We start from the raw sequence: 57,671 nt of genomic DNA, 5'->3' as shown, positions 1-57,671 counted from the left end.
CGCCAGTTTGGCACCACCAATAATATGGTAATTCGCCAAGGTAAATTCATCCGCCGTTGGCATAATGTCTTTGACCGATTCCTGTCCTGCACACACTACCACAGTATCTACACGTAACAATTGATCGTGGCCATTGGTTTCAATCCATAAACCTTCATTGGTTACAGACTTATATTGCACACCACGTAGCATCTTCACAGCGTGTTTTTTCAATTGCGCACGATGCACCCAACCTGTGGTTTTACCCAAGCCAATCCCCAGCGGTGTCGTTTTACGTTGCAAGAGATAAATTTCACGGACAGGATGAGCCACTTCGGCAGCTTGTATGCCACCCTCAGAAGTATAGTTCGGATTCGGGTCAATGCCCCACTCCCGTTGCCAGTCTGCCAACGGTTGCGGCTGTGGCTGATGTTCAGGTTTTAATAAAAACTCGGATACATCAAAACCAATACCACCGGCACCAATCACCGCCACCCGATTGCCAACTGCTGCTCCACGTAACACTTCTGCATAAGACAACACTTGCGGTGCCTGACTGCCTTCAATATTTAAGGCACGCGGAACAACTCCAGTCGCAACCACGACCTCATCAAAGCCTTCACGTTCCAGTTGTTCACGGTTCACTTTGGTATTTAAGCGCAGCTCTACCCCAGTTCTTTCAATTTGAACTTTAAAATAACGGATGGTTTCATGGAATTCTTCTTTACCCGGTACTACTTTAGCCAGATTGAACTGGCCGCCCACTTCATGGCTTGCTTCAAATAATGTGACTTTATGCCCCCGACTGGCAGCTACCGTTGCAGCCGACATGCCTGCCACACCACTACCAACAACGGCAATTTTTTTCGGTGCTTTGGTTTTTACATACACCAGTTCCGTTTCATAAGCAGCGCGCGGATTGACCAGACAGGTTGCACGTTTATTTTTAAAGGTGTGGTCCAAGCAAGCCTGGTTACAGGCAATACAGGTATTAATTTCATCTACCCGATTGGTGGCGGTCTTGCTGACCCAGAAGGCATCCGCCAACAATGGTCGCGCCATCTGCACCATATCGGCTTTTCCAGCCGCCAAAATGGCTTCGGCCGTTTCAGGCATGTTAATCCGGTTAGAGGCAATCACAGGAATAGCGACATGCTTTTTCACTTCTGCCGTGTAATCGGTAAACGCTGCACGCGGTACGGAAGTGACAATGGTCGGAATACGTGCTTCATGCCAGCCTATACCCGTATTTAGCAAGGTAACTCCGGCTTTTTCCAGAGCCTGTGCCACCGTAATCACTTCCTGCATGGTGTTGCCATCATGTACTAAATCGAGCATGGACAAACGGAAACAGATAATAAATTTTTCACCGACTTTTTCACGAATGGCTTTGACAATATCTACTGCCAAACGCATGCGGTTTTCAATGTCACCGCCCCAGTGGTCGCTACGCTGATTGACATGACGGCTTAAAAACTGATTCAGCAAATAGCCTTCAGAACCCATAATTTCCACACCATCATAGCCGGCTTTTTTGGCAATGCTGGCCGTGTGTGCATAATCCTCAATAGTCTCTAAAATCTGCTTTTCACTCATTTGACGCGGTTTAAAAGGTGAAATTGGAGATTTAATCGGGCTGGCAGAAACCACAAAAGGCTGATAGCCGTAACGGCCAGAATGCAAAATCTGCATTAAAATTTTTGCACCATGCTTATGTACAGCATGTGTCACCAAACGATGCGGCGCCACATCCGCCAAATTATTCATGGTACCGCCCGCAGGAAGCAACCAGCCCTGACGGTTTGGGGAAATCCCCCCAGTGATAATCAGACCTACACCACCTTTTGCCCGTTCGCCAAAATATGCGGCCAATTTAGGATAATTATAAAAACGGTCTTCCAGACCAGTATGCATGGAACCCATCACGACACGGTTTTTAATGGTCGTAAAGCCCAAATGTAGCGGTTTTAATATATTTGCATAGCGAGTTGTCATGATGGATCCTTTATATATTGGCTTTGCAACTTGTTGCATATTACTTTACCTATTTTTATTCTTTTGTTTATGACTTGTTTTACACATTGTCTGACGAAACAGTCAATTTTTCATAAAAAAAAGCGCAGTGCTTAGACTGCGCCTGAGATAGAACCCGTTATTTTTTATTATAATTCAGTTTTTTAATTTGTTTCTTGATTCCAGTATTTTAATTTGGAGGTATGACCAATCCCCACATTAAAGCTATTGGTCGGATCCAGTTTTTGATAATGGTTTTTTAGTGCAGGCTTAGCCACATATAAATGCCCGACATTATGTTCTGCAGGATATTCAGCCCCGCGTTCATCCAGTAAACTCCACATTTGATGTTCTATCGCTAAAGGATCAACACCTTTTTTCACAATATAGTCCTGATGAAAGACATGACATAAAAAATGGCCATAATAAAGTTTATGGATAATCAGCTCATCCATTTCCTTTGGCAAAGTTTCTACCCATTCACGGTCATTACGGCGTAAGGCAATGTCCAGCGCGACAATATCTTCTACTTCTGAACGATGGGTATCGCGATAACGAATGGCAGCTCCAGCTACAGCAAAACGATGTAAAAAGGCTTTACGTCCTTCTTCTTCGGTACAGTGGAAATAATTTCCAGTGTTATGAGATGAAAAATAGTGCTTTAAAAATTGCTGAACCTGCTCCACATCCTGATTTTCGATGCGCAGCACCAGATGATGCTCATACAAATCCCGGAATTCATTCATGCGTTTCGGTAAATGCGACGGTAAAAATTTGCTCAGCATTTGCAGGACTTTATCAGACAGCCCTTTCATGCCAACTTTTTCCAGGTAGCCATCGACCTTATCTTTCATGGCAAAAGCCGCCGGTACTTTGGCTGTTCCAAATTTTTCGATAAACATGAAGGTATCTTTGCCATATTCAGCACCAATATCGTAAGCCACCCGGTGAATATATTCGCCCGCAATCGGTAAACGCGCTAAACCCGTGAGTAGAAAACGGCGGATTGCGGTTAAATCTTGCTGGGTATTGGTACCCACATAAAACACCTGACTGGGAATTTTTTCAAAGGTATCCAGACGTACTGCAAAGACACAGACTTTTCCTGCCGAGCCGGACGCTTCATACAAACGCGATGGATCAGCATTAAAACGTGCTGGCGTGTTCTCATCAACTTGAGTCACGTCATGCGCATAACGATGATCCGAAGCACAGCAATGTTGATCATTTTCAATATCAGTCAATTGATATTGCTGATTTTCAAGTCGGGATAAAATTTCTTCTGGTGTTGAACCGAGCTGGATGCCCAAATGATTGACCAGTTCAAGTTGTCCGGTTTCATTTACTCGGGCATACAGGGCAAGTTCCGTATAGGCAGGTCCACGGCGAACCAGTGCACCGCCCGAGTTATTACAGACTCCACCCAAAACCGATGCACCTATACAGGAGGAACCAATCACCGAATGCGGCTCACGATTAAACACTGCCAGTTCTTTTTCCAGTTTGTCTAGTGTTGCACCGGGCAAGCAAACCACTTGTTTCGCATCATTAATCACTTGAATGCCAACCAAGCGTCGAGTGTTGATCAGAATCACTGGACGGTCATAATCATCGCCAAAAGGGGTTGAGCCACCGGTGAGTCCGGTATTGGCAGCCTGCATAATCACAATACAGTCTGCGTCCACCGCAGCCTGCAAAACTTGCCACTGTTCCAGCAATGAACCCGGGACGACCACGGCCAGCACTTGGCCGGAACCGTAACGACGACCTTGACGGTATAATCGTGTGTCATTGTCATCCGTGAATACATGTTGCTTGCCGACAATGTGGATGAGTTTTTGAATGGTTTGCTGTGCATCTAAATTGGATGGCATTTGTCATATCCTATTGATGAATTGTCGCGCTTAATCAACACGGTATTCATTACTGCGGAGTCTTTCCAATATTATTTATATTCAGGAATTAACCTTCGGTTCGACCTACTTTTCTTTCGGGAAAAGTAGGCAAAACCATTGTAATCCGCAAAACTCGTCATATTCCGTCAAGTCTTTATTTTCATCGCAGAAACATGATGTTAAGTATGAAGTCCTGCCTCAAACAGTTGCGGATGACGTTTACGCGTATCAAATTCAAGCTTTGACTAAATTTAATATTCAAAATTATTATTTAAGCCAACTCTCTATCTAACTTCACCAAACAATCCGAAGTAATATCGGCAATGGTTTTGGCACCAGTCAGCGTCATTGCTACGCGCATTTCCTTATCAATCAATTCGAGCAGATTGGAAACACCCTCACCACCGGCAGCGCCCAGTGCATAAACAAAGGCACGACCCAACATACAGGTATCTGCACCCAAGGCCAGCATACGCACTACATCCAGACCATTACGGATACCCGAATCGGCTAGAATTTTAATATCACCTTTGACTGCATCGGCAATTGGCGGCAAAGCACGCGCGGAAGATAAAACACCATCCAGCTGACGGCCCCCATGGTTTGAAACCACAATACCATCTGCACCGAAACGTACTGCGTCTTTGGCATCTTCAGGGTCTAAAATACCCTTGATCACCATTGGACCATCCCAGAACTCACGAATCCATTCCAGATCTTTCCAGGAAATCGAGGGATCAAAGTTAGAACCTAACCAGCCAATATAATCTTCAAGACCCGTGGGTTTACCCAAGTATTTAGAAATATTGCCTAGGTCATGTGGGCGTCCCATCAAGCCCACATTCCAGGCCCAATGCGGATGGAAACAGGATTGCATATAACGGCGCATTGCTGCATTTGGCCCGCTCATACCCGAGTGGGCATCACGGTAACGCGCGCCCGGCACAGGCATATCTACTGTAAATACTAAGGTTGAGCAACCTGCCGCTTTGGCACGTTCCAGAGCATTTTTCATAAAACCACGGTCACGCAGCACATACAACTGGAACCACATTGGACGCTGAATTGCTGGAGCCACTTCTTCAATCGGACAAACTGAAACAGTAGACAGGGTAAAAGGAATGCCTTTTTTATCTGCCGCCACTGCCGCCTGCACTTCACCACGGCGGGCATACATCCCGGTCAAACCTACAGGTGACAAAGCCACGGGCATAGACAGGGTTTCATCAAACAGTTTGGTTTCCAGGCTTAACTGCGACATGTCATTCAGTACACGTTGTCTCAACGCAATTTTTGATAAATCTTCCACATTACGCTTCAGTGTATATTCCGCGTACGCACCACCATCAATGTAATGAAATAAAAACGGTGGCAAGCGGCGTCTAGCGGCTTCACGATAATCATTCGCAGAAGAAATAATCATGCTTATATCCTGTTTAATCTACTGGCACGCTGGCGACGAGCTTCTTCTTCATCAATCAAGCGTACCTGTTGTACTACAAACTCAATGTGTCCACAGACTGCACTGCGTGCAGCATCAGGATCACGGCGTTCAATTGCATCCATCACCTGAAAGTGCTGATCATGCAATTGATCAAAACGGTGCGATTCGCTATAGACTTTGCGTCGGCCCAAAACCACGTTGTATTTCAACAGGTCAAACAGGCTGCGCATCATCTGTATTAGCACTAAATTATGTGAGGCTTCGGCAATGGCTAAATGGAATTCAGCATCCGCTTTTGCTGACTGGTCATCATCCCCAATAGATTGATAATGGGCAATCCGATCGTAGCAGCGGCGAATATTTTCCAGGTCTGCTGCTGTGGCGCGCTGAGCGGCATACCAAGCAGTACCACCCTCTAAAACGCTACGGGCTTCCTGCACATCAAAACGGTAAGCTGGGTCCTGATCAATCAAATTGCTTAAAGGTTCTACAATTTGATGATTGGTCCAGGCGCTCGGTAGCAACTGCAAAAAGGTTCCCGAGCCTGCCTTGCTGAGCAACATACCCGTACTGACCAAATGCTGAATCGCTTCACGCAACGATGAACGCGACACCCCGAGCTGTTCACATAATTTACGTTCTGCAGGCAAACGGTCTCCAACCTGCATATTGCTCTGTTCAATCAACATACGGAGCTGCTGTACGGCTTGGTCGGAAACTTTCATCTACATTTCTCTACTCTTGCATCAATTCCAGTTTATGGAATCATCCATGGGAACACATAGGCTTGTAATGTGATGATAATACCAATCATCACGGTAAAGGAGATACTGTGTTTCACGGTAAAGCGGAACAAATCAGATTCTTTACCTACCAGACCTACAGCCGCACAGGCAATTGCAATCGATTGAGGTGAAATCATTTTTCCGGTTACACCCCCACTGGTATTAGCTGCAACCAGCAGTACTTCCGGCACGCCAATCTGTTGTGCCGTGGTCGCCTGAAGTGCCGAGAACAGTGCATTGGCAGATGTGTCTGAACCGGTCAGGAACACGCCTATCCAGCCAAGGAATGGCGAGAAGAAAGTAAATGCCTGACCTGTATGTGCCAGCGCTAAAGCCAGCGTGGCCGACATGCCTGAATAGTTCGCAATAAAGGCAAAGGCCAGTACCATACCAATGGAATAAATAGGAACTTTCAATTCATTGATGGTTTCGCCAAAAGTGATGACAGCTGCTTTGGGCTTCATTTTCAGGAAAATGATGGTGATGATAGCGGCAATGAAAATGGCTGTGCCTGTGGCAGAAATCCAGTCAAATTTATAAATCGCATCGTAGTCCTTAATTTCAGGGACCACTGGCGGCATCTTCTGGATCAGCTGATGCAAATACGGCACCTTGATGGAAATCACCAGATCATGCAGAGCACCATCTTTGGCAAATAAATCCTTAAAGGGCTTGATACTCCAGATGGTGACCATCGCGGTTAAAATGGCAAATGGTGACCATGCCTTGGCAATTTGAGCAATGCTATATTTTTGCTGTTTTTGAGCTGCGAGCTGTTGAGCAGCTGATTCATCAACATTTGCATCTTGGTCTGCAAAACGGAAAATATGTTTCGGTTGCCAGAATTTAAGCAAAATTGTTAAAGAAATAAGTGAAGCAATTGCAGCGGTAATATCTGGCAGTTCAGGACCTACAAAGTTAGAGGTTAAATATTGTGCAAGTGCGAATGATCCACCTCCCACAATTACCGCTGGCCAGGTTTCTTTCACACCACGCCAGCCATCCATAATCGCCATAATCCAGAATAGAACAATGGGTACCATAAACGGTAACTGACGTCCGACCATCTGGCTAATTTCATGGGTATCTACACCTGAAACCTGCCCGGCCACGATAATGGGAATCCCCATTGCGCCGAAGGCAACCGGTGCAGTATTGACAATCAGACATAAGCCCGCTGCATATAAGGGTTTAAAACCTAATCCCACCAGCAATGCAGCAGTAATGGCAACCGGAGCACCAAAACCTGCCGCACCTTCCAGGAAAGTACCAAAGGCAAAACCCACAAAGAGCATTTGTAAGCGCTGATCTTCGGTAATTGACAAAATGGAGGAACGAATAATATCGAACTGTCCGGTTTTAACCGAAATTTTATACAGAAATACGGCGCCGAGGATAATCCAGGCAATGGGCCACAGGCCATAGAAAAAACCGTAAATCATCGATGCAAAAGCCATCACGACCGGCATCTGATAGGAAAATAATGAAACCAGCAGCGCAAGGATCACGGTAATTGTTCCCGCTACACTACCTTTCATGCGGAATACCGCAAGCGCTAAAAAGAAGAAAATGATGGGAATCAGGGCAATCAAACTGGAGAGCCAGATATTGCCCATAGGATCGTAAATCTGTTGCCATTGTTGAAGCATTGTCCTCTCCTTGAAATGCTTTTCCAGAATACAAAATGGTCTGATCACCTACCAATTAACATCTTAACTGGTATGACCAATAATCATTTAATTAAAAAAATATATCAATAAACTTTAAATATGCTACTTTTTAACCAAATAAAGATCAATAAGCAATTTCTTATTTAAAATTGGTCATACCAATATAATGCATGAAATATTTAAAATTTATACAGACTGCACTGATTAAAATTCACTCAGATATTTTTAATTATTTCATTTTTATTATTTTTTTAGAAAAATAAAAAATCCGGGACAATCATCTAATACTTTAGTCGATAATATGGATTATTTGAATGATGATTACTCAAAGCAAAGCACTATTGATAACAAGCGTATTATAACAAGCATAGATACTGATCATTAGATCCTGGATAATTAGATACAAATAACAGGTGCGACAGAAAGCCATTCTGAGAGGAAATAAAATGTGCGGACATGTTGCAAGCGGTCAAACTTTCAATGTGCTGCTCAAAATTGTTATCCACCTTCCTTTTAACTCCTGTTTATAAGCCACAACTCTGCTCTGCTTCACGATTTAATCAAAATCTTTGCTTATAACCATATATTGAATCTATCAATTTCAAATTTTCAACGAGATTTTCTTTTGTAAAACCATTAGAAATAAAATAGTGCTACAATTGAAGAAATGTGTATTTTCTTGGGCCACCAAATTTCTCGGTGCCTATTTCATATCGTTAGGATTAACAATGTCTGATAATGCAACTATCTTGCAGAATGTCCCAGTAGGCAAAAAAGTTGGTATTGCCTTCTCTGGTGGTCTAGATACTTCAGCTGCTCTATTGTGGATGAAACAAAAAGGCGCAGAACCTTATGCTTATACAGCAAACCTGGGTCAGCCTGATGAAGACGACTATGATGCGATTCCGAAAAAAGCGGAAGCGTATGGCGCAGTAAAAGCTCGCTTGGTTGATTGCCGCTTACAACTTGCATTAGAAGGTATTGCTGCGATTCAATGTGGCGCTTTCCATATCAGCACTGGTGGTGTTCCTTACTTCAACACTACGCCATTGGGTCGTGCAGTAACCGGTACCATGCTTGTTACCGCAATGAAAGAAGATGATGTCAACATCTGGGGTGATGGTTCAACTTATAAAGGTAACGACATTGAACGTTTCTACCGTTATGGCTTGTTGACTAATCCTGCGCTTAAAATTTACAAACCCTGGTTAGACCAAACCTTTATTGATGAGCTTGGTGGTCGTGCGGAAATGTCACAATTCCTGATCGACAACGGCTTTGACTATAAAATGTCAAAAGAAAAAGCTTACTCAACTGACTCAAACATGCTGGGTGCGACTCACGAAGCGAAAGATCTTGAATACTTAAATGCCGGTATCAAAATCGTTGACCCAATCATGGGCGTTGCATTCTGGAAAGAAGAAGTCGAAATCAAACCTGAAGAAGTATCAATTACTTTTGAAGAAGGTTTCCCTGTTGCGATTAACGGTCAACGCATTGAAGATCCAGTTGAGTTCATTCTTGAAGCCAACCGTATCGGTGGTCGTCACGGTCTCGGTATGTCTGACCAGATCGAAAACCGTATCATCGAAGCGAAATCTCGCGGCATTTATGAAGCACCAGGTATGGCACTTCTTCACATCGCTTACGAGCGTCTTGTGACTGGTATTCATAACGAAGACACCATTGAACAATACCGTATCAACGGTCTGCGTTTAGGTCGTTTATTGTATCAAGGTCGCTGGTTCGATTCTCAAGCGCTGATGCTTCGTGAAACTGCACAGCGCTGGGTAGCGAAAGCCATCACAGGTACCGTGACTTTAGAGCTTCGTCGCGGTAATGACTACACAATTATGAACACTGAATCGCCTAACCTTACTTATGAAGCTGAGCGTTTGACGATGGAGAAAGGTGATTCTATGTTTAGTCCTGCTGACCGTATTGGTCAATTGACTATGCGTAACCTTGACATTACCGATACTCGTGCAAAATTGGGTATCTATACAGGTGCAGGCTTACTTTCCGTAGGCACAGGTTCAGCTGTTCCTCAATTAAAAGACAAAAACAAATAAGTTTGTTTTAGGTCAAAAAAACCGCTCAAAAGAGCGGTTTTTTTTATCTGACCTGTTTATGATTTTATAAATTCAGTTGCAGCGATATTGGAACGGAGAGATTGATAATAAATCTGGTTACGGCCTAAATTCTTGGCACGATATAAAGCCTGATCAGCAATTTTTAATAACTCTTCTTTGCTTAGCTCAGCTTCGCCATAATAAACAGTAATTCCTAAACTAATGGTAATAAAATCGGAGATTGAAGATTTCTCGTGAGGAATTTCTAGACGCTCGATGGCCTTATAGATATTTGACGCTACGGCATAGGCACCATGAGCATCTGTTTCAGGCAGTAGTACCACAAACTCTTCCCCACCATATCGTGCAACAAAATCCATATGCCGAATGGCATTTTTAATCGATTTGGCGATAGAGGAAATCACATCATCGCCTTTCTGATGCCCATAAAAATCGTTGTAGTTTTTAAAAAAATCAATATCAATAAACAGGATCGCCAAAGTACTTCGTTCTTGACGGGTTTGCTGGTAAAACACTTCCATCATTTCATCGAAACTACGACGGTTTGAGATTTTAGTCAGGTCATCATGCTGACTTAAATGCAATAATTCCGAATTATGAATCCGATGCATTTTTTCACTAATTTTGGTTCGCATTGTAAACAGATAAATCATTCGTTCACGCGCAAAAATCATATGACTAATCACATAACCAAACACACAACTGCCAAAAAGAATACGACCAAGTACTACGGCATCAAAATCAACATGAAGCAGAAAAAACAGAATGACTGTCAGCGAAGCCGCTAAAAATCCGGTCATCAACATCTGAAATGGTTTTACCCCGGAAATAAGGGAACCCATGATGTAAATCATGCATAGAATGGCCATACCTTGTTGGCGTAAGGCAACAGTTTCTACGGTCAAAGTCAACCAGGACATGGAAATCATGGCCCAAAACATAAGCACCATGGAAGCCAGAGAAAAATAGGGACGCAATTTGGGAAAATGTGAAAAAGAAAATAAAATCAGCAGGCATACAGCACCATTGGCCAAACCTAGGCTACAGTTCAGAAAATCATGCCTGATATACTGTTTGTCAATCACCCAGTAGTCGCTGGGCAAAATCACCAGAATAAAAATAAAGTAAGATAAAACGCCGCCCCACAGATATTTTTGTACATGCTTACGGGCACGCTCCAAATTTTTCGACCAAAATTCCTGTTCCATTTTTTTGGGAAAAACCTGACCTATACGCTGACTTTGCCGTATAATCAGCTCTTCTATTTTTTCTTTATCATATTGTAATTTCGCTAGATTATACTTGGATTCCATTGCCCAGCATTTCTTAATTCTTTTAGTTACTAAAAATAACATATTTTTCTTATTTAGAATTATGTATATATAACCATTTGTCTGTAATTCTCGTTACCATTTTCACACTTTATGGATTATCATCTGTTTTATTTCTTCGATTGAAATGGCCTTGAATACAATCACTCTTCTCCAGCCAGATGATTGGCATGCTCACTTACGTGACGGTTTATCTTTAAAACGCACAGTTCCCGATCTTGCCAAGCAGTTTGCTCGTGCTATCTGCATGCCAAATACTGTACCTCCCATCAAAACAGTTGAGGAAGCATTGGCTTATCGCGAACGCATTATGGCGCATGTCCCTGAAGGTGTCGCATTTGATCCACGTATGGTGCTTTACTTTACCGACCAGACTCAACCAAGCGAAGTCAAAAAAATTAAAGAATCTGAGCATGTCAATGCCATCAAGCTGTATCCAGCCGGTGCAACCACAAATTCAGACAATGGCGTCAGTGATATCAGTAAAGTCTATGCAGTGATTGAACAGCTTGAAGAACATCAGGTGCCATTGTTGCTTCACGGTGAAGTCACCCACAATCATGTCGATATTTTTGACCGTGAAAAACGCTTTTTAGATGAAGTACTTTCACCGCTTTTAAAACAGTTTCCAAAGCTTAAATTGGTTTTAGAACACATTACCACAAGCGATGCTGCACATTTTGTACTTGAACAGGACCGCAATGTGGCTGCTACCATTACCCCACAGCACTTACTGTTCAACCGTAACGATATGCTAGTGGGTGGTATTAAACCGCATTTCTATTGTTTACCGATTTTAAAGCGTCAAAGCCATCAGCAAACATTACTTGAAGTTGCAACCAGTTCTAATCCCAAGTTTTTCCTGGGTACAGACAGCGCGCCGCATTCAAAAAATGCCAAAGAAAATGCCTGTGGCTGTGCCGGTTGCTATAGCGCCCCTACCGCAATTGAATTATATGCTCAGGCTTTTGATCAGGTAGGTCGACTGGACCGTCTGGAAGGTTTTGCCAGCCATTTCGGTGCGGACTTCTATGGTCTGCCGCGCAATACCAATAGCATTACCTTGGTCAAAGAAGAGCAAGTTATTCCGGAAAGTTTAGACTATTTGGATGGTGAACAGATTATCCCATTGTATGCGGGTAAGACCATCCAATGGAGAAAAGTGTGACAGATGAAACCACACCAGTAATTGGTCAGCGTTTCCGTGGATTTTTACCTGTTGTTGTCGATGTCGAGACAGCAGGTTTTAACTCACAGACCGATGCCTTACTGGAAATCGCAGCAATCCCAATCATTTATAATGAAAAAGGCCAATTTGTACCTGGTGAAGCGCACCATGCACATATTAATCCTTTTGCAGGGGCGAATTTAGACCGCCGTTCTCTGGAATTTATTGGTATAGATCCGTCAAACCCAATGCGCATTGCCATGGCGGAAGATGAAAAAAGTGCATTAAAACGCATTTTCAAATCGGTCAATGAAGTTCGTCGGCAGCAAAACTGTACCCATGCCGTTTTGGTCGGTCACAATGCACATTTCGATTTGGGCTTTGTACAAGCGGCTATTGCCCGTACAGGGACCAAAAATCAAAACCCTTTTCACAGTTTTTCGGTGTTTGATACTGTGACTTTAAGTGCCGTGATGTTTGGTCAGACCGTACTGGCAAAATCATGTATTCAGGCTGGAATTGAATTCGATGGTAAGGAAGCACACTCTGCTTTATACGACACTCAAAAAACGGCTGAACTGTTTTGCTATATTTTGAACAAACTCGCACCCCATCTACTTGACACCTTGATGGCGGATCAATAAGATACCGCCATCTTCTAAACGTCCCTATCGTCTAGAGGCCTAGGACATCGCCCTTTCACGGCGGTAACCGGGGTTCGAATCCCCGTAGGGACGCCATCTATTTTTCTTATTTATTCTTCAATTTTTCTATCCTATTTATTTAGCTATTCATTTATTTTTAGTTTTTTAATGCCCCCTCATTTTTATACATGAAAAGCATTTTGAGCTTCAAAGCCTCCATTCGTATATTGAAAAAACGAACCACCCAAAAACCACCATAAGCTCGAGTGAATCACCGAACATTATTTCTAAAATTACTCATCCTATCCTGAATATTCATTTTCAAAGCTTGATTTTTAAAGTTTAGCCTTAAGCGCTACAGCACCCTTTTTTTATCACCATTTGCATGCTAAGTTCACTCTATTGAAATCAATGACCCTGAAATCATGTTGAAAAAAGCTTTTATTGTTTTAATCATTCTTCTTCCCTCAGCTTTATATTTATATATCGTCAGCAAAGATAAATCTCCAGACAAAGATTCATCAATCACGCCAGCAGCAGCTCCAGCACAAGAGCAACCTCAAAAATATCAAACACCAGACCACTAATTTGTGGTCTTTTTAATTTAAAGCCACCCTCAACCCGTCTGAATTATCAAAAACTTTGATTTATTTAAAATTCACCTAACCTACAGTTAAAATAATACGTTCAATTTATTATTTATCTTATGCACTATTATCAGTCTTCGCAGTATTCGTCTACTGGAAAACCTAAGCCATCGCTAAACAGAGAGATCACAACGGACCATCTGTTTCAGTTATTCCTAGACGGTGCATTAATACAAGTTATATCGTGCTAAAAATTCATACTGTTTTAAAGTGACAGATCAAGTAGCGTTTTAAAAACGGCACTTTTATATTTTTTACTTGTCATTTTTTATGCAGTTAATTCAATATTTTAAAAATAACGCAATTACAGGTTTGACAGCTTTATTAAAAATCCATAATATACGCATCACCTCCTAACGACCCTATCGTCTAGAGGCCTAGGACATCGCCCTTTCACGGCGGTAACCGGGGTTCGAATCCCCGTAGGGTCGCCATATATCGTGCTATACGATCATTCAAGCTTCAACACCTATCATTATTACATTGCAGATTCGTAGTTTTTCACTACAATAGTTCGCTTCATTTTTCTTTTTCTTTTTCTCTTATGCAGTCATCTCATACTCCGAATGATGCTATGCATCAGGGCAATTCTGCGCCTTTAAAACGCGCTATGAGTACTCGACACCTGGTCATGATTTCGCTAGGCGGCGCAATCGGCACGGGGTTATTTTTAGGTTCGGGTGAAGTCATTGCACAAACGGGGCCTGTAGGTGCCATCATCTCCTATGTATTAGGCGGTTTAATCGCTTATGCAGTCATGCTTTGTCTGGGCGAACTTGCGGTGCACATGCCCGAATCAGGTTCTTTTGGTACCTATGCACGCAGATATATTGGTCCAGGTACCGGTTATATGATTACCTGGTTGTACTGGCTGACCTGGACTGCCACCCTGGGAACCGAATTTACCGCCGCAGCCTTGCTGATGCAGGAATGGTTTCCGCAAATTTCAGTCTGGATCTGGACCATCGTTTTTGCAGCCATTGTGTTTGGGCTCAATATGAGTTCAACCAAACTGTTTGCAGAATCTGAATTCTGGCTTTCCCTGGTCAAAGTCGTGACCGTGATTAGCTTTATTATTCTCGGCTTGTTGGCAATTTTTGGCGTGCTTTCGTTTCAGGGGAACACTTCTGCGCCTTTATTTAGCAACCTTACGGCTCAGGGCTGGTTTCCTCAAGGCTTATTTCCAATTTTCGCCACCATGCTGATTGTCAACTTCGCTTTCTCTGGCACCGAACTGATTGGCGTTGCCGCAGGTGAAACCCAGGACCCGGCTAAGAACGTACCCAAAGCGATTAATGCCGCAATCTGGCGACTGCTGATTTTCTTTGTCGGTACCATTGTGGTGATTAGCGCACTGTTGCCGCATCAGATGGCAGGCTTAGGTGCTGAAGGCGTCAGTAGCAGTCCGTTTGTCACAGTATTTACTTATATCGGTATTCCACACGCGGAAGATATCATCCGCTTTGTGATTATCACCGCGCTATTATCGGCAGCCAACTCGGGTTTATATGCCGCTTCCCGCATGATGTGGTCTTTATCTGACAAAAAACAGCTACCTGCCGTGTTCTCCAAAGTGAACCATCGTGGCATTCCTTTTGTGGCGATTATTGTCACCATGTTTGGTGCAATTCCGGGATTACTGTCAGAGCAGTTTGCACCGGAAACCATCTTCAAGAACCTGCTGGGTGTGGCTGCATTTACCATGGTGGTGGTCTGGATGAGCATTTGCTTAAGCCAGTTTAATTTCCGTCGCCAGTGGTATAAGGCCGGCCATAGCGTGGAAGAGCTGGGCTTTGCCGCACCGCTGTTCCCGATTGTACCGATTCTAGGTTTTGTGTTCTGTTTTATTACCTGTATCAGTATGGCAGCAGATCCGGAAATGCTGGCCGGCTTTATTGGCTGCCTGCTATTTATTGCGGGTTGTTATCTCAGTTATTATGTTTTCTATCGAAAGCAAAACTAACACAGAAAAGGAGTGGTCAAGTACCGCTCTTTTTTTTAAGCTCAATCAAGATAATCCCTTTGATAAAAGCTCTGACCATGTATGAAAATCATTTTTATTCACGGCATGAATCAACAAAATTATGATCAACCCTCATTAAAACAGCGTTGGCTATCTGCTTTTCAGACCGGTTTGCGTAATTCTCAGCAAAATATTGATCTTAATGCCCTGGAAATACGCTTCCCCTTTTATGGAGATTTGCTCAGCAAACATCATTTATATAACAACCTCGATCTGGAGACTTTTTTACCCAAGTCTATTCCGCATTTGCATCTTCCCTTTCATTTAAGGCATAACACTACCCTTGTCCCGGAACAGCATCCCTGTGCGAGTAGATTACCGAGTGTAAACGCCGAATGCGCCAAGTCATTCACACAGCGATTAGCCCTCATGAGCGCACTCACCAGAGATCATGCATTTAAGGAACTGGCACTATTTCTGAATCATTATCCCAAGCTGCATGAAACCTTTATCCATAAATTCCTGATTGAAACCTATTTATATTTATCTAACCCGGATTTCATGCATGAAGTCCATCACCGGATCATGTCTTATCTTCATCCCGAGCTAGATCATATTATGGTGGCGCATTCCCTCGGTTCGGTCATTACCTACAACCTGCTGCATCAATATCCGCATTTTAGAATACAGCGCTTTATTACCTTAGGCTCTCCCCTGGCTTTTAGAGTCATTCAGGAAAAACTCGTCACCCCTATTTCCAGACCACCCCAACTGCAGGGTGACTGGTTTAATTTTTATTCACCCGATGATTTTTTGACTGCTTTTCCTTTATCAGAAGCACCTTTCAATTTTCAGCCACCCATCATTAACCAGGCGATTACTACATCTTTTTATAATCCTCACAGTATTAGCGGTTACTTACAGCATCCAGCGGTGGTCAACAGCATCATTGGGGGTTTAAGCGCAGAAAAATAGTGATTTTCAAAACATATTTCATACATTTGTTTTATTTTTATTCAGTTGAGTCTATTTTTAAACATTATCCCAGAAAAAGGTTTGACAGGGTGTCCTATCCACCCTATTATACGCCCACCTCTGAAACGTCCCTATCGTCTAGAGGCCTAGGACATCGCCCTTTCACGGCGGTAACCGGGGTTCGAATCCCCGTAGGGACGCCAATACTTAGATGACCCTATCGTCTAGAGGCCTAGGACATCGCCCTTTCACGGCGGTAACCGGGGTTCGAATCCCCGTAGGGACGCCATTTCTTCCAGAGGTCGGCATTTTTGCTGTCGATCTCTTCCATAACATAAAATAATACTTGTACTGGCTCATATCCAATAAATTCAGCCATTTGCACTATCTGTGCAGGTGTCGGATTACGTACACCCGACTTCCATTCTGATATATATGATGGTGAAACACCCAGTTTTTTCGCTAAATTGTTATAGCTTCTAAACTTCACTTTGCACAATTCTATTAAGTCTTTGAGCATTTTTCGCCCCCTTGCATTTTTCGCAATTATCGAATACTTTTCATTTCGAGATTATAGAAGTTTTTTTTACACAAAAACTTCTCAAATGTCGAAGAGTTGTAAGGAAGAAATGTAAACAAGGGGCATGAGATGAATAGAGAAGAACTAGAAAAAATGTTTAAGGCTTTGGAAAAAAGCCCGACTGTCTCATTGTTGATGAAGCGTTCTGATCGTCTCTCCTGTTTCATCATTAAAAATACAAATGAAACAGATATTTATATGACTCCTCGCACTGACGTTTATTTGCGTCATGTTCTATTTGAGCATAAGCGAAACGTTATGCAATCTGTTCTTGATCGTTTAGCGGTTTGAGGGCTAAGTCATGAAAGTTTTAGTTGCATGTGAATATTCAGGACGTGTTCGCGAATCATTTGCAAAACTTGGTCATGATGTCCTGAGTTGTGATCTTCTTCCCACTGAAATAGATGGCAACCATTACCAAGGCGATGTGCGTGATCTCTTGTATCAAGATTGGGATTTAATGATTGCCTTTCCGCCTTGTACAAGACTTACAAATTCTGGTGTTCGTTGGCTTCATGTCCCACCCTCAGGAAAGACAAAACAACAAATGTGGGCTGATCTTGATAGCGCTGCTGATTTTTATAAGTTATTGCGTGATGCTCCAATTCCTAAGAAAGCCATTGAAAATCCAATTATGCATTGTTACGCAATTGAGCGTATTAATCCTGGCATTCGCCAAATAGTACAGCCTCACTGGTTCGGTGATGCTGCTTTCAAGGCTACTGGATTCGAGCTAATTGGATTACCTGAATTGATTCCAACAAACAAGTTGGTTCCACCAGAAAAGGGTGATCCTGAATATAAGTCTTGGTCAAAAGTTCATCTCGCTTCTCCTGGCATTGATCGTTGGAAAGATCGTTCTCGTACATTTCCAGGCATTGCGTTAGCAATGGCTGAACAGTGGGGCTAAGTTATGACTGAACAAGAAATCAAATGCTACGAGCAAATAGCCAGTTTCCTATACAACAAGGGGAAATGCTACATCATGGATGGCAACTCATGCGATGACATCTTGGCAGTCTTGTGCACCATTGAAGAAATTGTTCTACAAGAATTAGAAACAACATCAATTACAGCTTTTATTGATGATCTTGATGATCACAATAAAGAATGTCAGCAATACGGGGGCTGAACCATGTCAACAAATAGCATTCACAGCAACCACGGATTACCGACACTTAACACGGCATTTCCACTATTTAAGAACACGAATCAACCTTTATCCACATTCCCACTGTGGGGAAAGCTATTTGATGAGGTGATGCCTAACCCCCTTAGTAATACGGGGGAAAAGTTAGCGATAGCAAACCAACTCCTAAGCCAGATCAGAAAGTCCCAAATCGAAAACATCGTTTCCGAAACAATAGAGGGCGAAGATGGGGACGAGGACCAAAAGCAAAATCTAACGGCTCAATTCAATGCAGAAATAAAACAGGTTCTAAACGTACTCCATGATGGCTATAGAGACTATCCCCTGCTCGATACGGTCATGGTGATTAATGAAAAAGGTGAAGCGGTTCATCAACTTATACGTCGCCCTGCATCTGGACAAATAGCGGTTACTGACTGGATTAATTTTTCAATCCATAAAACCACATTTGACAACGTAAAGCGGGAAAAACTCAAGGTTTACAACACAATAGAAAACCAATGCGGTTTTCCAATAGATACCTTGTTTACCAATTCAGACTATGCCTACGCTATGGGCAAAGTCCTAAAAGATATTTTCGGCTTTGGCATAGAGTCAAAAATGCCTAAAGGCATTAACTACTATGAAGAAACCTACAAACTGGAAAATGGCTGCGGACATATCTGTGTAGGCGGTCAAAATGACACAATCCTAGTCATGATCAATGGCTTGGGCTGTACTTTAGGCAATTACGGCTGGGAAGATGATCTACATGCTTGGCTAAGATTATTTGCTCACCGCCCTAAAATCACACGTATAGACTTGGCCCATGATGACTTTGAATCTGACAACATCTCAATCCATTGGGCTAAAGAACAATTCGATTTAGGCGGTTATAAATCAGGTGGTCGCCCACCTAAATTTAACATTATTGGTGATTACTGGACGCCTGACGGTTCAGGATCAACTGCCTACGTGGGCACACGTAAATCTTCAAAATACGCACGTATCTATGAAAAGGGTAAACAACTCGGACAAACAGATTCGAAATGGATGCGTGCTGAGGTCGAATATAAAGCCAAGAATTGCTACATCCCACTCGATGCCATGCTCAATGCTTCCCAGCACTTTGTAGCTGCCTATCCCTGCTTTCATGCCCTTGATTATTCACAGCAACCTGTGAAGCTGGAAGTCATTAAAAAGACAGCAAAAATTGTTTGGGATAAAGCGATAAGCATTACACAACATCAATTCGGCAAATACATTGCAGCAATACGTGATTTTTATCAAGACGACAGCATTGTTTTGGACATTTTGACTCATGAAGTTGATGAATATCCAAAACGGCTCGAACCGTTTTATCTGGATTACTCGAATTCAATGCCCCCCTCTGCTATGCCTGCTTAGGGACAAGGTTCTATTACTTAGGCTATTTAAGGAAAACTAAAATGAGATTTACTAATGAATGTGTGATCACTGGCGTTAAAGCTTTCAATAGCACTATTGATGGTACTAACCACAATTTTACAAAAATTTCAGTGATGACTGATTTTGCTGAAGGTGTCGGCTTTGGTGCCGAAACGGTTCAATACAAATGGGGTTCTTCTGACAACTGTAAAAAGCTTCAGGATTTGGATTTTCCAATTAAGGCCAAAATTGAATTTGAAGTTGTTACGACAGGTTCACGCCTAACACAAGTTGTTCACAATGTTACGCCTTTAGCTCCTGCATCTAAATAAGGACATTACCAATGGCGGATCCTGAACTAGAAAAAGTGTTATATGCAGCTTGGGCTAAAGGGTTCGCATTTGGCAAATACACACAGGACATTCCACTGTCACCAGAGATTATTGCGTTGCTCGAAAACTCGAATGAGTTCATGCGTGAATACATGACTGAGTACAAACGTGCGGTGACTGTTGGGATGTTGCAGACCTTACGGTCTTAAATAGGATTTAAAAAATGTCATACGAGTGCAAATCCTTAACACCACCAACGGCAGGTACTGCACAAGTTTGTACGGAATGGCAGGAAGCTAGCTTTCTGCCTGAATTAACTGGAGCTGATCGTGATGTGATCCTCCAGTGGGCTATAGGGATTTTCGCGCTGGTCTTTGTAGTAAAAAAAATAATGCGCTTTTTTTAATGGAGAAATGTCATGAAAAAGACAACTCAAAACCGCTTAGCGGTAATCAACCGTAAAAACATTGCAACCTATGGTTTAGGTGCTGTTGCTTCAACTGCTCTTATCTCTAGCAATGCCAATGCTCTTGATGTGTCAACCGCTTTAGCTGGTGCAGATGCAGAAGCAAACATTGAAACTGGAGCTTTATGGGCTTTAGGCATCGTTGTAGTAATTTACGGTGCAAAAAAAGTTATCGGCTTCTTCGGTCGTTAATTTTTGGAGCCAAGAAAATGACAGAATCTGATCTTAACTGGATTATCTTAGCTGTTCTTTTCTTGGCTTTTTATCGTCTCTTGAAATAAGAAATTAAATATTTGGGGGTTTTATCAAAGTGTTTAAATATTTAATTTTTTTTATTCTAATTTTTCCTATTTACACTAATGCAGCCATGTTTTGGTCTAATCCTTATTCTTCTTCCTTAGCTTCAACAGCAGAGCATGCGTGTCGATACGGTACAGCTTCACTAGGCAAGTATTTTGTAGATGTTGAGGTTAATGGTCCTGCTACTGCTGCTGTTTGTTATTATTCTTCTTCACCTGATTCACCTTATCTTTCTTCATTTAGTGTTACGCTTGTTGAACAATCTTGTCCCTCCGCTACACAAAAAGATTTAAAAGTTCCCGTTAATTCTAAATCTTATGTTTGTGTTCAAGGTTGTCAATATCGTTTGCGTGCTTGTGTTGATGTTGATATGGAACCTGGCATGACTTGCACCGCTATTTCAACTGGACTAGATTGTGGTACAACACCACCACCTAAAACACCTGACCCTAATAATCCAACACCTGATCCTGCAACTCCTGATCCTGCTGATCCTAATGGTCCACCAACCCAAAATACAGCTAACAGTGAAAGTACTAGTACATCTACAAGTACTAGCACTTCTACCAGTTCAACTGAAAATAACACCAATATTACTAATACAACGACGAATACAACCACTAATACAACAACTAATACCATTATTAATTTAGATAGATTGGAAAACGTCATTAAAAATATGACTTCTGTTTTATCAAATAAATTGGATGCCATTTTAGGCAAGATTGATCAGGACGGAGGTTCTGAGGGTGGGACTGTCGATGGCACAGACTTAACAGAAACCAATGCCAAACTTGATGAAAATAATTCTTTGCTTTCCGATATAAAAGACTGGCTCACTGGTGGCGAGGATGGTTCTAACGGTACTGGCGGTGATAATCCATTTGGAAATGATGCTGTACCTGAAAAGGCTCTAACTCCACAAGATTTAAATACAAACATCTTCGGCGGTTCTGCTGCTTGTCCTGCGGATCGCACTCTTTCATTCCAATTGTTTACTGGAAAAACTTTTTCCAAGTCTTTCAGCTTCGCTATGTGGTGCGACAAATTAGCGATTTTCGGTACTTTAATTCTTATAGCTTCGTACTTGTACGGTGCTTACATTATCACGAGTAAATCATAATGCCACAGTTACTTATAACGATTCTTGCTGCATTTGCTTCGTCATTGGTTGCCAAGCTCCTTTTAGGTGCTGGCTTAGCTTTTATTTCTTATACCTTTATTAATGATCTAGTGATGCAAGCTCAAAATGCAATGCTCGGACTATATAACAATGTACCAGCGGATATTATGGGCATTATGGGCATTTTAAAAATCCCACAAGCTTTGTCTGTGATCATGTCTGCAATCGGTACAGCTGCATTCATTAAGTCATCAAAACTGGCTTTAGGCAAAGCATAACTAAGGGAGGAGGAGGAGTTACGACGACGACGACCGCAAGTTGTGCGAATCCTAAGCTAATATGCAAACACTTATTTCCGCACCACCAAGAACAGGCAAAAGCTTATATTGCATGTCTTTAATAGACCAATTATCCCGAAAGCATCCAAACAGGCGCATATATACCAACATCATCGGCATGAATTACCCAGGTGTGCTTCCTATTCATTCAACAGTTGAAAATCCTTTCGACTGGCGCGATCTGCCCGATGGTTCTATTGTCTTCTATGATGAAGCACATGAACATCCTGCTTTCTCTGCAAAAGATTTGCTACCCCCAGCACGAACTGACGCAGAAAAAAAACGAAAAGAACAAATCTTAGATATTGGATACTCGCTAACGCTACATGGACACTTTGGCTTTGATATTTATCTAATTACTCAAAACCCAAAACTTTTAAATGAGCATGTGCGTGCTGCCTGTTCTGTGCATTATGTTATGCGTCGATTATGGGGCTTAGATGTTGCTATGATTTATGAATTTGCAGAGGTACAGACTTATTTTGCAAATGCTACAAGAAAACAGGCTCTATCTGTAAAGCGTTTTCGCTACCCAAAAAACCTATATAAATATTATGTATCGTCAAACGTTCATAACATACAAAAACGTGTACCGCTTTTATACATGCTATTTTTTGCAATACCTATCCTAATTTTTGCCTTTGGATTCTCTAAAGCTTCTGAAACTGGTTTTTTTGGTTTATTTCTTAAAGATCAAACAGTACAAGAAAAGCCAATAGAACAACCTGAATATGTAATGTTAAAAGCAAAACAGGGCCAAACAACTGAACAGGTTTTAGCTGAATATAAAGAAAACTTCAATCCTGATATTGAATGTAGAAAGGCAATCAACATTAACTTGCCCGAATGTGTTTCTTGGTTTGACCAACTCACCAAACAACAAGCTTCTGTTTTACCAGACGGCCAAGTTTTTCAGGCTGTTGTCTATGATCCTAATAAGCCCTACGACTTCGAATATAAACCACAAATACAACCGCAAGACTTCCCAAGAATGTCTGGCGTTATGACGCTTTCAAACGGTCGGCTCATGGCTATAGATCAGCAGGGCAATTATATGTCTAATGTATCCCAAGATGATTGCAGAAAATGGCTGTTAGGTTACCGTCCTTTCAATTATGCCAAAGCATCACAACAACAAGGAATTAATAATGCTCAAGTCAATAATTCGCTCAATAATCAGAACAATAATCAACAAAATACTGAACAGATGGCTAAGATAGAAGAAGCCCGAGAAGATGGCTTAATATGAACAGTTATTCCTAGTTCTTTCTATTTTTTCGAATCACAAGCGACAAGTAATGTCGTTACATGATCAAAAATACATCATAAGCAAAACATGTGCCAGCAGTGTTTTGTCAAGTTTTTTATGATGAATGGTTTTTTTGCATCAAAATACTCGGTTCGGAAAATCTCTGATTTTCCATATATTCGCTAACAAAGCGAATATATCGATATGTCATAGAGTGCGCCCCTGTTCTCTCGCATGTCACCCCGCGTCTGCGGGGCTAGAGTGGGCAGTCTTGCCCACGAATCAAAGTATCCGCCTATTCCCCTCCCTGATTACCTACTCTCCTCTGTTCTATGAGAGATTAACCGAGCGAAGCGACTTTTTACTATGGGTTAAAAAATGAATGTAAAAGAAATACTAGACTTCTATTCTAAGAACGGTTTATTTCAATCAAAACATAGCTATGAAGACAAAATAAAATATATCGAATGGTTTTATCAATATGATGAAATCACGATAGATGTCCTGACGGACTATTGCATTTATAGACAGCTTTCGGGTGTGAAAAACAGTACGATCAATCGAGAAATGAACGTCATTAAGTCTGCATTTAACTACTATTTGAAATACAACCAGTCAGCGAATTTTAAGAATGTATTTAATCGCTTTAAACTATTTGAAGATGACTTTATTCCGCGTTATTTAACTGCTGTCGAATGTCACCAGTTACTAACTGCAACATTAAAACATAATAATCAAATGCTACATGATTTTGTTGTTCTGGCTTTAAATACAGGTTGCCGTGCTTCTGAATTAACAACACTCACCTGGAACAACGTATTTCTGCATGATCGCTATTTTATTGTTCGCAATTCACTTAGCAAAAATAAGAAAACAGTCTATAAGCCATTAAATACAGTTTCTATTGCTGCTTTATATAGATTGAAACAACATAAACATTATGTTTTTTATAACAAAAATACAGATACACATATAAAGAGTTTTAGGAGAGGATTTGAGATTGCAGTAAAAAGGTCTGAGTTAGGTGCTGTTAGGATTCACGATCTGCGACATACATTTGCTAGCTTTCTCGTGAAACAAGGCGTTCCCCTCTATCATGTCTCAACGCTGTTGGGTCATTCGGATATTCGAATAACACAAAGATACTCACATTTAGCGCCTGAAAATTTACACCACGTTTTAAAATTCCTACCCACGTTAACATAACTTTACAAAAAACATGCTTAAAAAAACGCCAGTGGAACGTCGCCCTTTCACGGCGGTAACCGGGGTTCGAATCCCCGTAGGGTCGCCATATTCGAGAGAGTAATATCTCAGCAAAAAGCCTGATCGTCATGAATCAGGCTTTTTTGTTTTTAAATGGATTGAATTTCAATATTGCTTGATCTTTGCTGTACATCTAAAGAAATTATAAAAATAGAGCAGACCTGCCTTTCAATGTACACGGAAAAAAAGAACGATGGTCTGCTGTTGCTGTGCAGTTTCAGTCTTACTGGTCTAAAGCATGGTAGCCTTAAGCACTACGACGTGAATTAATCTGCCCTTTAATAATGGCGGTAATATTGTTTTTGGCATATTTCAAAAAAACTTTCAGCGGTGACAGTTTCGGATTGGGACATTTACCTTGGGCAATATCCTTAAACTGTGCGGCATACCAGATAATTTCCATAATCGCCATTTTATCGACTATAGGAATGCCGGTTTTGATTTTATCCACCGCATAACGTACATCCTGCCCTGCAATCAGTCGATCGGTTAAATCGGTTTCCACTGCCAATGGGCGGGCAATACCAATAAAATCACAGGCCCTACTATCCAGTGCCGCATTCATACCCGCTACGGTACGAAAACCGCCAGTCACCATTAAATGGCATTTCACTTCTTTGCGAATTTTCTCGGCAAAATCGAGGAAATAGGCTTCGCGGGCAATACTGCTGGCTTTGCGCTTGTCTTCTTTCGCGCCCGCCATAGCCGGAGCTTCATAAGTTCCACCAGAAATCTCGATCAGATCGATTCCAGCAGCATCTATGGCTTTAAAGACCGCAACCACTTCATCTTCGGTAATGCCGCCACGCTGGAAATCAGCCGAGTTCAGTTTCACGGAAATGATAAATTGATCCGAGGTTGCAGCACGGACAGCCTTATAAATTTCCAACAGGAAGCGCATCCGGTTTTCAATCGAACCACCCCATTGATCCTGACGCTTGTTGGTCAATGGCGATAAAAACTGGCTGATCAGATAACCATGCGCACCATGCAACTGTATGCCTTCAAAGCCAGCTTTTTCGCAGATTTGTGCAGAAATGGCAAAACGCTGGATAATATCGATAATCTCATCTTCACGTAATTCACGTGGTGTGCCAAAGGTAGTTGCCAGTGCAGGAGAAAAAGGCACAGCCGAAGGTGCTACAGTTTCCCTGTTTAGACCTTTAGGACACTGGCGGCCGGGATGGGATAATTGCACCAGTTGCACCATGCCATATTTCTTGCCGAGCGCTGCCCATTGCTGTAGCTTGGCCAAATCACGTTCCGATTCAATCACTACCACGCCCGGTTCATTTTTGGCACGGAAATCTACCATCACATTTCCTGTAATGGCACAGCCCAAGCCACCTTTGGCCCAGGTTTCATAAAGATTAAAATGCAACTGGCTCGGCTGACCAGCATCATTTGCCAGAGCCTCACTCATTGCAGCTTTGATTATTCTGTTTTTAAAAGTGATATTTCGAATGGTAATGGCTTCAGCAAGGTGGCTCATCTCTCAATCCTGACTTATTTGTATTTATATAGAGTGAAACTCTAACCTGAATATACAATTCGTCAATAGGCTATTTGACAATATGACTTGTCAGTAGTTTTAAACATACTGACTTGCTTCGATTAATTGACGGGTATATTCAGTTTGCGGATTTAAAAACAACTGTTCAGTGTCTTGAAATTCCATCACCTGTGCACGGCGTAACACCAGCACTTTCTGACACAGGGCTTTAACCACTTGCAGGTCATGGCTGATAAACAGATAACTGATCTGATGTTCCTGCTGCAAGCGTCTGAGCAATTTCACGATGGCGCGTTGTGTGGTACGGTCCAGCGCCGAGGTCGGTTCATCCAGTATCAGCAGTTTAGGATTCAACACCAAAGCGCGTGCCAAGGCGACACGCTGACGTTGTCCACCTGACAGCTCATGTGGATAACGAGTTCTAAAGCTGATCGGCAATTCTACTTTTTCCAGTGCTTCATCAATCCGCTGAGATATGTCTGTAGCAGAAAGTTTTTTTAAGCCCAAGCCTTCACCAATGGTTTGCTCGACATTCAAACGCGGATTCAAACTGCTAAACGGGTCTTGAAACACCATCTGAAATTCGGCACGTAAAGGCCGTAACTGTTTTTCATTGCATTGGTTTAAATCGGTACCGAGCAGCACAATTTCACCGTCACTTTTGATCAAACGGCTAATAGCCAAAGCCAGTGAACTTTTACCTGAACCGCTTTCACCGACAATACCAATCGATTCACCTTGGGCTAATTGTAAGTCCAAAGGCTCGACCGCAATAAAATAGTCTTTGACCCAGTTGAGTAATCCCTGCTTGATCGGGAACTTCACCGCAACCTGCTTTAAGGTCAATAAATTTTCAGCTTCTGGAATGTGTAGCGCCTCACCAAAATCATGATTCAGTAAATCTCGGGTATAGGCCTGTTTCGGATATTGAAATATTTCCGCTACGCTGCCCTGTTCTTCTACTACACCTTTGTTCATTACAATGACCTGATCGGCATAGCGACGTACCAGATTAAGATCATGGCTGATCAGAATCATCGCCATATTTCGGCTTTGCTGCAAAGATTTAAGCAGTTTTAAAATCTGTGCTTGCAAGGTAACATCCAGTGCTGTGGTCGGCTCATCGGCAATCAGAATGTCCGGATCTAAGGCCAGTGCCATGGCAATCATCACGCGCTGCCGCTGTCCGCCAGAAAGCTCATGCGGATAACGGCGCAATTTCTCTTCAGGGTCGGGAATGCCGACATCTTTTAATAATTCAATAATTCGTGCTTTGGCCTTTTGTTTGGACCAGCCTTGCAGCAATAAGGTTTCACCAATAATTTTTTCCACCCTGTGCAAGGGATTTAAAGCCGTCATCGGTTCCTGAAAAATCATGGCAATTTTCTGGCCACGAATTTGTCGTAACTGTTCAGTTTTCAGTGCCAGTAGATTTTGCTGTCCCAATAAGGCCTGACCTTGAATCTTCAAAGTACTGGGTAACAGTCCGAGTAAAGCCAAACTGCTAATCGACTTACCCGAACCACTTTCACCGACCAGTGCAACGGTTTCACCGGCATGCAACTGAAAATTCAGGTCAGCTACCAGCACATGCTCTGCTTGCCGGATATTTAAATGCTGCACGCTTAACAAGGCTTGCGGATTATTGGCGTCTTGGATCGAATGCATCACGTGTCGCCTCCCCAATATAAATCAGTAAAGATAGGACAATGGCCAGAGTAAAGAAGCCGGATAGTGCCAGCCATGGTGAATTCAGGTTGGATTTACCCTGCAACAACAGCTCGCCTAAAGAGGCTGCATCCGGTGGTAAACCGTAGCCTAAAAAGTCCAATGCCGTCAGTGCAGTGATGTTGGCTGTGAGCATAAAAGGGAGCTGTGACAGGCTGGAACTCATGGCATTGGGCAAGATGTGGCGCAGCATAATGGTTCGGTCTGTGACGCCCAGACTACGTGCGGCACGGACGTAGTCCAGATGACGCGCCTTTAAAAATTCCGCACGTACCAGACCGACCAAAGTGGTCCAGCCAAATAACAGCATGATCAGAAACAGCCAGTAGACGTTTGGAGTAAACATGCTGACCAGAATCATCACCATGAATAGCATCGGCAAACCGCCCCATACCTCCAGGATACGCTGTCCCAATAAATCGACCCAGCCACCGTAATAGCCCTGAATCGCACCTACAGCAATACCTAAAAGCGCTGATGCAATTGTGAGTGCAAAACCAAATAGCAGTGAAACCCTCAAACCATATAGAATACGGGCCAATACATCACGTCCCTGATCATCGGTACCTAACCAGTTTTGCGAGGTCGGTGCAGATGGCACCGGTACTGCCAGTTCCAAATTGGGTGTTTGATAGGAATATTGAATCAGTGGCCAGATCGCCCAGCCTTTTTCATCAATCAATTGCTGCACGACCGGGTCTTTATAATCAGCTTCAGTTTCAAACACCCCGCCAAAAGTCGTTTCCGGATAAGACTTGAACACCGGCACATACAGTGAATGTTTATAGCTTACCAACAGCGGTTTATCGTTGGCGATCAATTCAGAAGCCAGCGACAACACAAAAATCACGGCAAAAAGGATTAAGCAGCCAAAACCGAGTTTATTTTCCTGAAAGCGTTTCAGGCGTGCTTGCATTAACGGGGACATTATTCAGCACCTCGCGAATCAAAATTAATCCGCGGGTCAATCACCTGATACAGCACATCACTGATTAATCGCAGAATCAGACCCAGCAAGGTAAATAAGAACAGGGTTCCGAAAATAACCGGATAATCACGCTGCTGGATGGCTTCAAAGCCCAGCAGCCCCAAACCATCCAGATTGAAGATAATTTCAATAAACAGGTTGCCAACAAAGAAAATCCCGATCAGCGCTTCAGGCAAACCGGCAATCACTATAAGCATGGCATTACGAAAAACATGACCATAGAGTACCCGTGATTCTGTCAGGCCTTTAGAGCGCGCTGCCAGTACATACTGCTTGTTTAATTCTTCCATAAAGGAATATTTGGTCAGATAGGTCAACCCAGCAAAACCGCCAATCACCATCGCCAGTAAAGGCAAGGTCATATGCCAGAAATAGTCTTTGATTTTGCCCAGCCAGCTTAGACTGTGAAAATTTTCCGATACCAAACCTTGCAGCGGGAACCACTGAAAATAGGAACCACCGGCAAAGAACACAATCAGTAACACCGCAAATACAAAGGCAGGCACGGCATAACCAATCGCCAGTAACAGCGAAGTAGATTTATCAAACAGCATGCCATGCTGACGGGCTTTTTTAATGCCTAAGGGAATAGACACCAGATAAATCAGCAAAGTGCTCCATAAACCCAAAGACAGGGACACAGGCATTTTTTCCCACAACAATTGCGTCACCGGCTTGTCTTTAAAAAAACTGCTGCCGAAATCGAAGCTGGCATAACTTTTCAGCATGTCCCAGAAGCGGATGTGCGCAGGCTGATCAAAGCCGTATTGGGCTTTAATCTTTTCCACCATTTCTGCACTTAAACCTTTTGCTCCCTGATAATTATTTTTTGCAGCAGCAGTTTCGCCACCCGTTGCACCCAGGCCCTGAAAAGCTTCTGCCTGTTGAATGGCTTGCTCAACCGGTCCACCCGGCGCAATCTGGATCACCACAAAGTTAATCAACAAAATGAAAAACAGCGTTGGAATAATCAGCAGCAGTCTTTTTAATATATATATGCCCATCGAAACAGTGTTCCCTGTGCCTGCGTTATGACTTATTGTTTATTTTTGACCTAAATACCGGGTCACTTTTTGCGCTTGCCCGGCATCACTCCACCAGTAGTCAATGCCCGATGACAACTTCGGTTTCACTTTCGGTTGATGATACATGTTCCAGTAAGCAAACCAGTTTTCACCCTTGCCATAGGTCGGAATTTGATAATAACCGGCACGCAATAAACGATCCAGCACCCGGGTTTTCAGCACCAGTTGCTCACGACTCGGTGCATGAATAACCTGCTGTACAATCGCATCAATCACAGGATTTTTAATACCGGCATAGTTGTAGTTTCCCGGCTGATCTGCCGATGCACTGCCCCAGAACTGTGCCTGCTCATTGCCCGGATTGAGCGACTGCGGCATCACGTTGGTGGTCATGTCAAAATCCTTGGTCCGCATGCGCTCGATATACTGCGGCACATCGACATGGCGGATCGCCACTTCCACACCCAAACGTTTCATATTGCGAATAAAGGGCATCAGGGTACGCTGCAAACCATCCTGATGGATTAAAAATTCAATCCGGATCGGCTTGCCTTGGGTATCCAGCAAACGGCCATTTTTAAAGGTATAGCCGGCTTTGATGAGCAACTGGCGTGCAGTCAGCAGATTATTGCGATTAAATCCGCTGGCATCCGACACCGGATATTTCCAATTTTGCAGCACTCCCTGCCGCTGAATCGGATTCAGTCGGGCTAGATAGGGTTTTAAAATGGCCAGCTCTGCAGGACTGGGCGTGCCTTTGGCTTCCAATTCACTGTTGGCAAAATAGCTTTGTAAGCGTCGATACTGTCCGTAAAACAGCGCCTTGTTTTGCCATTCAAAATCATAAGCATAGGTGATGGCTTGGCGAAACCGGATGTCTTGAAAAGGCGCACGACGGGTATTAAAGACAAAACTTTGTGTTGGAATCGGGTTCTGGTGCTGGAACCGGTATTTCACCACCATGCCTGCTTGGACGGCGGGAAAATGATATTCAGTCACCCATTTACGTGCGGTAAATTCTTCATGCAGGGTATATTGGCCCGACTTAAAGCCTTCAAAGGCAATATCCAGATTGCGGTAATAGACATATTTCAGGCGATCAAAGTTATATCGTCCTTTATTAACCGCTAAGTCTTTACCCCAATAGTTTGGATTGCGTTTATAGCTAATACTGCGTCCTGCATCTATGCGATCAATCAAGTATGGACCTGATCCCAAAATCGGTTGCATGGTGACCCGAGTGAAATCCTTCTTCTGCCAATCGCGTTTTGAATAAATTGGCATTTGCGCCAGAATCAGCGGCATCTCTGCATTATTGGCAGACTTAAAACTCATCTTGACTGCATATTTAGACAATACTTCGGTTTTATCCAGATCGGCCAGATACATTTGCAGTCCCGGATTGGACTTGGTTTGATACGTATCAAAAGTGAATTTGATGTCTTCGGCAGTCACTGCACTGCCATCGCTAAAACGTGCTTTGGGATTGAGATGGAAAATGACAAATTGGGTCTGCTTGGGATCATAAGTCACTTTCTCCGCTAGCAAAGGATACATCACCCCCGGCTCATCCAGCGAATTCGACATCAGCGAATCAAACAGGTATTCCACCCCATCGGTTGAGCTGCCTTTGCCATTCATACTGTTTAAATTGTCAAAAGTCCCATTACTGGCAGTACTTAAATAGCCACCTTTAGGCGCCTGGGGATTGGCATAGGGCATGACCGACAAGCCAGCATATTTCGGCTGGCTATGAATGGCAATATAGGGCTTAGTCTGCACGGCAGCCCATAGCCCTTGTGTCAAAAGACTAAGCCCCCATGCAAAACCCCAATATTTCGCCCTGGCAAATGACATCTAAACTGACTCCCTGTCTTTGCATTTATTATAAGTTTGGAACTTTAATCACATCACCAATGCGCAATTGTTTATTGGGTTGCATATCATTCATTTCTGCAAGTTTGGAACTTTCCAGACCATAACGGCTGGCCAGCCCAATCAGGGTATCGCCACGTTTGACTTTATATTCAACCACAGTTTTAGGAATAACAATCTGCTGCCCCACACGTAAACCGGCACGAACATTCAAATCATTCATCGCCGCCAATTCAGCAACCGATACCCCTGTCCGGTTGGCAATGGCATTTAAAGACTCGCCCGCTTTCACGGTATAAGCATCGGTATTTTTAGATGATTTCACTGCTTTTGCGATAGGCTCATCCACTTTAGCATCCAGTTTTGGCAGATCCCCGTCAATTTTTAAACGTTGCCCAATACGGACCGTATAATTGCGGGTTAAGCCATTCAATGCAGCTAAATAATCCAGCTGTAAATGATATTTTTTCGCAATATTGCTTAATGTCTCGCCAGATTTAACTACATGGCTATCACTCTTTTCAAAGCTGACTTTTTCAATTTTCGCTTCTACTTTGTTAGATGCTGCGACAGGTTCTTCACCCGTCAGTTTCAAACGCTGTCCTACACGTAAACCCGTATTGCGGTTAATACCGTTGATATTGGCAATATAATCCATGCCTAAATTGTATTTGGCAGAAATGGCCGACAGACTATCCCCGGATTGCACGGTATAACTCTCCGGAACAGTTGAACTTACAGGAATCTTCAAAGTTTGACCTACCCGAACGCCACTGTTGTTGGATAATTTATTCAGCTGTGCCAGTTCGGTTAAGGAAATTTTCGATTTGGCTGCAATACTCGACAGGGTATCGCCACGTTGCACCTGATAATTTTCCGTTTTATAGGATGGCTCAATAACTACCGGATCTATTTTAACCGGACTCACTTTTTCTTCCGGCTTGCTGTTTACTTCATGCAGTGGCACATTAATTTTTTGTCCCACCATTAAACTGCTGCCTGCAGTTAATCCGCTGGTTAAATCGGCCAACTCCTGATTGGATAATGCATAACGGTCAGCAATCAGTTTGAGATATTCACCACGTTTGACCACATAAGATTTGGTTTTCACTTTAGCAGCGGATTTTGAATTATTGTTCTTAGTTTCAACAATATCGGAATGACTTTGAGCAGTTTCTTTTAACGATAATTTTTGCCCGACACGTAAACCGCTGCTGACCGATAAATTGTTGAAATCTGCCAGCTGCTTCACCGACAAGCCAAACTGGCTGGCCACTCCGGTCAGACTGTCATTGGCCTGAACTACATAGGTTTCAGGCTGTGCTTTAGACTTGGCCGATGATGAAGTTTCGGTATTTTTTTCACTATTTTGTGGTTTGGCATCATATAAATAAATACTGGTTCCCACGTACAGCGGAGAGTTTGGATCAATCTGGTTCCATTTGGCTACATCACGCCAGTTCAGGCCATTTTTCATGGCAATAACGGCTAAAGTATCGCCCTGTTGAACGGTATAGGTACTGCGTTTTCCTTTCGGTGCAACCACTACAATTTCAGTATCTGTCTTAACGTAATTTTTGCCCTGGTTACGTTTGGCTTCATCTGAATCAGGCTTGGTACTTTCCGCCACACCTTTTGGATAAGCAAAACCTTTGGTTAACTCCTTACCTTGCTGTTCAGCGACCGACAAACTGGTTTGAATGGCCGTTAACTTGATTTTGCCGTCAAACGGATCGACTATTTCGGTGCCTTGCGGTGCAATCGCTTTAATTTCTGCTACGACTTTTTCCTGTTCAGCTTTACTGGCTACCGGTTGCAGTACCTGTTCTAGCGTTTTATTTTCACCTTCTGCTTTCACTGCCGCCATAATCTGCTCACGCTCAGCAGCAGACAATGGAGGTTCTACCGTCACAGGCTTGACATTCGCCACCTGACTCACCGCAACAGGAATACGTGGTGCACTTGGAATATCGCTATTTGCAGCAAAAGATGCCAAGGCATCAGGGCCTTGAGGCGTAGCCATACGTTTGCTACTTGAAGGCTTTGTTACTGCCACAGGATTTGCCGCATTCACTGGGGTAGCAGTGGCTGGCTGAGAACTTTTAGGCGTGTTTGTAGCTAATACCGGTGGTGCTGTTTTGGCCGGATTAATCACTTGCATATTTAACTCAGGCGGATTGCTTCTTTCCGGAGTAAAGGGTTTTGCCGTGCTTGCCCATAGCGCACCTGAACTCGGTGAGAGTTTCTTGAGCCTTGCATCAATAGCAGGGCTTAAATCCGCAGGAATAATGATCTTCATCGGGCTTTGCTCATCAACCCAGTCCCCACGATGTCCTGGATTTAACTGGTACAGCTCGGCACGGCTTAAACCGGTAATGGAGGCGACTTCATTTAAGTTTACCGGCCCGACCGATACCTCCCTAAAGTGAGGACGGTTGGCAATCGGTGGTAAAGACACCCCATAGGCCCCCGGATTTTTAATAATTTGCGCTACGGCCAGGAAGCGTGGCACATAGTTCATGGTTTCCTGAGGCAGTTTCAGTGACCAGTAATCTGTAGGCAAGCCGGCTGCCTTATTGCGGTTAATCGCCTGCTGGATCCGTCCCGGACCCGCATTATAAGCCGCCAAAGCCAGTTCCCATGAACCAAACTGGTTATATAGTCCACCTAAAAACTCATAAGCTGCACGGGTCGATTCCACCACATCACGACGGCCATCATACAGACTGGTCTGTCTTAAACCATAAATCCGTCCGGTACTTGGGATAAATTGCCACATCCCGGCAGCGGCTGCACTACTGGTCGCTGCAGGGTCATAGGAACTTTCAATAATCGGCAATAAAGCCAGTTCTGTTGGCAAACCACGGCGTTCCGCTTCTTTCACCGTATGATAAAGATAACGTGAAGCACGGGCACTTAAACGGTCCAGATAAGGTTGTCGGGAAATGAACCAGCCGCGCTGTGCTTCAATACGGGAGTCCCAATGGCTCTGATCCATCTTGAAACCGACGGTCATACGCTTCCAGACATCACCATGTTTCAAGATCAGCAGGCGATCGCCTTCTACTGCGCTCATGTCTGTTGCAGACAATAAATCTTCCAATGAATCCAAGCTGTCGGCATCCAGGTATCCGGATGAACCCACCATTTTCGATTTTGAGCCATGTGTCACACTTTGGCTTGAAGAACAGCCTGACAGTCCCAATGCAGCTAAAGCTGAACCCAGTACTGTTATTTTTAAAAAATTGGGTAATGTAGGCTGCCACAAAATCGCGGTTGGTTTATACATAAAAAAATCCAAACAACTCGTATAAAATTTATTTTTTAGATCTGCCATTGTAGTGAAGCATGAGGGAGACACAAGGGATTAATTTAGCGCGATTTCACTATAAATGTTACAAGAATTTAAAAAATAACCGTGTAATACACTTTTAAAGTGAAATTGCGTTATACAATATGCCAATCACTTGGTTTATTTGACTCTCATTTTAGCGTTCGGATTTGGTTTATATGACTCAAACAATCACTCTCTATGTCGATGGCGCGTGTCGCGGCAATCCTGGTTTAGGCGGTTGGGGTGCATATATCATTACAGAATCGGAAAAGCATAAACTGTGTGGCGGAGAAGCGGAAACCACCAATAACCGCATGGAACTCACCGCGGCAATTGAAGGTATTCAGTTTTGTCCACACGATGCCAAACTGATCATCTGGACCGATTCCAAATATGTCAAACAAGGCATTACCGAATGGATTCATGGCTGGAAAAAGAAAAACTGGAAAGATGTCAAAAATCCGGACCTGTGGAAATTACTGGATGCGACTTGTCAGGGTCGTGACATTGAATGGAACTGGATCAAAGGTCATGCCGGACATCCGGGTAATGAGATGGCCGATCAACTGGCCAATCGGGGCGCCGATCAAACCTTAAAAGCCATGAAAAATCTATTATCATCTGCCGAAACTGTTTTAGAACAAGCCGACATGCTGGATAAAAAAAAAGCTGAAAAAGACTGGTTGTTAGATGACCCCTTTGGTTTCGACCTGATGGAAGCCGAGCTGCAAGATGACAATGAAATTTTAGACAATGAGTCTTTAGTAAATGAGCCTTCAGAAAGTGAAGTCTTAGAAAGCACATTGTTAGAAAACACAGAACAAGAAACCGATCAGGCAAATAGTATGCAGGAACAAAGTGAAGATCTGGACACGATTGTACCTAACATTACGACTGCTTCGGATAAACCCCTGCACCCGCATATCATGATTACGCCACGAAGCAAAGAAGTTCATGGTCCTCGCCAGCTAATTCTGGATACCGAAACCACCGGTTTCTATTTTCAGGACACGGACCGGATTATTGAGGTGGGCGCGATTGAAATGGTCAACCGCAAACTGACTGGCAGTTCGATTCATATTTATATCAACCCGCAAAAACCGGTGGGTGAATCTGAAAATATTCACGGTATTTCAGATGAGTTTCTGAAAGACAAACCGCTTTATGCAGAAATTGCCGATGTGCTGTTTGACTACCTAAAAGGTGCAGAAATTATTGCGCATAATGCCACCTTCGATATGAACTTCCTCGATATGGAGTTCAAACGTGCAGGCTTTGTGACCTTATCGGAAGTCTGTGAAGTGACCGATACCTTGGCCATGGCCAAGAACAAGCACCCGGGACAAAAGAACTCTCTCGATGCTTTGGTGCGCCGTTATGAAATTCCGCAGCGTGACCGTACTTTCCACGGTGCCTTACTCGATGCCGAAATTCTGGCTGATGTCTACCTAGCCATGACCGGCGGTCAGGTGTCTTTCGATATGGATACCCTGACCGAAGCCGAGCAACAACAGAGTCAAGCAGCCCGCTCCACTGTACAAATAGAGCTGCCTGTGATTTTACCTTCAGCCGAAGAATTAGCAGAACATGAGAATTGGGTCAAACAATTTGAAGAAAAACATGGAACAGCTTGTCTTTTTGCAAAATAAAATCTACATTTCTAGTGGTTTTTTGTATTTAAACGTTTAATAGTTACGTTATAGTTAAACGTAAAGAAGTTTGGCCTTGAACGGGCTACTCATAAACAGATAAAACACTAGGAAAGGTGCAGATCCATGTCTTCTTACCAAACCTCTATTCATTTTGACCCGACTGCATTGCTGATAATAAAAAATGAGGTTGATAACTCCATTAAATTAGTTGAATCAGCGGTGAGTTCTTTGGCAGAAGACCACACTTTACCCTTTGGTATTGACGATGCACTAAATCAGTTTGAACAATGTGCCCAGGTGCTTGCGCTCATTGATATGCAAAGTCTGGCTAAAATTGCCCAGTACTCAGCAGAGTTAATGCGCAAGATTATGCAGAATCCTGCGCAAATTAATACTCAGGAAGTGGTGGCCCTAAGTGAAGGCACCACCATGTTGAAACGTTACATCGAATTTATTTGCTTACGCGAAGTTAAAATTCCACAATTCCTGCTCGAAACCCTGAATCGTCTGGAAATTGTGCTGGGTAAACCGATTAGCCATGAAGGTCAGTATATCGAGCCATTACTGGACTGTATTACTCCTGATTTTAAGCTGCCTCAAGCACCAAGTCTGGAAAAGTCACAATATGTACATCGCCTGTACAAACTGTCTTTAAACAAGCTGCTGAAACAGGAAGAAACTGAATTTGACCTGCAGGCGATCAAACTGGTCGGTGCCTATTTGGCAGGTCTGGCAGAAAATACGCCAAGCAAACAATACTGGAATCTGGTGCATGTGGCATTTAATCAGGTGAACCATTTATTGATCAATGATGCACGTTTACGCACCCTGATCGGTATTGAACGCAATATGGCACAATATTTTAGTGCTCCAGATCGCTTCAAGCCAAGTCTGTCTGATCTAGCCAACATCTTAAGCTTGTGTATTAGTCAGGAAGATGAGACGGCTCAACATATCCGTAGCCAGCTAAACATTGGTGAAGATCATTTGACCGATACCCAATTGCAGGTATTTAGCCGCCATCTTTATGGTCCTGATTTTGATACCATGCATACCATTAGTGAACTTGTGACCACAGAAATGGCGCAAATTCGTAATGATATAGAATTCAACTATCAAAACATGACCGCTGAGAAAACGCAGCAACTACAAGCTCAGTTACTCAATCTTGCCAATATCTTTAAAGTATTGAACCTGAATGAAGCATATAACGATTTATCGCGTCAGGCCGCATCACTCAGCCAAGGTGATATCTTAAAAGATGAAAATTTTGCACAGCAGTTGATGAATTGCATTTTGTCAGCAATGAACTCAATTGGAGTCCTTGAACGCCATTACACCTCAAGCCGTTTACAACTTCGTGTAAATAATATGAACATTTCTTTAGACCGTTTAGATGAAGCACATGAGGCTTTACTGAACGAAACTAGAGCCGTGATTGAGCTTTCCAGCCAAATCTTGATGCAGTACCTGCAAGATCAAAATCTGGCTGCGCTTGAGAATATTCCAACCCAATTGCGTGAAATTGGCGGTGCCCTGCTGTTCTTAAATGCCGAATCGGGTCGAACTTCATTGAATACGACTGCGACCTTTATTCAACAGCAAATTGAAAATTCTGCAACGATCACTGCTGAACAAATCAACCACACCCTCGATACTTTAGCCAGTGCCGACATGCTGATCGACAATTTAAAATCGAAACAGCCTGTCCTGCAGTCCATGTTTGATGTAGCATTGCAAAGTAGCGAAAAACTGAAAACTGTTGCCTAATGTCTGAATTGTCACTTGCTTATATCTTCCATCAACATCAACTTTTAGTCGATGAAAACTTTCAGCTCCCTCGGGTAGAACGTTTAGCAAGTGACCTTCACTTCAACACGGGTGATCAGGTGATTGCCCGTGACCTTCTGGAAAATGAGCCTATTCCAGCAGGCTTGCAACTGGTTCCTATCCGTCAATTGTTAACCTTGTGGAATACCCAACAGTTTGAAGCCGCCAGTCGTGCCATCCAGCTGTTAGAATGGCGCCGCAACCACAAGTTCTGTAGTCATTGTGGACATCCAACTGAAGCCCATGCGACTGAATATGCCATGGTTTGCCCAGCATGTGGTTATCATCAATATCCGCGGGTACAGCCCTGCGTCATCACCATCATTACCCGTGGTCAAGATGAAATTCTGCTGGCTAAAAATGCCAACAACAAAAGTAATATGTATGGTCTGATTGCCGGTTTTGTTGAGGTAGGAGAAACACTGGAAGAAGCGGTACGCCGTGAAACTTTTGAGGAAGTGGGATTAAAAGTAAAAAATATCCAGTATCTTGCCAGCCAGCCTTGGCCTTTCCCGAGTAACTTGATGCTGGCTTTTCGGGCTGAATATGCTTCCGGTGACATCAAGCTTCAGGAAGAAGAAATTAGTGACGCGCAATTCTTTAAAATGGATCAACTGCCTGAAATTCCATTTAAAGGCAGTATTGCCTACGCCATGATTAAACATATTACCGAAGGTCATCCCGTAGCAGATGACACCCGTGAATGGCTGTAAACTAGGGTTTTAAAGCTTCATCCAGAACCGCCAAAATTTGTTTCTTGGTCTGGAAATAGCGACTGAACAAACTGGAAACAGAGCCCATAATGGACACATGTCCAGTACCTGGGATGGTAATCATCTGGCTATGATTACCCTTTTCCTGCAGAATACGATGTAGATCTTCGGAGTTATTGTGACCAACCACCTGATCATTTGCCGCTAAAAACAGGTAATGTCGCACGGTATTGGTTTCAACAAAATAATAAGGCATCACCTGTTGATAAGGTACGCTTTGGTCAAAGGCATCTGCACAGATCGGATCATCTTTATAATCAAAATGATAAGGGCCAGACAAACCAATAATGGCTCGAATCTGGCTGCGGCATTGCAAAGGGTAAGGTGTCGGATGATAGAGTGCCGACATGACATTAAATGCACCGGCTGAATGGCCCATCAATACCAGTTTTTCCGTCTGAATATTGTATCTGGACTGATGCTGAGTCAAATAGTTTAATGCCAGGCTCAGATCATCAATATAACTGGGAAATACATGCTCGGGGGCAAGATGATAATTGATCACCGCAACATCATAGCCTTCTCTGGCGAAAGCCTCTCCCACAAAGCGGTAATCTTTTTTATCTCCATGCAGCCATGCCCCTCCATGCACAAATACAATTAAAGCACGCTGTTCACGCGGCACTTCGCTGGTAAAAATATCCAAGCGTTGCCGGGCTTTCAAGCCATAAGCAATGTTTTCAATTACCGTATAGCCTTTACGCGGGGTTAAACGGTTTAAGGCATAGCTACCAAAATCGTAAAGGCGAAAATCCTTGTACAGGATTTGCACTTTTTCTACTTTTTGCTGGATTTCCTTTCTAACTGTTTCTACAACCTTATTGAGCATAGGTGGGCTCTGCTTGATCCGGATCAATAGCCACTGGTGTCTGTTCGACAGGCTGTGCATTCACGACAGGGCTACTAAAACTTGAAGTCCTTATAGCGGACTTTTCCACATTGTCAATCAGAGTAATAATTTTGGTGACATTGCCGACTTGTTGCAGCACCTGATTCAGATCATTAATTTCTGCAGTATTTAAACGCCCCATCACATATAAAACACCATCTTCAGTGTGAATGCGCACTTTGCTATCAGACACCACCACGGCTTTCATAATCAGACCACGCGTATTCGCAGTTACCGTAGTATCTTGCATAATAGTGCTATAACCAATCTGGTTACCCACAGCAATGTAATTATGTACGGTTTTTACATCACTCATGGCACGGACATTATCTTCAGCCAACTGTTTTAAGTGTGCATCCGGCACTTGACCGGTTAACAATACATTGCCATGAAAACTTTCAATATTGACACGAGATTGTTTAAAGCGACTGTCTAATTTATATAAATTGATTTTAGCGGTACGTTCTATAGAGGAATCGATAAACACCTGTCCAAGAGAACGGGCGCCACTTTCTGTACCTACCGGGGCCGATCCTGTGCCACTCGAGATAAAACTTGCACAACCAGATAAACTTGCTACACACAGTAACGTCATTGCAATACGGTTAAACACTCAGCAAGACTCCTCATTATTCAGTTCTATTTTATGTCAGCATTTACGCTATGATTTTGTTCAAAGATTAATAAACTCTTCATCAAAAGTAAAAGCATTTTCAATCCATTGTTGATCATAAGTGAATTTAGAAAAATCTTGCTGTATGGTTTTTGCAAATTGTTGAAGAAAATCAAAACAAATCACATCAAAACGACAATAAAAGGTTTGCAATTCAGGATGGGCATGCAAAAAGCACAGCGCCGATTTCATAATTTTGCGCTGTTTGGAAAAAGAAATGCTTTCGAAGGACTGGGCATACTGGGTGACTGAACGTGCTTTGACTTCGACAAAAATCAGTTCCTGAGCCTGCTGTACAATCAGGTCAATTTCCCCGTAACGGCAATGATAATTTGCCACAAGCAGCTGAAAGCCTTGAGCCTGCAATAATATTAAAGCCTGCTGTTCAGCCCATTGTCCCAAATTTAAATGTGCCGCAAGCTTTGTCATAACAATGCCCGGATTCCCTTTTTGGTATTTTCATAACAATGTGGAATGCGCTGGATTTGATTGTTATTGACTTGAATTAGTCCGGTACGTCCCTGAAACTGCATACTTTTTAAATTGGGTTCAGCCAAATACTGGCTCGCAATATGCCAGGCATCGCCACCAAAAGCGATCAGGCGCTGATAGGCCATGGGAATGACATTTTCTTGAACAGCCTGGATGACATCTGGCCATTCCGAGCCATATAAGGCCGGAGCATCACAAAACTTTACCCCTACCGGCAATGTCTGACCTTGTTCAACGGCATTTGCTAAAATATAGATATTTTTATGCGGCAGTTGGGTCAGCTTATTCAACCAGGCATTATTCCCCAATAATAATAACCCGGTATGTTTATTTAACTTTTTGGGTGCTTCTTCGATTAAATTCAGGCGGTAATTTGTTTGAGTAAGTAAAGAAATCAGAAACAGTTCATTATCAATTTCAGCATCTTTTTGCTGCAACACATAAAGCTCTTTGATTTTGTCATTCTGCAATACCTGATTCAGTGCCACCGCATCCTCCTGCTTGGACAAACTAAATTGTTCAACATTGGCAAACTGCGATGACGCATCATTTAAGGCCAAAACCCGAACGTTCGGCTTTGCCTTGATTAAAGCTTCCACATCCTGACGGGCTAAAGGTCCAACCACCATTTCAGTTTTTTTATTGACATTTTGTTTAAGCAACTGCGCAATCGGTTTTTTGTCCGAGTTTACAAATTTAATGGGGGTTTCCAGCTCTGATGCCTGATAAGCACTCATAAAACCCTGTTTGATACTTAATCCGGCTCGCGCCAAAGGTCCCGATTCGGGTAAAATGAGCAGCACTTCAGCTTGAGCGTGATTGAAAATGCAATACAGGATGAAGCCCATTAATTTTTTATTATTATTCAACATTGGAGAAACCTTATGAGTGCTCAGTTATTTGTTGTAGCGACCCCAATTGGGCACTTAGATGACATTACTTATCGTGCTATTGATATTCTAAAGTCTGTAAGTATCATCGCGGCAGAAGATACACGTACTTCCGCTCAATTATTAAAGCACTTTAATATATCAACTCCACTGACTGCCTGTCACGAACATAATGAAAGCAATAAAATCGACATCTTGATCCAGCGCTTGCTGAATGGCGAAAATATGGCACTGATCAGTGATGCAGGTACGCCGCTGATTAGCGATCCGGGGTTTAAACTGGTTCGTGCAGCCCAAGAACATAACATTCGCGTTATTCCTGTTCCCGGTGCCTGTGCAGCCATTGCAGCACTAAGCTCTGTTGGTTTACCGAGTGACCGCTTCAGTTTCGAAGGTTTCCTACCTTCACGCCAGTCACAACGTCTGAGCCAGCTGGAAAAACTGAAAGATGAAACCCAGACCCTGATTTTTTATGAAGCACCGCATCGCATTTTAGAGTCGGTCAAAGATATGGCCCAGATATTTGGTGCCAATCGTCCTGTGGGTTTTGCCCGTGAAATAACAAAGACCTTTGAAACCATCAAAAAGATGACTTTGGCAGAACTGGTTCAGTTTATTGAAGCTGACCACAACCAGCAAAAAGGTGAAATTGTGCTGGTCATTGGGGGTGCAACTGAAGAAAAGGATCTGGAACAGGAAAAACTGGACCAGCTATTGACCCGTTTATTACAGGATTTATCCGTAAAAGCAGCGTCACAATTGGCCGCAGATTTAACCGGAATAAAAAAGAAAGTGGCGTATCAGCGCGCGTTGGAACTTAGCAATAAGGTCTGAGCAACTGTCAGTTCAAAAGCAAAAAGCATCACGAAAAGTGATGCTTTTTATTCTGTAGCCAAACCCGACAAAAGAATCAATTAATCTTTTGCTGACTCGTCTGCAGGCACTTCAGTAATACGACCGCCACGCGCAAGGAAAGCAGCCACCTCATCTTCCAGTGCTTGACGCTGTTTCAGTTTAGCAGTCACTGTCAGTGTTTCAGCTTCAGCCACATCACCATCAGTTGCAACTGAATCACTGTCAGATGCACCTTTTTCAGCAGCTTTTGCTTCATCTTCATCTACTGCAGTATCTTCTACATCATCGTAGTCATTCATATCTGTCATCTTTCTTTCTCCCCAAAAATGACGTCTATCACTTCAATTTGAATTGATTGCGAACTAGGAAGAAATTTAGCAATCTCTGTAGGTTTCGCATAGAGTCAATTTAAAAAAAATCGTATCTTTTTTAATCAAAAAAGTAACCTTGTATAAATATTTGTACAAAAAACAGTTTTTCAGCCTTAAACCGCATATCGTGTATCTTTTAAGATCTGCAATCCGTTGGCTTGAGCCATGAAGGCATCTTTTAATGCCGCATGTTGCTCTACTTGTTTTAAGCCAAAATTTCGTGCCCAAACCACGGGAAACAGTTGGGTCGTTTCCATCCATCCAATTGCAGACATGCTGTGCATCATGGCATCGTTTTGACCTTTACGGCGGTGTTCATAGCGCTGTAAGGTTTGTTCATGCGCCCATACTCCACGTTTCAAATCATGCAACAGTACATCGCATAAAATGGCTGCGTCCAGACAGCCAATATTGACCCCTTGACCAGCTAGTGGATGAATCACATGTGCGGCATCTCCAATCAAGGCTAAACCGGCTTTGACATACTGCTGTGCGGCACGTGCTTTAAGCGGAAACTGTGCTCGTGGCGTTGCCTCTAAAACCTCACCCAGCATGTGATGACTTTCACGCGTGAGCAACGCAGTAAAATCGGCATCATTTAAAGCGGCATATTCTGCTGCATAATCATCTGGTAATGTCCAGACAATGGATTGCCAATAGCCTTGCTGTTCCGGCTTTAAACTGGCCATCGGTAAAAAGGCCAATGGGCCAGTTTCCAGAAAAATCTGACGAGCCACATGTTGATGCGGCTGGGCAGTTCGAATGGCACAGCTCAAACCGGCCTGTTTATAATCCAGAATATCGAGATCAATAAAGGCCTGTTCACGAACAAAGGAATTTGCACCATCCGCGCCAATCAGCAGTCTGGTTTTTAATTGGGTGCCGTCTGCCAGATGAATCTGCCAGATTCCCGCTACGCCCTGCTCTATAGCTGTGACCTTAACCTGAGTACGATAATCCTGAAGCTGCTCCAGCATTTTTTCTTGAATGGCCAAGTTCAACAAACTTGGCTCGACCATTGAACCCAAAGCTTGCTCAACCGATGGCATTTGCTCTGCTGCATGCCCAAAGTTAATTTCACCATAGCCATTTTTATTCCACACTTGCATGCCTGTGTATGGCTGTTGGCGTGCCAGTCTGTCCCAGACACCGGCCATTTTCAATAAATGAATAGTCGCCTGGCTGAGCGCCAACACACGTGGGTTGGCAACACTTTTGGTTTTCTCGGCATCCAGAATGGGGGCTGCATCCAGTACCGTGGCCTGTACACCACCTTGAGCCAATAACAAAGCAGTCAGACCACCAACCAGACCACCACCAATAATGACTACATCTAAAATATCAGACTGAACCTGGTTCATGCTTTTAACCCCATTGCATAATTGGCCACCAGAGGTTTAATCCCTGGAATAGTATCAAAAGCGACCAAGCCGGTATTACGAATGAATTTTAAAACAGGGTTGCTATTGCTAAAGCCACGGACTACCGAATCACAGAACTTGATCACACGTTGCTGATCGGTCAGACGGGATTTTTCATAGTCTTGCAGCATGGCTGCATCACCTAAGTCGGCTTGTTGTGCGACTTGTTCGATTAAATAACGGAGCAAAACATAGGCATCACGCATACACAGGTTAAAGCCCTGACCGGCTACCGGATGAATCGTATGGGCTGCATTACCCATCAGTACCACACGTCCAACGGCCTGTTTTTCTGCCAAAACTTGCGACAATGGATAGCTAAAACGACGACCGGTTTTCTGGAATTTACCAGCACGGTCACCATAGGTTTTCTGTAAAGCATCAAGAAAGTGCTGGTCATTTTCATCGCCCAACCATTCGCCTTCTGTACCTTTTTGCACCGGCCAAACCACTGAACGGCGGTATTCACCCGGTAATGGTAACAGCGCTAAAGGTCCAAGCGGGCTAAAACGTTCAAAGCCGACATGGTTATGTGGTTTTGAGGTTTGTACGGTTGTGACTATCGCAACTTGATCATAGTCATGTACCGATGCACCAATGCCCAAGGCTTTACGGCAAAATGAATCGCGGCCATCGGCAGCTATGACCAGCCTGGATTGTAAAGCTAAGGTTTCTTCACCACGTTGCGCTGCGATATAAGCAAAATCAGCATCTTGGGTCAGTGAGGTCACTTGAACACCATCAATCAGCTCAATCAATGGCTGTTTGCGTACTTCTGTTAGCAACACACGGCCGAGCCAGGCATTTTCAATGACCTGACCAAAACTTTCGACTTTTTCCTGTTCTGCTTTTAAACGTGCCTTGCCAAAGCTGCTCTGTTCGGTAATATGCACTTCCAGAATTGGCGTGGCATGTTCCTGCAAGGCATTCCATAAGCCGAGTTCCTGATAAATTTGTACGCTACGGCGTGACAAGGCACTGTTACGTGCATCAAAACTGGAATGATAAGGTACAAGATTGGCATCATCATAATTGGGGTACTTAATTGCTTCGAGCAGCTTCACTGCAATATTTGCCTTAGCCAACATCAAGGCTAAACTTAGCCCGACCATACCACCGCCTACGATGATTACTTCTTGCTGCATGTTTTGATCCTTTTATGTCGTATCTATCAGGTTGAGATACTTATAATCTTGATTGATTTTATATTACCTCAAAGAAATTCATTTTTATAATGAATTAGCACTGCACTTTTAGATGATATCCAATTATAAATGGATTTCAGCCAGACTAAGCCGATTATCTAGCTGTCTTAGCTCCATAAAAAGTGTTTAGCGCTTACGCTGTAAACATCATGGGGTATTGCTTAAATCTCAACCATGAAAAAACATGTGGAAACAATCGGTTTCAAGTCTATATGGCTGTGAAGCTTCCCCCACAGAAACCTTCAGCTTGCAATGTAGAAGCAAAAACGGAGCTTAAGCTCCGTTTTTTACAGACTCAAATGAAATTCTCATAACACGATGATATAAATTACAGAAAATCGCCTTAATGAGGTTTCTAATTGAGCTTTGTATTCAGTCTGCTAACGCACCACTCTTGTCTGAGGCTCATGATGTACTGTTCGGCCTAATTTTGTGCCTGTATAAATCAGATATAGTGCCGACAAGCCGACCAAGATATAAATAATCCTAGATAGAGCGCTCATTTCACCAAAAATAGCAGCGACTAAATTGAAATCGAATGCACCTATTAAGCCCCAGTTCAGGCCACCAATAATCGCCAAAGCGTAAGCAATCCAGTCGATAGTATTTAATCTCATCATTTTTCTCCCACTGTTCTTTAGTTTATTTAAGGATCAGAAGAATTATCTGAAGAAAAGCAGATTTAATATGTTGCTTTGATGCTAAAAACCGATTTTATATGTTGAATTCGTGTCAGTTTTTAAACTTTAAATTTTAACTGGGTTGGTTTTATTTAAGTTATTCGAGATAAACGTAAATAAAATCATTTTTCGCATTTAATGCATATCCACCCGAATTACATCAAATATTGCAATTTTTTAATCTCGTCGTAAGAAAATCAAAAACAGTCAAACCACCCAATTGATCTGGAATTTGTTATGATGAGCAATAGTTACATCGATTATATACACCACAACTGTAAGATTGGTTTTTATGGAAAAATCTAAAAATCATGCTCCAATCAGACCATATCTTTAATAAAAAAGCCGATCATCTGATCGGCTTTTCATCCTAAAAATCGCTTAGGCTACTTTGGCTTTTGCCATCAATGCTTCGATATCTTCAACTGTTTTGACCACATCTTTGGTGAGCACCAGTGGCCCATTTTCGGTAGCGACCACATCATCTTCAATACGGATACCAATACCACGCCATTTTGCATCGACAGTTTCATCATCCGGTGCAATGTACAAACCCGGTTCAACCGTCACTACCATACCCTCTTCATAAGCACGCCATTCGCCGTCTAGTTTGTATGAACCGACATCGTGTACGTCCATACCCAACCAGTGTCCGGTACCATGCATGTAAAACTGACGGAAAGTTTCTTTTTCGATAATTTCCTCAATATCACCTTGCATCAAGCCAAGTTCAAGCAAACCTTGAACCAAAATGCGTACCGCCACATTGTGCGGTTCCTTATAAGAGTTGCCAATACGTACCGCATCAATCGCAGCCACTTGTGCTTTTAACACCAGCTCATATAGGGCCTTCTGTTCAGGACTAAACTTGCCGTTAACCGGAAAAGTACGGGTAATGTCTGAGGCATATAGCTGATATTCGCAAGCCGCATCAATCAGCACCAGATCACCATCTTTCAGGGCTTTGTCATTTTCCACATAATGCAAAATGCAGGCATTAGCACCACCACCGACAATACTATTATAGGAAGGCACACAGCCATTTTTACCAAAAATGTAATTCAATTCTGCTTCCAGTGCATATTCCATCATGCCCGGTTTCACCGTTTGCATGGCACGAGTATGCGCTTCTGCCGAAATATCTGATGCAAGTTGCATCAACTTGATTTCTTTTTCAGATTTATGCAGACGCATTTCATCGACAATTCGATCCAGCTGAATCACATGTGCGGGTGCAGAAGTACCTTTGCGTGATTCACCATTGGCTTTAGCAATCCATTTCGCTACACGTGCATCAAAATCGGCCTGATGACCAATGCGATAAAACAGTTTTTGTTTATTGTGCAGTTTCTCTATAATTTCTTCATCCAGCAGGTCAATCGCATAGGCTTCATCTGCCTCGTAATCATCCACTGCACCGTCTACACCGGCACGGTAACCGTTCCAGATTTCCATCTCACGGTTACGTTCACGGCAGAACAGACTATAGGTATAACCTTCATCAATCGATTCAAAAGTTTCAATCACCGCCACTGCTTCAGGCTCTGCAAAGCCGGTCAGATAGAAAAAGCTGCTGTCTGCACGGAATTTATAATCCGCATCACGGTTACGCATGGCAACCGGACTGGTGGCAATAATTGCAATACTGTGCGGACCCATTTCTTCTGCCAGGCGGTCACGACGTTCCTGAAAATCTGCTTGAGTCAGTTTCATCATTAAGTGTACTTTTGTCTTTTATGAGGAGGTGATAACTTTTAAAGGGTCTGTTCTTGAACACAATCGTCCGAATTAGCTCGGACGATGCGGGGTAAACATTTCAACAACACTGCTGGCTTCTGTAGTCGCGCTATTTTTTTGCAACTGTGGCTGAATATTTTGCAGCAATGGAGTTTCTGCAATTTCCACTTTTTTACGACCCAATGACAGACTGACAGGAATCAAGCGCACAAACTCGTAAAGTTCCTGATAGCTTTCTTCGCCTTCTTCGTCATCATCCGACTCATCAAATTCAACCGCTGCCACATCTTGCAGATGTTCAATCAGTTCCATTTCATCCGGACGGATATGTCCTGATGCCAGACCAAATCCCAATACCACACCGGCACACCAGTCCGCCAAGGCTTGTACACGATCCGCAAGAACGTGTTCATCATCCGGAAGCAAGGGTAAATAGTCGAGTTCATCTTCAGATAAAGCATGGGCAATATCTTCTGCTTCATCGGCTAATATCTCTAAAACCTGCTGCTCTAGCGCAGGAATTTCAAGCGTGGCTAAAATTTGTTGCCATTCATCACCGGTCGGTGCCTGAGTAACACAAACAATACCCGTTAGTAACCCATGTAACTCACTTGGGCTTGAAATCTCTTCAATTTTTGAAAAATTGTGGTGCCATTCCGACCAACCTGAAATATCGTCTTGCATTCGCTTATCCAATCTCTATACTTCTTATATATTACCTTTGTTTGCGATACTGTGCGACCACGATATGTTAGAAGAATTACAGCGTCTACAGGCGCATATTGGCGTTTTAAAAACGCGACTTGCGCATTATGAAAGTGAAAATGCTGCACTTAATGCTGCAAAAGCAGATTCCAACGAGCACTATCATGCCCAAATTGTGCAAAAAAATGGCATCATCACCCAAAAACAAGAAGAAATAGATAATCTGAGCGAGCAATTAAGCGAAACCCAATCGCAATTCAAGCAACTGAATAGTGATGCAGCCGCTTTAGCAGACCGCTATAGCCGTTTGGAAAAAAGTTGTACCGATCTTAAAAACCGTTTTCAGGAAATTCTGGCTGAACGTAATGAATTACGTGTCATTAAAGAAAAAATGCAAAATGATTACCGTGTTGCTCAACAGGAAATTCAGGGCTTGCAACAAGAACGTGAAAGATTGTTACAAAAAAATGAACATGCTAAAGCCAAAGTTGAAGCCATTATTCAGCGTCTTGCAATTTTAGGTACTGCTCAAGATCAGCATGCGCAAGAAATTCAACAGCTTGCTCACCCAGCCGATGCAAATGAGGATATTTAATCATGAGTGAACAAATTGCCGTTGAACTGCGTGTGCTGGGTCATAATTTTCGTTTAGCCACCACAGAAAAGGAAAAAGCTGGTTTAGAACGTGCAGCTGAATTGTTAAATGAAAAATATGATGATTTTCGCCGTAAAGCACCCCGTGTTGAGCCGAGTAAACTGATTATTATGGTTGCACTTGAACTGATGCAGGAAGTGCTTTCAATGAACAAATCCTTGCAAGAGTATGCACATTGTGATCGCTTGCTGGCGACTATTTTAGAAGACCTCGATGATTTGGTTTAATTTCCTATGAAATTGAATAAACTATCAACATTTGTGATTTAACTTTACAGTTGTTGCACATTGAGGATTTGCCAACACCTTATTATTGGTTATACTTACTCTATCTCTGAGGTGTTCGCCAGCGCGTCTATATCCCTGCCGATACTTAAATCTACGGATTGTGTTCTGCATATTTAGAGTGTATGCCCATCTTCGAATGGGAAACCCAGCAAGTATGCGTCGCGTCCACCTTGAACTTCTTCGGGTTCAGGGTAACGACATGCAGCGGCATCTTCGGAGTGTTTTTTCTTATTATTCTAAGTGTCATTTATTACAATACTTATTCATCTATTTTACATTTTAAAGAATTTTCGTTTTTAAATTTCATTTCATTCTCCGCCATATTCATCAATATTTTATGCAAAAAATACCCAAGATTTTCATCTTGGGTATATCACTTAAGTTCTGGCATTCAGTTATTTAGACTTTTGCAGCCGCAAAGCATTGATGACTACTGATAATGAACTGAGCGACATGGCAACCGCTGCAAGCATCGGAGTCAATAACAGTCCGGTGAGGGGATAAAAAATACCCGCTGCCACAGGCACACCCAAGCCATTATAGACAAAGGAAAAAGCCAGGTTCTGCTTCATATTCTTCACACCTAACTTTGCCATATGAATGGCATCAGCCACACCGCGAATATCACCTTTGACCAAAGTCACTTGAGCCGTCTGTTTGGCAATATCGGTACCATTACCCATCGCCACCCCCACATTGGCCTGGGCAAGTGCCGGTGCATCATTAATACCATCTCCAGCCATCGCCACAACTTTGCCTTGAGCCTGATATTTTTTCACCAGATCTAATTTTTCAGTCGGGGTACAGTTGCCATAAACCTGCTGAATCCCCAGCTCAGCCGCGACCAGTTTGGCATTCTGCTCGTGGTCACCAGTCGCCATCACCACTTCAATACCATCGGCCATCAGTTGATCAATCACCTGATGGGCATTGTGTTTAATCGCATCATGAATCGAGATATAAGCCAGAACTTGCTGCTCATTGGCCAGAAAGCTAATCACATTACCGCTCTCGCGTTGCGCATCCAGCTGTGTCTGAACATGATCAGGCAGCTGTAAACCCAATTGATCAATCAGCTTTTGACTGCCCACATACAGGGTTTGACCCTCAATTTGACCTTTCACCCCAAAACCGGTGACATCTTCAAAATCAATGACTTTCAACAGTTGCTCATGTGGAACAAGCTTGGTTAAAGTCTGGGCAATCGGATGAGTTGAATATTGCTCAATCGAGGCAATCCATTGTTCCACTTGCGTTTGCTGAGCTGTATCTGAAAGCAGTTTAATCTCTTTCAGGCTCGGTTTACCTTCAGTCAAGGTTCCGGTTTTATCGACAATTAAAGTGGTGACTTTGCTCAAGGCTTCTATGGCTTCCGCATCTTTAAACAGCACGCCTTTTTGCGCTGCACGACCTGTGGTTGCCATCACCGACATCGGCGTTGCCAGACCTAAGGCACATGGACAGGCAATAATGAGTACAGCCACTGCACACATCAGCGCCAGATCAAATTGCGCTTGGCCAAAGAGCATCCATGCCATAAAGGTCAACACACTAATCGCTAAAACAATCACCACAAAATATTTGGCAAATACATCGGCAAGTTTTTGTAACGGCGCTTTGGAACGCTGTGCTTCCGCCACGGTCTGAATCATTTTCGCCAAGGTGGTATTGGCACCTACTGCCGTGGTTTGAATACGAATACTGCCCTGCTGGTTCACCGTCCCCCCAATCACCCGGTCATCAACTTCTTTTTTCACCGGAACCGGTTCACCCGTCATCATGGCTTCATCAACATAGGTTTTGCCTTCCAGCACAATGCCGTCGAGTGGAATTTGATCACCTGAAGAAATCTGCAAGATATCACCCTGTTTCACCATACCAATATCCACTTCGACCACCTGATCATGCTGCACCAGTTTTGCGGTATGCGGTTGCAGTTTCAGCAGTGATTTTAATGCATCTGCGGTTTTGGCTCGGGCTTTCAGCTCCATGATTTGCCCAAGTAAACTCAAGGACACAATCATACACGCCGCTTCATAATACACGGCAACCCCATGACCAGTTTTGGCCTGCATCGGGATCAGAGATGGAAAAACTGTCGCCACAACACTATAAATAAATGCCGCCAGCACCCCGACCCCAATCAGGCTCCACATGTTCAGATTATGGGTTTTATAAGAAGTCCAGCAACGTTCGATAAACGGCTTACCCGCCCAAAGGATGACGGGAATAGACAGCACCAGTTCAATCCACGGCTGAATATGCTGCGGAATAAAGGCATGAATATGCGACCCCATGGCCAATACAAAGACAATTAAAGTCAGTGGTAAAGTTATCCAGAAACGATGACTGAAATCGACCAGTTCAGGATTCGGTGCATCATTCAAACTAGGTTGCATCGGTTCCAAAGCCATACCGCAGATTGGACAGGTTCCCGGTCCTTTCTGCACAATTTCAGGGTCCATGGGACAGATATAATCCATATCCTCTGCACCTTCCGGTACAGGTCGCTGATCTGCTGGAAGCAAATAAAACTCAGGGTCGCCTTTAAACTTTTCCAGGCAGGACGGATTACAGAAATAGTAGGTTTTACCCGAATAATCCGTTTTTAAATCGGTTGAAGTATCTACCGACATGCCACAGACAGGATCGACCTCAGAATGAGGTGATGATGCAGGATGATTTCCGCCACAGCAGCTGGATTTCTTTTCTGCAACTGCTGCTTTTGCTGTTGAACCACAGCAAGAGGATGCTTTTTGCGGAGTTTGCAAATATTGTTCAGGCTGCCGGGTAAATTTAGTCAAACAGCATTCTGAACAAAAATAATAATCTTTTGATTCAAACTGGCTATGCCATTTAGAATCCGTTTTAACCTGCATGCCACAGACGGGATCAATAGTTGTTTCACTCACCTGTTCTGCAGTTTGCTCTTTATTTCCCGCACAACAGCCTGATGTTTGCGCTACGGGTGGTTGATTTTGAGAACCACAGCAAGATTTTTTTTCTGCTACTTTCGATTTTGATGCACAACCGCAGCCCGAAGTTTTAGATTTATTTTTTTCTAAATACTGTTCTGGATTGGCCTGAAATTTATTCAAACAGCCCTGACCGCAAAAATAATAACTTTTATCTAAGTATGTAGTGTGCAGCTTGGATAAATCCGTCACGGTCATACCACAGACGGGATCAATATACTGTTGTGACTCAGCTTTTTGACTACCACAACATGAAGATGAGGCCGCTACAACTTTAGCTTTATTTGCACAGCCACAGCTTGATTTAGGCGTGGTTTCTTGAAGGTAAGCTTCAGGATTTTTAATAAACTTTTGTTTGCAGCCATCACAACAAAATAAATATTTTTTCCCCAGATATTCAAAATAATGTGCTGAACTTTCCGAAACGTTCATTCCACAGACTGGATCAACTTTCACTAATTCAAGGACTGAATCCTGTTTTGTACAGCAGGCAGATTTTTGTTGCTCATTCATCCGACTCACCTATTTTATTCTTTCATTGTGTTAGCATAAAGTCTGTACCCAAGTACAGAGTCAAGTCATTTGAGGATATTTTATGCTCACTATCGGAAAACTGGCCAAACACTGTCATGTCAACGTCGAAACCATTCGCTATTATCAACGCATCGGTTTAATGCGCGTACCTGAATCCACGCAGAGTTACCGTTATTACAATGACAAAGACATTGAAACCTTAAGCTTTATTCAAAAAGGCAAAGATGCAGGCTTGCAGCTCAGTGAAATACAGGAATTACTGCAACTTCAACTCGAAGACCGGGAACAGGTAAGGCATGTCATAGAGCAACGCCTGGAAAAAATTGACCAAAGGATTCAGGAATTGCAGGCTCTCAAAACCCGTTTAAGCAGCTGGGTGGATGAATGTAAAACCACCAGTGAAAGCGGTTGCCCGATTTTGAAAGAGCTGAAAAACAGTTAAACTGCTTTATAAGATGAATATTTATCTATTTTTTGGGAACAAATAAAAGATGTCTGTGGATTTAAAAGTTTTACGCAAGCAACTTCGACATCAGCGCAGAGCCGTTTCCAGCTTTCAACAAAAACAGGCACAAAAAAAAGTACTTCAGCAACTGATCCGGCTCAAACATTTTCAGCATGCAAAAAAAATTGGTGTGTATCTGCAGGCTTTTGGAGAGATTCATACCAGACAAATTATTGAATACTGCTTTAAAAAGCATAAGCAGGTTTATCTGCCGATGATTTGCAGCATGAACCAGCAATTGCACTGGGTCAAAATTACGCAGCAACAATACCGAAACAATCAGTTTTCATATCATCCCTTGGGCATGAAAGAGCCGATGGCTGGGCGTGGAGCGCATATTTCGACGCTGGATTTTCTAATCATGCCTTTACTGGCTTGTGACCTCTATGGCACCCGCATAGGTATGGGTGGCGGTTTTTACGACAAAACCCTGGCCAGTGCACCCCATACGCCCTATCGGCTTGGTCTTGCGCATGACTTTCAATTGATTCCATTCCGCCTGCATCGCGAAACCTGGGATCAACCTCTGGATGCCTTACTTACCCCTGCAAAATATCTACATTTTAAGCGTTGAATTGGTAATTTTGACTGATAGGAATATTTTAAAATCACATATTTACTCATTTTTTATACATTTTCATTTGCCCTGCCCTTGTAATTTTTAAAATACACTTCACTATAAAAATATGGCAACACCATTGTTACTCATTAGGAGTGCCCATGTCTGAAATTATTATGAATCAAGAAACCTTAGATGCACAGGTTCCAAGCGTATTACCACTTTTAGCGCTACGAGATGTGGTGGTTTATCCACACATGCAAATTGCGTTATTCGTAGGTCGTGAAAAATCGATCAAAGCAGTTGACGTGGCCCGTAACAGTGACAATCTCGTATTTGTAGTTGCACAACAAGATTCTCTTACAGAAGAAATTGATCACGACAACTTATATCAATACGGTACTGTCGCGAAGATTGTGCAAGTTGTGAATCATGAAAATGATGAAAACTGTATAAAAGTACTCATTGAAGGCTTACACCGTTCCAAGCTGGTCAAAATCATCGACCATGATGAATATTTATCAGCCGAACATGCTATTAGCCCAATGACCGTGAATGTTGCAGCGGCTTCCCAAGCGACACGTGTGCAAGAACTGCGAACTTTATTTGCCCAGTATGCAGAAGCCAAATTACGTAATGCACGTGAATTGATTACGGCTGCAAATAAGATCGATGACTTGCTGCAACTGTTGTTCTTTGTGGCCACCCGTGTGCCCTTGAACATCGATATCAAGCAAAAGTTCCTGGAACACGATGACTTTGAAGCACATTTGACTGAGCTCATGACTTATTTGCTGCAACAGTCTGAGGAACAGCAGATTGAACAAACCTTGCATGACTCGGTAAAACGCCAGATGGAGAAAAACCAGCGCGAATACTTCCTGAATGAAAAAATGAAGGTCATTCAGCGCGAGCTTTCCGACATGAACGGCGGTGCTGAAGATGACGTGGCTGAAATTGAACGTCGTCTTGAAGAAGCGGATTTACCGGAACACGTGCGTAAAAAAGCCGAATCTGAATTCCGTAAGCTCAAAGCCATGCAACCGGCTTCCAGTGAAGCTGCTGTGGTGCGCAACTATATCGAGGCGATTTTAGATACGCCTTGGAATAAGGCCAGCAAAGTCAGCATTAACCTGAACAAGGCGCAAGAGATTCTGGATGCCGACCACTATGGTCTGGACGAAGTGAAACAGCGTATTGTTGAATACCTTGCTGTTCAATCACGCGTGAAAAAACTTAAAGGCCCGATTCTTTGCCTGGTTGGTCCTCCAGGTGTGGGTAAAACGTCCCTGGGCGAATCGATTGCAAAAGCCACAGGCCGTGAATTTGTACGTATGGCTTTAGGTGGCGTGCGTGACGAAGCGGAAATCCGTGGTCACCGCCGTACCTATATCGGTGCAATGCCAGGTAAAATTGTCCAGTCCTTGACCAAAGTCGGCGTGAAGAACCCGCTGTTCTTGCTCGACGAAATTGACAAGATGGCACAGGACTACCGTGGCGACCCTGCTTCTGCCTTGCTTGAAGTCCTTGATCCATCACAAAACAGCAAGTTCAACGATCATTACCTCGATCTTGATCTGGACCTGTCTGAAGTGATGTTCATCTGTACTGCAAACAGCATGAATATTCCTGAGGCTCTTTTAGACCGTATGGAAGTGATTCGTCTGCCGGGTTATACCGAAGAGGAAAAAGTCAATATTGCCGAGCGTTACCTGGTTCCTAAAGCCATTAAGGACAACGGTTTGCGTGCGAAAGAATTGACCATTCATGAAGAAGCGATTCGTGACATCGTGCGTCGTTATACTCGCGAAGCCGGTGTGCGTAGCCTGGAACGTGAAGTGTCAAAAATTGCCCGTAAAGTGGTGAAAGAAGCGGTCAGCAAAAAAGCCAAAAACTTGCATATCGATGTCACTGCTGAAAACCTGTCTGATTACCTAGGCGTACATAAGTTCGACTTCGGTATGGCAGAAGAAGAAGCGCAAGTGGGTCGTGTCAATGGCTTGGCTTGGACTTCGGTGGGTGGCGAATTGCTTTCGATTGAAGTTGCAGCCGTAAAAGGTAAAGGTAAATTCATTACCACCGGTTCACTCGGTGATGTCATGAAAGAATCCATTACCGCTGCAATGACTGTCGTACGCACCCGTGCCGATGCCTTGGGTATCGAAGCTTCAAGATTTGAAGAAACCGATATTCATGTGCATTTGCCTGAAGGTGCAACGCCGAAAGATGGTCCATCTGCAGGTTTGGCATTAACCACTGCACTGGTTTCAGCCTTCACGGGCATTCCGGTTCGTGCGGATATCGCCATGACCGGTGAAACCAATCTGAGTGGTCGTGCAATGCGTATTGGTGGCTTGAAAGAAAAACTTTTAGCTGCACACCGCGGTGGCATTAAACTGGTATTCATCCCTCAAGAGAACGCTCGTGACCTAGTGGAAATTCCAGAAAATGTTAAAGCCGGCCTGGAAATCAAGACCGTGAAAAGCATTGATGAAATCTTGCCATTTGCCTTGGTTGAAGCGCCGAAACCGTTGGTGAAAGCCCCAATTGTTAAACCAATTGCAGAAGGCAAAGCAGCCCGTCATTAATTGTAATTTGCTACAAAAAAAGAGAGCTTCGGCTCACTGCTGTCCCACAAATATCACAAGAAGAACCTCAATTGAGGTTCTTCTTGTTTTCGCCATTTTTTATCAGGCACAAAGAGTGACCTTAAAAGTTTCCTT

Annotated in this window: 50 protein-coding genes, 4 tRNA genes, 1 other RNA gene and 1 pseudogene (1 of these 56 running past the window's edge); 32 read left to right on the top strand and 24 right to left on the bottom strand. The window is 43.1% G+C overall.

Annotation, left to right across the window (positions count from 1 at the left end; translation table 11 throughout):
* The 5 genes from ACE01T_RS05320 to lldP all read right to left on the bottom strand — a co-directional run.
* Positions 1-1,974, bottom strand: partial view of an oxidoreductase gene (locus ACE01T_RS05320; protein WP_395518865.1) — the 5' portion only. The gene continues 60 nt to the left of window position 1, outside the view; 1,974 of the gene's 2,034 nt are visible here — the first part of the coding sequence; its start codon is at positions 1,972-1,974; its stop codon lies beyond the left edge, outside the window.
* 182 nt (positions 1,975-2,156) lie between these two features.
* A complete protein-coding gene (gene dld / locus ACE01T_RS05315) occupies positions 2,157-3,866 on the bottom strand; it encodes a D-lactate dehydrogenase (RefSeq protein WP_200224129.1) in 1,710 nt (569 codons plus the stop codon).
* Positions 3,867-4,158: 292 nt separating this feature from the next.
* The gene (gene lldD / locus ACE01T_RS05310; protein ID WP_200224127.1) at positions 4,159-5,310 is read right to left on the bottom strand and encodes an FMN-dependent L-lactate dehydrogenase LldD; all 1,152 of its coding nucleotides are present in this window, start codon (positions 5,308-5,310) and stop codon (positions 4,159-4,161) included.
* A gap of 2 nt (positions 5,311-5,312) precedes the next feature.
* Positions 5,313-6,056 carry a transcriptional regulator LldR gene (gene lldR, locus ACE01T_RS05305; protein WP_086195132.1) on the bottom strand — a complete coding sequence of 248 codons (744 nt, stop codon included), beginning with the start codon at positions 6,054-6,056 and terminating at the stop codon, positions 5,313-5,315.
* 32 nt (positions 6,057-6,088) lie between these two features.
* Entirely contained in the window at positions 6,089-7,765 is a 1,677-nt protein-coding gene (gene lldP, locus ACE01T_RS05300; protein WP_180081392.1) for an L-lactate permease, read from the bottom strand.
* A 749-nt stretch (positions 7,766-8,514) separates the two neighbouring features.
* Between lldP and argG the strand changes: the two genes are divergently transcribed.
* Positions 8,515-9,858: an argininosuccinate synthase gene (gene argG / locus ACE01T_RS05295; RefSeq protein WP_086194957.1), complete on the top strand. Its 1,344-nt coding sequence runs from the start codon at positions 8,515-8,517 to the stop codon at positions 9,856-9,858.
* A 56-nt stretch (positions 9,859-9,914) separates the two neighbouring features.
* On the opposite strand, the gene ACE01T_RS05290 is transcribed toward argG, so the two are convergent.
* Positions 9,915-11,192: a GGDEF domain-containing protein gene (locus ACE01T_RS05290; RefSeq protein ID WP_086194956.1), complete on the bottom strand. Its 1,278-nt coding sequence runs from the start codon at positions 11,190-11,192 to the stop codon at positions 9,915-9,917.
* A 151-nt stretch (positions 11,193-11,343) separates the two neighbouring features.
* Here ACE01T_RS05290 and pyrC point away from each other — a divergent pair, with 151 nt between their 5' ends.
* The 9 genes from pyrC (at position 11,344) to ACE01T_RS05245 (ending at position 16,896) form a co-directional block, all read left to right on the top strand.
* Positions 11,344-12,378, top strand: a complete 1,035-nt coding sequence (gene pyrC / locus ACE01T_RS05285; RefSeq protein ID WP_200224113.1) for a dihydroorotase — start codon at positions 11,344-11,346, stop codon at positions 12,376-12,378.
* On the top strand, positions 12,363-13,022 hold the full coding sequence (gene rnt / locus ACE01T_RS05280; RefSeq protein ID WP_180042727.1) for a ribonuclease T: 660 nt from the start codon (positions 12,363-12,365) through the stop codon (positions 13,020-13,022). The genes pyrC and rnt overlap by 16 nt, the downstream gene beginning before the upstream one ends.
* 20 nt (positions 13,023-13,042) lie before the next feature.
* Positions 13,043-13,118: transfer RNA gene (locus ACE01T_RS05275), tRNA-Glu, on the top strand.
* A gap of 329 nt (positions 13,119-13,447) precedes the next feature.
* Positions 13,448-13,609: a hypothetical protein gene (locus ACE01T_RS05270; protein ID WP_200224110.1), complete on the top strand. Its 162-nt coding sequence runs from the start codon at positions 13,448-13,450 to the stop codon at positions 13,607-13,609.
* 418 nt (positions 13,610-14,027) lie between these two features.
* Positions 14,028-14,103 (top strand) — tRNA-Glu (locus tag ACE01T_RS05265).
* A gap of 110 nt (positions 14,104-14,213) precedes the next feature.
* Complete coding sequence (locus ACE01T_RS05260) at positions 14,214-15,632, top strand: amino acid permease (RefSeq protein WP_092819914.1); 1,419 nt, start codon at positions 14,214-14,216, stop codon at positions 15,630-15,632.
* 81 nt (positions 15,633-15,713) lie between these two features.
* Positions 15,714-16,607: an alpha/beta fold hydrolase domain-containing protein gene (locus tag ACE01T_RS05255; RefSeq protein WP_180042729.1), complete on the top strand. Its 894-nt coding sequence runs from the start codon at positions 15,714-15,716 to the stop codon at positions 16,605-16,607.
* A 127-nt stretch (positions 16,608-16,734) separates the two neighbouring features.
* A tRNA-Glu gene (locus ACE01T_RS05250) sits at positions 16,735-16,810 on the top strand.
* Between the two features lie 10 nt (positions 16,811-16,820).
* A tRNA-Glu gene (locus ACE01T_RS05245) sits at positions 16,821-16,896 on the top strand.
* Positions 16,897-16,971: 75 nt separating this feature from the next.
* Here the strand turns inward: ACE01T_RS05245 and ACE01T_RS05240 are convergent.
* Positions 16,972-17,127: pseudogene (locus ACE01T_RS05240) on the bottom strand (helix-turn-helix domain-containing protein); the annotation flags it as partial.
* 129 nt (positions 17,128-17,256) lie between these two features.
* Here ACE01T_RS05240 and ACE01T_RS05235 point away from each other — a divergent pair.
* The 12 genes from ACE01T_RS05235 (at position 17,257) to ACE01T_RS05180 (ending at position 24,737) form a co-directional block, all read left to right on the top strand.
* Positions 17,257-17,478, top strand: coding sequence for a hypothetical protein (locus tag ACE01T_RS05235; RefSeq protein ID WP_395518864.1), 222 nt, complete (start codon positions 17,257-17,259; stop codon positions 17,476-17,478).
* Between the two features lie 10 nt (positions 17,479-17,488).
* A complete protein-coding gene (locus ACE01T_RS05230) occupies positions 17,489-18,097 on the top strand; it encodes a hypothetical protein (RefSeq protein WP_125272317.1) in 609 nt (202 codons plus the stop codon).
* Positions 18,098-18,100: 3 nt separating this feature from the next.
* Positions 18,101-18,319: a hypothetical protein gene (locus ACE01T_RS05225; RefSeq protein ID WP_395518863.1), complete on the top strand. Its 219-nt coding sequence runs from the start codon at positions 18,101-18,103 to the stop codon at positions 18,317-18,319.
* Between the two features lie 129 nt (positions 18,320-18,448).
* A complete protein-coding gene (locus tag ACE01T_RS05220) occupies positions 18,449-19,723 on the top strand; it encodes a replication initiation factor domain-containing protein (protein WP_395518862.1) in 1,275 nt (424 codons plus the stop codon).
* Between the two features lie 41 nt (positions 19,724-19,764).
* Complete coding sequence (locus ACE01T_RS05215) at positions 19,765-20,055, top strand: hypothetical protein (RefSeq protein ID WP_395518861.1); 291 nt, start codon at positions 19,765-19,767, stop codon at positions 20,053-20,055.
* An 11-nt stretch (positions 20,056-20,066) separates the two neighbouring features.
* Complete coding sequence (locus ACE01T_RS05210) at positions 20,067-20,264, top strand: hypothetical protein (protein WP_395518860.1); 198 nt, start codon at positions 20,067-20,069, stop codon at positions 20,262-20,264.
* A 14-nt stretch (positions 20,265-20,278) separates the two neighbouring features.
* Positions 20,279-20,461, top strand: a complete 183-nt coding sequence (locus tag ACE01T_RS05205) for a hypothetical protein (RefSeq protein ID WP_395518859.1) — start codon at positions 20,279-20,281, stop codon at positions 20,459-20,461.
* A 12-nt stretch (positions 20,462-20,473) separates the two neighbouring features.
* Positions 20,474-20,713, top strand: coding sequence for a hypothetical protein (locus tag ACE01T_RS05200; protein ID WP_395518858.1), 240 nt, complete (start codon positions 20,474-20,476; stop codon positions 20,711-20,713).
* A gap of 118 nt (positions 20,714-20,831) precedes the next feature.
* On the top strand, positions 20,832-21,944 hold the full coding sequence (locus ACE01T_RS05195) for a virulence factor TspB C-terminal domain-related protein (RefSeq protein ID WP_395518857.1): 1,113 nt from the start codon (positions 20,832-20,834) through the stop codon (positions 21,942-21,944).
* Positions 21,944-22,222 carry a DUF2523 domain-containing protein gene (locus tag ACE01T_RS05190; RefSeq protein WP_395518856.1) on the top strand — a complete coding sequence of 93 codons (279 nt, stop codon included), beginning with the start codon at positions 21,944-21,946 and terminating at the stop codon, positions 22,220-22,222. The genes ACE01T_RS05195 and ACE01T_RS05190 overlap by 1 nt, the downstream gene beginning before the upstream one ends.
* A 112-nt stretch (positions 22,223-22,334) precedes the next feature.
* Positions 22,335-23,531 (top strand): zonular occludens toxin domain-containing protein, encoded by a 1,197-nt coding sequence (locus tag ACE01T_RS05185; RefSeq protein WP_395518855.1) that lies wholly within the window; start codon positions 22,335-22,337, stop codon positions 23,529-23,531.
* Positions 23,532-23,909: 378 nt separating this feature from the next.
* The gene (locus ACE01T_RS05180; RefSeq protein WP_395518854.1) at positions 23,910-24,737 is read left to right on the top strand and encodes a tyrosine-type recombinase/integrase; all 828 of its coding nucleotides are present in this window, start codon (positions 23,910-23,912) and stop codon (positions 24,735-24,737) included.
* 307 nt (positions 24,738-25,044) lie between these two features.
* Here ACE01T_RS05180 and ACE01T_RS05175 read toward each other — a convergent pair whose 3' ends face one another.
* From ACE01T_RS05175 to ACE01T_RS05150, 6 genes are all read right to left on the bottom strand, one after another.
* On the bottom strand, positions 25,045-26,289 hold the full coding sequence (locus tag ACE01T_RS05175; RefSeq protein ID WP_395518853.1) for an NADH:flavin oxidoreductase/NADH oxidase family protein: 1,245 nt from the start codon (positions 26,287-26,289) through the stop codon (positions 25,045-25,047).
* Positions 26,290-26,388: 99 nt separating this feature from the next.
* Positions 26,389-27,978 carry an ABC transporter ATP-binding protein gene (locus ACE01T_RS05170; protein ID WP_395518870.1) on the bottom strand — a complete coding sequence of 530 codons (1,590 nt, stop codon included), beginning with the start codon at positions 27,976-27,978 and terminating at the stop codon, positions 26,389-26,391.
* The gene (locus tag ACE01T_RS05165) at positions 27,953-28,966 is read right to left on the bottom strand and encodes an ABC transporter permease (protein ID WP_180042731.1); all 1,014 of its coding nucleotides are present in this window, start codon (positions 28,964-28,966) and stop codon (positions 27,953-27,955) included. The genes ACE01T_RS05170 and ACE01T_RS05165 overlap by 26 nt, the downstream gene beginning before the upstream one ends.
* A complete protein-coding gene (locus ACE01T_RS05160) occupies positions 28,966-30,030 on the bottom strand; it encodes a microcin C ABC transporter permease YejB (RefSeq protein ID WP_180042732.1) in 1,065 nt (354 codons plus the stop codon). The genes ACE01T_RS05165 and ACE01T_RS05160 overlap by 1 nt, the downstream gene beginning before the upstream one ends.
* Positions 30,031-30,069: 39 nt before the next feature.
* Positions 30,070-31,908, bottom strand: a complete 1,839-nt coding sequence (locus tag ACE01T_RS05155; RefSeq protein ID WP_180042733.1) for an extracellular solute-binding protein — start codon at positions 31,906-31,908, stop codon at positions 30,070-30,072.
* A gap of 28 nt (positions 31,909-31,936) precedes the next feature.
* A complete protein-coding gene (locus ACE01T_RS05150) occupies positions 31,937-35,215 on the bottom strand; it encodes a lytic transglycosylase (RefSeq protein ID WP_200224102.1) in 3,279 nt (1,092 codons plus the stop codon).
* Between the two features lie 221 nt (positions 35,216-35,436).
* On the opposite strand from ACE01T_RS05150, the gene dnaQ reads away from it, so the two are divergent.
* From dnaQ to nudC, 3 genes are all read left to right on the top strand, one after another.
* Entirely contained in the window at positions 35,437-36,909 is a 1,473-nt protein-coding gene (gene dnaQ, locus ACE01T_RS05145) for a DNA polymerase III subunit epsilon (protein WP_180081400.1), read from the top strand.
* 126 nt (positions 36,910-37,035) lie between these two features.
* Positions 37,036-38,682, top strand: a complete 1,647-nt coding sequence (locus ACE01T_RS05140) for a chemotaxis protein (protein ID WP_395518851.1) — start codon at positions 37,036-37,038, stop codon at positions 38,680-38,682.
* Complete coding sequence (gene nudC / locus ACE01T_RS05135; protein ID WP_200224098.1) at positions 38,682-39,455, top strand: NAD(+) diphosphatase; 774 nt, start codon at positions 38,682-38,684, stop codon at positions 39,453-39,455. The genes ACE01T_RS05140 and nudC overlap by 1 nt, the downstream gene beginning before the upstream one ends.
* 1 nt (position 39,456) lies before the next feature.
* On the opposite strand, the gene ACE01T_RS05130 is transcribed toward nudC, so the two are convergent.
* The 4 genes from ACE01T_RS05130 to ACE01T_RS05115 are packed head-to-tail and all read right to left on the bottom strand — an operon-like array spanning position 39,457 to position 42,441.
* Positions 39,457-40,344, bottom strand: a complete 888-nt coding sequence (locus ACE01T_RS05130) for an alpha/beta hydrolase (protein ID WP_349927177.1) — start codon at positions 40,342-40,344, stop codon at positions 39,457-39,459.
* Positions 40,334-41,017, bottom strand: a complete 684-nt coding sequence (locus ACE01T_RS05125; protein ID WP_395518850.1) for a BON domain-containing protein — start codon at positions 41,015-41,017, stop codon at positions 40,334-40,336. The genes ACE01T_RS05130 and ACE01T_RS05125 overlap by 11 nt, the downstream gene beginning before the upstream one ends.
* 60 nt (positions 41,018-41,077) lie before the next feature.
* Positions 41,078-41,506, bottom strand: a complete 429-nt coding sequence (locus ACE01T_RS05120) for a YraN family protein (protein WP_180176380.1) — start codon at positions 41,504-41,506, stop codon at positions 41,078-41,080.
* Complete coding sequence (locus ACE01T_RS05115) at positions 41,503-42,441, bottom strand: penicillin-binding protein activator (protein WP_180176379.1); 939 nt, start codon at positions 42,439-42,441, stop codon at positions 41,503-41,505. The genes ACE01T_RS05120 and ACE01T_RS05115 overlap by 4 nt, the downstream gene beginning before the upstream one ends.
* A 12-nt stretch (positions 42,442-42,453) precedes the next feature.
* Between ACE01T_RS05115 and rsmI the strand changes: the two genes are divergently transcribed.
* Positions 42,454-43,293, top strand: a complete 840-nt coding sequence (gene rsmI / locus ACE01T_RS05110; RefSeq protein ID WP_180176378.1) for a 16S rRNA (cytidine(1402)-2'-O)-methyltransferase — start codon at positions 42,454-42,456, stop codon at positions 43,291-43,293.
* An 80-nt stretch (positions 43,294-43,373) separates the two neighbouring features.
* Here the strand turns inward: rsmI and ACE01T_RS05105 are convergent, their stop codons facing one another.
* The 6 genes from ACE01T_RS05105 to ACE01T_RS05080 all read right to left on the bottom strand — a co-directional run bounded on the left by ACE01T_RS05105 (position 43,374) and on the right by ACE01T_RS05080 (position 49,412).
* On the bottom strand, positions 43,374-43,622 hold the full coding sequence (locus tag ACE01T_RS05105; RefSeq protein WP_086194938.1) for a hypothetical protein: 249 nt from the start codon (positions 43,620-43,622) through the stop codon (positions 43,374-43,376).
* 176 nt (positions 43,623-43,798) lie between these two features.
* A complete protein-coding gene (locus tag ACE01T_RS05100; RefSeq protein ID WP_395518849.1) occupies positions 43,799-45,046 on the bottom strand; it encodes an FAD-dependent monooxygenase in 1,248 nt (415 codons plus the stop codon).
* A complete protein-coding gene (gene ubiH, locus ACE01T_RS05095) occupies positions 45,043-46,251 on the bottom strand; it encodes a 2-octaprenyl-6-methoxyphenyl hydroxylase (protein ID WP_395518848.1) in 1,209 nt (402 codons plus the stop codon). Before ubiH ends, ACE01T_RS05100 begins: the two co-directional genes overlap by 4 nt.
* A 440-nt stretch (positions 46,252-46,691) precedes the next feature.
* A complete protein-coding gene (locus ACE01T_RS05090; RefSeq protein ID WP_200224081.1) occupies positions 46,692-46,928 on the bottom strand; it encodes a DUF378 domain-containing protein in 237 nt (78 codons plus the stop codon).
* A 444-nt stretch (positions 46,929-47,372) separates the two neighbouring features.
* On the bottom strand, positions 47,373-48,704 hold the full coding sequence (gene pepP, locus ACE01T_RS05085) for a Xaa-Pro aminopeptidase (RefSeq protein ID WP_395518869.1): 1,332 nt from the start codon (positions 48,702-48,704) through the stop codon (positions 47,373-47,375).
* 75 nt (positions 48,705-48,779) lie between these two features.
* Positions 48,780-49,412: a UPF0149 family protein gene (locus ACE01T_RS05080; RefSeq protein WP_180176374.1), complete on the bottom strand. Its 633-nt coding sequence runs from the start codon at positions 49,410-49,412 to the stop codon at positions 48,780-48,782.
* 64 nt (positions 49,413-49,476) lie between these two features.
* On the opposite strand from ACE01T_RS05080, the gene ACE01T_RS05075 reads away from it, so the two are divergent.
* From ACE01T_RS05075 to ssrS, 3 genes are all read left to right on the top strand, one after another.
* Positions 49,477-50,028, top strand: coding sequence for a hypothetical protein (locus tag ACE01T_RS05075; protein ID WP_395518847.1), 552 nt, complete (start codon positions 49,477-49,479; stop codon positions 50,026-50,028).
* Positions 50,029-50,030: 2 nt separating this feature from the next.
* Positions 50,031-50,315, top strand: a complete 285-nt coding sequence (locus tag ACE01T_RS05070; RefSeq protein ID WP_166170983.1) for a cell division protein ZapA — start codon at positions 50,031-50,033, stop codon at positions 50,313-50,315.
* Positions 50,316-50,415: 100 nt separating this feature from the next.
* Positions 50,416-50,599: non-coding RNA, 6S RNA (gene ssrS / locus ACE01T_RS05065), on the top strand.
* A 171-nt stretch (positions 50,600-50,770) separates the two neighbouring features.
* Here the strand turns inward: ssrS and ACE01T_RS05060 are convergent.
* Positions 50,771-53,863, bottom strand: coding sequence for a heavy metal translocating P-type ATPase (locus ACE01T_RS05060; RefSeq protein ID WP_395518846.1), 3,093 nt, complete (start codon positions 53,861-53,863; stop codon positions 50,771-50,773).
* 82 nt (positions 53,864-53,945) lie between these two features.
* Between ACE01T_RS05060 and ACE01T_RS05055 the strand changes: the two genes are divergently transcribed.
* The 3 genes from ACE01T_RS05055 (at position 53,946) to lon (ending at position 57,536) form a co-directional block, all read left to right on the top strand.
* Positions 53,946-54,326: a MerR family transcriptional regulator gene (locus ACE01T_RS05055; RefSeq protein ID WP_131273272.1), complete on the top strand. Its 381-nt coding sequence runs from the start codon at positions 53,946-53,948 to the stop codon at positions 54,324-54,326.
* A gap of 49 nt (positions 54,327-54,375) precedes the next feature.
* On the top strand, positions 54,376-54,963 hold the full coding sequence (locus ACE01T_RS05050; protein ID WP_395518845.1) for a 5-formyltetrahydrofolate cyclo-ligase: 588 nt from the start codon (positions 54,376-54,378) through the stop codon (positions 54,961-54,963).
* Between the two features lie 146 nt (positions 54,964-55,109).
* A complete protein-coding gene (gene lon, locus ACE01T_RS05045) occupies positions 55,110-57,536 on the top strand; it encodes an endopeptidase La (RefSeq protein WP_261182131.1) in 2,427 nt (808 codons plus the stop codon).
* Positions 57,537-57,671 lie beyond the last annotated feature (135 nt).

Origin of the sequence: Acinetobacter uliginosus, from assembly GCF_044130295.1 — a bacterium.
In the GTDB taxonomy this organism is placed as follows: Bacteria; Pseudomonadota; Gammaproteobacteria; order Pseudomonadales; family Moraxellaceae; genus Acinetobacter.
The sequence above is the reverse complement of the archived record's forward strand: the minus strand, read 5'-3'. Positions and strand labels throughout refer to the sequence as shown.

Coding starts and splice junctions, on each gene's coding strand:
- ACE01T_RS05175 (WP_395518853.1), bottom strand. CDS start 26,289: ATGAGCCACCTTGCTGAAGCCATTACCATTCGAAATATCACTTTTAAA.
- ACE01T_RS05225 (WP_395518863.1), top strand. CDS start 18,101: ATGACTGAACAAGAAATCAAATGCTACGAGCAAATAGCCAGTTTCCTA.
- ACE01T_RS05180 (WP_395518854.1), top strand. CDS start 23,910: ATGAATGTAAAAGAAATACTAGACTTCTATTCTAAGAACGGTTTATTT.
- argG (WP_086194957.1), top strand. CDS start 8,515: ATGTCTGATAATGCAACTATCTTGCAGAATGTCCCAGTAGGCAAAAAA.
- lon (WP_261182131.1), top strand. CDS start 55,110: ATGTCTGAAATTATTATGAATCAAGAAACCTTAGATGCACAGGTTCCA.
- ACE01T_RS05190 (WP_395518856.1), top strand. CDS start 21,944: ATGCCACAGTTACTTATAACGATTCTTGCTGCATTTGCTTCGTCATTG.
- ACE01T_RS05220 (WP_395518862.1), top strand. CDS start 18,449: ATGCCTAACCCCCTTAGTAATACGGGGGAAAAGTTAGCGATAGCAAAC.
- ACE01T_RS05185 (WP_395518855.1), top strand. CDS start 22,335: ATGTCTTTAATAGACCAATTATCCCGAAAGCATCCAAACAGGCGCATA.
- ACE01T_RS05115 (WP_180176379.1), bottom strand. CDS start 42,441: ATGTTGAATAATAATAAAAAATTAATGGGCTTCATCCTGTATTGCATT.
- dnaQ (WP_180081400.1), top strand. CDS start 35,437: ATGACTCAAACAATCACTCTCTATGTCGATGGCGCGTGTCGCGGCAAT.
- ACE01T_RS05230 (WP_125272317.1), top strand. CDS start 17,489: ATGAAAGTTTTAGTTGCATGTGAATATTCAGGACGTGTTCGCGAATCA.
- ACE01T_RS05205 (WP_395518859.1), top strand. CDS start 20,279: ATGTCATACGAGTGCAAATCCTTAACACCACCAACGGCAGGTACTGCA.
- ACE01T_RS05235 (WP_395518864.1), top strand. CDS start 17,257: ATGAATAGAGAAGAACTAGAAAAAATGTTTAAGGCTTTGGAAAAAAGC.
- ACE01T_RS05080 (WP_180176374.1), bottom strand. CDS start 49,412: ATGCAAGACGATATTTCAGGTTGGTCGGAATGGCACCACAATTTTTCA.
- ACE01T_RS05090 (WP_200224081.1), bottom strand. CDS start 46,928: ATGAGATTAAATACTATCGACTGGATTGCTTACGCTTTGGCGATTATT.
- ACE01T_RS05200 (WP_395518858.1), top strand. CDS start 20,474: ATGAAAAAGACAACTCAAAACCGCTTAGCGGTAATCAACCGTAAAAAC.
- ACE01T_RS05260 (WP_092819914.1), top strand. CDS start 14,214: ATGCAGTCATCTCATACTCCGAATGATGCTATGCATCAGGGCAATTCT.
- ACE01T_RS05150 (WP_200224102.1), bottom strand. CDS start 35,215: ATGTATAAACCAACCGCGATTTTGTGGCAGCCTACATTACCCAATTTT.
- ACE01T_RS05165 (WP_180042731.1), bottom strand. CDS start 28,966: ATGTCCCCGTTAATGCAAGCACGCCTGAAACGCTTTCAGGAAAATAAA.
- ACE01T_RS05215 (WP_395518861.1), top strand. CDS start 19,765: ATGAGATTTACTAATGAATGTGTGATCACTGGCGTTAAAGCTTTCAAT.
- dld (WP_200224129.1), bottom strand. CDS start 3,866: ATGCCATCCAATTTAGATGCACAGCAAACCATTCAAAAACTCATCCAC.
- ACE01T_RS05210 (WP_395518860.1), top strand. CDS start 20,067: ATGGCGGATCCTGAACTAGAAAAAGTGTTATATGCAGCTTGGGCTAAA.
- ACE01T_RS05130 (WP_349927177.1), bottom strand. CDS start 40,344: ATGCTCAATAAGGTTGTAGAAACAGTTAGAAAGGAAATCCAGCAAAAA.
- ACE01T_RS05055 (WP_131273272.1), top strand. CDS start 53,946: ATGCTCACTATCGGAAAACTGGCCAAACACTGTCATGTCAACGTCGAA.
- ACE01T_RS05120 (WP_180176380.1), bottom strand. CDS start 41,506: ATGACAAAGCTTGCGGCACATTTAAATTTGGGACAATGGGCTGAACAG.
- ACE01T_RS05255 (WP_180042729.1), top strand. CDS start 15,714: ATGAAAATCATTTTTATTCACGGCATGAATCAACAAAATTATGATCAA.
- ACE01T_RS05140 (WP_395518851.1), top strand. CDS start 37,036: ATGTCTTCTTACCAAACCTCTATTCATTTTGACCCGACTGCATTGCTG.
- lldP (WP_180081392.1), bottom strand. CDS start 7,765: ATGCTTCAACAATGGCAACAGATTTACGATCCTATGGGCAATATCTGG.
- ACE01T_RS05100 (WP_395518849.1), bottom strand. CDS start 45,046: ATGAACCAGGTTCAGTCTGATATTTTAGATGTAGTCATTATTGGTGGT.
- ACE01T_RS05050 (WP_395518845.1), top strand. CDS start 54,376: ATGTCTGTGGATTTAAAAGTTTTACGCAAGCAACTTCGACATCAGCGC.
- ACE01T_RS05070 (WP_166170983.1), top strand. CDS start 50,031: ATGAGTGAACAAATTGCCGTTGAACTGCGTGTGCTGGGTCATAATTTT.
- ACE01T_RS05290 (WP_086194956.1), bottom strand. CDS start 11,192: ATGGAATCCAAGTATAATCTAGCGAAATTACAATATGATAAAGAAAAA.
- lldD (WP_200224127.1), bottom strand. CDS start 5,310: ATGATTATTTCTTCTGCGAATGATTATCGTGAAGCCGCTAGACGCCGC.
- ACE01T_RS05155 (WP_180042733.1), bottom strand. CDS start 31,908: ATGTCATTTGCCAGGGCGAAATATTGGGGTTTTGCATGGGGGCTTAGT.
- ACE01T_RS05170 (WP_395518870.1), bottom strand. CDS start 27,978: ATGCATTCGATCCAAGACGCCAATAATCCGCAAGCCTTGTTAAGCGTG.
- ubiH (WP_395518848.1), bottom strand. CDS start 46,251: ATGCAGCAAGAAGTAATCATCGTAGGCGGTGGTATGGTCGGGCTAAGT.
- rsmI (WP_180176378.1), top strand. CDS start 42,454: ATGAGTGCTCAGTTATTTGTTGTAGCGACCCCAATTGGGCACTTAGAT.
- ACE01T_RS05075 (WP_395518847.1), top strand. CDS start 49,477: ATGTTAGAAGAATTACAGCGTCTACAGGCGCATATTGGCGTTTTAAAA.
- ACE01T_RS05160 (WP_180042732.1), bottom strand. CDS start 30,030: ATGGGCATATATATATTAAAAAGACTGCTGCTGATTATTCCAACGCTG.
- ACE01T_RS05270 (WP_200224110.1), top strand. CDS start 13,448: ATGTTGAAAAAAGCTTTTATTGTTTTAATCATTCTTCTTCCCTCAGCT.
- nudC (WP_200224098.1), top strand. CDS start 38,682: ATGTCTGAATTGTCACTTGCTTATATCTTCCATCAACATCAACTTTTA.
- lldR (WP_086195132.1), bottom strand. CDS start 6,056: ATGAAAGTTTCCGACCAAGCCGTACAGCAGCTCCGTATGTTGATTGAA.
- ACE01T_RS05060 (WP_395518846.1), bottom strand. CDS start 53,863: ATGAATGAGCAACAAAAATCTGCCTGCTGTACAAAACAGGATTCAGTC.
- rnt (WP_180042727.1), top strand. CDS start 12,363: ATGGAGAAAAGTGTGACAGATGAAACCACACCAGTAATTGGTCAGCGT.
- ACE01T_RS05105 (WP_086194938.1), bottom strand. CDS start 43,622: ATGACAGATATGAATGACTACGATGATGTAGAAGATACTGCAGTAGAT.
- pepP (WP_395518869.1), bottom strand. CDS start 48,704: ATGAAACTGACTCAAGCAGATTTTCAGGAACGTCGTGACCGCCTGGCA.